At 71.5% G+C, this 55,403-nt stretch carries 52 protein-coding genes and 5 pseudogenes (1 of these 57 running past the window's edge); 23 read left to right on the top strand and 34 right to left on the bottom strand.

Annotated elements, in window-relative coordinates:
* The 7 genes from ACZ5ON_RS27155 to ACZ5ON_RS27125 form a co-directional block, all read right to left on the bottom strand.
* Positions 1–1,725, bottom strand: the 5' portion of a protein-coding gene (locus ACZ5ON_RS27155) for an SdrD B-like domain-containing protein (RefSeq protein WP_465597997.1). The gene continues 855 nt to the left of window position 1, outside the view; the window shows 1,725 of its 2,580 coding nt (coding positions 1–1,725); it begins with the start codon at positions 1,723–1,725; its stop codon lies off the left edge, out of view.
* 529 nt (positions 1,726–2,254) lie between these two features.
* Complete coding sequence (locus ACZ5ON_RS27150; protein WP_465597994.1) at positions 2,255–2,629, bottom strand: hypothetical protein; 375 nt, start codon at positions 2,627–2,629, stop codon at positions 2,255–2,257.
* Positions 2,630–3,064: 435 nt separating this feature from the next.
* Positions 3,065–4,081: a TIGR03842 family LLM class F420-dependent oxidoreductase gene (locus tag ACZ5ON_RS27145; RefSeq protein WP_465597991.1), complete on the bottom strand. Its 1,017-nt coding sequence runs from the start codon at positions 4,079–4,081 to the stop codon at positions 3,065–3,067.
* 8 nt (positions 4,082–4,089) lie between these two features.
* Entirely contained in the window at positions 4,090–5,490 is a 1,401-nt protein-coding gene (gene hydA / locus ACZ5ON_RS27140; protein ID WP_465597988.1) for a dihydropyrimidinase, read from the bottom strand.
* Positions 5,491–5,501: 11 nt separating this feature from the next.
* Complete coding sequence (locus ACZ5ON_RS27135) at positions 5,502–6,344, bottom strand: nitrilase-related carbon-nitrogen hydrolase (protein WP_465597985.1); 843 nt, start codon at positions 6,342–6,344, stop codon at positions 5,502–5,504.
* A 122-nt stretch (positions 6,345–6,466) separates the two neighbouring features.
* Positions 6,467–6,754 carry a putative quinol monooxygenase gene (locus tag ACZ5ON_RS27130; protein WP_465597982.1) on the bottom strand — a complete coding sequence of 96 codons (288 nt, stop codon included), beginning with the start codon at positions 6,752–6,754 and terminating at the stop codon, positions 6,467–6,469.
* Positions 6,751–7,350: an aldo/keto reductase gene (locus tag ACZ5ON_RS27125; RefSeq protein ID WP_465597979.1), complete on the bottom strand. Its 600-nt coding sequence runs from the start codon at positions 7,348–7,350 to the stop codon at positions 6,751–6,753. The genes ACZ5ON_RS27130 and ACZ5ON_RS27125 overlap by 4 nt, the downstream gene beginning before the upstream one ends.
* Here ACZ5ON_RS27125 and ACZ5ON_RS27120 point away from each other — a divergent pair.
* Together ACZ5ON_RS27120 and ACZ5ON_RS27115 are read left to right on the top strand one after the other, a co-directional pair.
* Positions 7,238–7,693: an MmyB family transcriptional regulator gene (locus ACZ5ON_RS27120; RefSeq protein WP_465598094.1), complete on the top strand. Its 456-nt coding sequence runs from the start codon at positions 7,238–7,240 to the stop codon at positions 7,691–7,693. The genes ACZ5ON_RS27125 and ACZ5ON_RS27120 overlap by 113 nt on opposite strands.
* A gap of 22 nt (positions 7,694–7,715) precedes the next feature.
* Complete coding sequence (locus tag ACZ5ON_RS27115; RefSeq protein WP_465598091.1) at positions 7,716–10,214, top strand: DEAD/DEAH box helicase; 2,499 nt, start codon at positions 7,716–7,718, stop codon at positions 10,212–10,214.
* A 100-nt stretch (positions 10,215–10,314) separates the two neighbouring features.
* Here the strand turns inward: ACZ5ON_RS27115 and ACZ5ON_RS27110 are convergent, their stop codons facing one another.
* Positions 10,315–11,193, bottom strand: coding sequence for a hypothetical protein (locus ACZ5ON_RS27110; RefSeq protein ID WP_465597976.1), 879 nt, complete (start codon positions 11,191–11,193; stop codon positions 10,315–10,317).
* A gap of 200 nt (positions 11,194–11,393) precedes the next feature.
* Between ACZ5ON_RS27110 and bioB the strand changes: the two genes are divergently transcribed.
* Genes bioB through bioD form a run of 3 tightly spaced genes read left to right on the top strand, consistent with a single transcriptional unit; the run spans position 11,394 to position 14,725 of the window.
* Complete coding sequence (gene bioB, locus ACZ5ON_RS27105; protein ID WP_465597973.1) at positions 11,394–12,605, top strand: biotin synthase BioB; 1,212 nt, start codon at positions 11,394–11,396, stop codon at positions 12,603–12,605.
* Positions 12,606–12,617: 12 nt separating this feature from the next.
* Positions 12,618–13,937, top strand: a complete 1,320-nt coding sequence (locus ACZ5ON_RS27100) for an adenosylmethionine--8-amino-7-oxononanoate transaminase (protein WP_465597970.1) — start codon at positions 12,618–12,620, stop codon at positions 13,935–13,937.
* The gene (gene bioD, locus ACZ5ON_RS27095) at positions 13,934–14,725 is read left to right on the top strand and encodes a dethiobiotin synthase (RefSeq protein ID WP_465597967.1); all 792 of its coding nucleotides are present in this window, start codon (positions 13,934–13,936) and stop codon (positions 14,723–14,725) included. The genes ACZ5ON_RS27100 and bioD overlap by 4 nt, the downstream gene beginning before the upstream one ends.
* Before the next feature lie 101 nt (positions 14,726–14,826).
* On the opposite strand, the gene bla is transcribed toward bioD, so the two are convergent.
* Entirely contained in the window at positions 14,827–15,747 is a 921-nt protein-coding gene (gene bla, locus ACZ5ON_RS27090) for a class A beta-lactamase (RefSeq protein WP_465597965.1), read from the bottom strand.
* A gap of 128 nt (positions 15,748–15,875) precedes the next feature.
* A complete protein-coding gene (locus ACZ5ON_RS27085) occupies positions 15,876–16,268 on the bottom strand; it encodes a nuclear transport factor 2 family protein (RefSeq protein WP_465597962.1) in 393 nt (130 codons plus the stop codon).
* A gap of 97 nt (positions 16,269–16,365) precedes the next feature.
* Here ACZ5ON_RS27085 and ACZ5ON_RS27080 point away from each other — a divergent pair, with 97 nt between their 5' ends.
* Positions 16,366–16,830: a MarR family winged helix-turn-helix transcriptional regulator gene (locus tag ACZ5ON_RS27080; protein ID WP_465597959.1), complete on the top strand. Its 465-nt coding sequence runs from the start codon at positions 16,366–16,368 to the stop codon at positions 16,828–16,830.
* A 142-nt stretch (positions 16,831–16,972) separates the two neighbouring features.
* Here ACZ5ON_RS27080 and ACZ5ON_RS27075 read toward each other — a convergent pair whose 3' ends face one another.
* A complete protein-coding gene (locus ACZ5ON_RS27075) occupies positions 16,973–18,247 on the bottom strand; it encodes an alpha/beta hydrolase (RefSeq protein WP_465597957.1) in 1,275 nt (424 codons plus the stop codon).
* Positions 18,248–18,418: 171 nt separating this feature from the next.
* Here ACZ5ON_RS27075 and ACZ5ON_RS27070 point away from each other — a divergent pair, with 171 nt between their 5' ends.
* Positions 18,419–18,877, top strand: coding sequence for a MarR family winged helix-turn-helix transcriptional regulator (locus tag ACZ5ON_RS27070; protein WP_465597954.1), 459 nt, complete (start codon positions 18,419–18,421; stop codon positions 18,875–18,877).
* Positions 18,878–19,094: 217 nt separating this feature from the next.
* Here ACZ5ON_RS27070 and ACZ5ON_RS27065 read toward each other — a convergent pair whose 3' ends face one another.
* Complete coding sequence (locus tag ACZ5ON_RS27065) at positions 19,095–19,790, bottom strand: class I SAM-dependent methyltransferase (RefSeq protein ID WP_465597951.1); 696 nt, start codon at positions 19,788–19,790, stop codon at positions 19,095–19,097.
* 320 nt (positions 19,791–20,110) lie between these two features.
* Here ACZ5ON_RS27065 and ACZ5ON_RS27060 point away from each other — a divergent pair, with 320 nt between their 5' ends.
* Positions 20,111–21,283 (top strand): ROK family protein, encoded by a 1,173-nt coding sequence (locus ACZ5ON_RS27060; protein WP_465597948.1) that lies wholly within the window; start codon positions 20,111–20,113, stop codon positions 21,281–21,283.
* A 155-nt stretch (positions 21,284–21,438) separates the two neighbouring features.
* Here ACZ5ON_RS27060 and ACZ5ON_RS27055 read toward each other — a convergent pair whose 3' ends face one another.
* Positions 21,439–22,236, bottom strand: a complete 798-nt coding sequence (locus ACZ5ON_RS27055; protein ID WP_465597945.1) for a GntR family transcriptional regulator — start codon at positions 22,234–22,236, stop codon at positions 21,439–21,441.
* Positions 22,237–22,481: 245 nt separating this feature from the next.
* Between ACZ5ON_RS27055 and ACZ5ON_RS27050 the strand changes: the two genes are divergently transcribed.
* Complete coding sequence (locus ACZ5ON_RS27050) at positions 22,482–23,279, top strand: exodeoxyribonuclease III (protein ID WP_465597942.1); 798 nt, start codon at positions 22,482–22,484, stop codon at positions 23,277–23,279.
* 986 nt (positions 23,280–24,265) lie between these two features.
* On the opposite strand, the gene ACZ5ON_RS27045 is transcribed toward ACZ5ON_RS27050, so the two are convergent.
* The 5 genes from ACZ5ON_RS27045 to ACZ5ON_RS27025 form a co-directional block, all read right to left on the bottom strand.
* Positions 24,266–24,712: a Fur family transcriptional regulator gene (locus tag ACZ5ON_RS27045; RefSeq protein ID WP_465597939.1), complete on the bottom strand. Its 447-nt coding sequence runs from the start codon at positions 24,710–24,712 to the stop codon at positions 24,266–24,268.
* A gap of 116 nt (positions 24,713–24,828) precedes the next feature.
* The gene (locus tag ACZ5ON_RS27040; RefSeq protein WP_465597937.1) at positions 24,829–25,665 is read right to left on the bottom strand and encodes a metal ABC transporter permease; all 837 of its coding nucleotides are present in this window, start codon (positions 25,663–25,665) and stop codon (positions 24,829–24,831) included.
* Entirely contained in the window at positions 25,662–26,576 is a 915-nt protein-coding gene (locus tag ACZ5ON_RS27035; RefSeq protein WP_465597934.1) for a metal ABC transporter permease, read from the bottom strand. The genes ACZ5ON_RS27040 and ACZ5ON_RS27035 overlap by 4 nt, the downstream gene beginning before the upstream one ends.
* Positions 26,560–27,483: a metal ABC transporter ATP-binding protein gene (locus ACZ5ON_RS27030; RefSeq protein WP_465597932.1), complete on the bottom strand. Its 924-nt coding sequence runs from the start codon at positions 27,481–27,483 to the stop codon at positions 26,560–26,562. Before ACZ5ON_RS27030 ends, ACZ5ON_RS27035 begins: the two co-directional genes overlap by 17 nt.
* The gene (locus ACZ5ON_RS27025) at positions 27,480–28,454 is read right to left on the bottom strand and encodes a metal ABC transporter solute-binding protein, Zn/Mn family (RefSeq protein ID WP_465597930.1); all 975 of its coding nucleotides are present in this window, start codon (positions 28,452–28,454) and stop codon (positions 27,480–27,482) included. Before ACZ5ON_RS27025 ends, ACZ5ON_RS27030 begins: the two co-directional genes overlap by 4 nt.
* Positions 28,455–28,693: 239 nt before the next feature.
* Here ACZ5ON_RS27025 and ACZ5ON_RS27020 point away from each other — a divergent pair, with 239 nt between their 5' ends.
* Positions 28,694–29,764 carry a permease gene (locus ACZ5ON_RS27020; protein WP_465597928.1) on the top strand — a complete coding sequence of 357 codons (1,071 nt, stop codon included), beginning with the start codon at positions 28,694–28,696 and terminating at the stop codon, positions 29,762–29,764.
* 543 nt (positions 29,765–30,307) lie between these two features.
* Entirely contained in the window at positions 30,308–30,562 is a 255-nt protein-coding gene (locus ACZ5ON_RS27015; protein WP_465598087.1) for a TIGR03943 family putative permease subunit, read from the top strand.
* 112 nt (positions 30,563–30,674) lie between these two features.
* Here ACZ5ON_RS27015 and ACZ5ON_RS27010 read toward each other — a convergent pair.
* From ACZ5ON_RS27010 to rpmB, 6 genes and pseudogenes are all read right to left on the bottom strand, one after another.
* A pseudogene (locus tag ACZ5ON_RS27010) lies at positions 30,675–30,877 on the bottom strand (large ribosomal subunit protein bL32).
* Between the two features lie 29 nt (positions 30,878–30,906).
* The gene (locus tag ACZ5ON_RS27005; protein WP_465597926.1) at positions 30,907–32,196 is read right to left on the bottom strand and encodes a GTP-binding protein; all 1,290 of its coding nucleotides are present in this window, start codon (positions 32,194–32,196) and stop codon (positions 30,907–30,909) included.
* Positions 32,193–32,447, bottom strand: coding sequence for a 30S ribosomal protein S18 (rpsR, locus tag ACZ5ON_RS27000; protein ID WP_465597923.1), 255 nt, complete (start codon positions 32,445–32,447; stop codon positions 32,193–32,195). The genes ACZ5ON_RS27005 and rpsR overlap by 4 nt, the downstream gene beginning before the upstream one ends.
* A 39-nt stretch (positions 32,448–32,486) precedes the next feature.
* The gene (locus ACZ5ON_RS26995; protein WP_465597920.1) at positions 32,487–33,674 is read right to left on the bottom strand and encodes a CobW family GTP-binding protein; all 1,188 of its coding nucleotides are present in this window, start codon (positions 33,672–33,674) and stop codon (positions 32,487–32,489) included.
* A gap of 126 nt (positions 33,675–33,800) precedes the next feature.
* The gene (gene rpsN, locus ACZ5ON_RS26990; RefSeq protein WP_465597917.1) at positions 33,801–34,106 is read right to left on the bottom strand and encodes a 30S ribosomal protein S14; all 306 of its coding nucleotides are present in this window, start codon (positions 34,104–34,106) and stop codon (positions 33,801–33,803) included.
* A complete protein-coding gene (gene rpmB / locus ACZ5ON_RS26985; RefSeq protein WP_465594146.1) occupies positions 34,106–34,342 on the bottom strand; it encodes a 50S ribosomal protein L28 in 237 nt (78 codons plus the stop codon). Before rpmB ends, rpsN begins: the two co-directional genes overlap by 1 nt.
* Positions 34,343–34,491: 149 nt before the next feature.
* On the opposite strand from rpmB, the gene rpmG reads away from it, so the two are divergent.
* Genes rpmG through ACZ5ON_RS26970 form a run of 3 tightly spaced genes read left to right on the top strand, consistent with a single transcriptional unit; the run spans position 34,492 to position 36,226 of the window.
* Positions 34,492–34,656, top strand: a complete 165-nt coding sequence (gene rpmG / locus ACZ5ON_RS26980) for a 50S ribosomal protein L33 (protein ID WP_030289191.1) — start codon at positions 34,492–34,494, stop codon at positions 34,654–34,656.
* Positions 34,657–34,682: 26 nt separating this feature from the next.
* Positions 34,683–34,952, top strand: a complete 270-nt coding sequence (locus ACZ5ON_RS26975) for a type B 50S ribosomal protein L31 (RefSeq protein ID WP_465597912.1) — start codon at positions 34,683–34,685, stop codon at positions 34,950–34,952.
* Positions 34,953–34,993: 41 nt separating this feature from the next.
* The gene (locus ACZ5ON_RS26970) at positions 34,994–36,226 is read left to right on the top strand and encodes a GTP-binding protein (protein WP_465597909.1); all 1,233 of its coding nucleotides are present in this window, start codon (positions 34,994–34,996) and stop codon (positions 36,224–36,226) included.
* Positions 36,227–36,549: 323 nt separating this feature from the next.
* Here ACZ5ON_RS26970 and ACZ5ON_RS26965 read toward each other — a convergent pair whose 3' ends face one another.
* Complete coding sequence (locus ACZ5ON_RS26965; RefSeq protein ID WP_465597906.1) at positions 36,550–36,816, bottom strand: hypothetical protein; 267 nt, start codon at positions 36,814–36,816, stop codon at positions 36,550–36,552.
* Positions 36,817–37,011: 195 nt separating this feature from the next.
* A complete protein-coding gene (locus ACZ5ON_RS26960) occupies positions 37,012–40,233 on the bottom strand; it encodes a bifunctional cytochrome P450/NADPH--P450 reductase (protein WP_465597903.1) in 3,222 nt (1,073 codons plus the stop codon).
* Between the two features lie 204 nt (positions 40,234–40,437).
* On the opposite strand from ACZ5ON_RS26960, the gene ACZ5ON_RS26955 reads away from it, so the two are divergent.
* The 6 genes and pseudogenes from ACZ5ON_RS26955 to ACZ5ON_RS26930 all read left to right on the top strand — a co-directional run bounded on the left by ACZ5ON_RS26955 (position 40,438) and on the right by ACZ5ON_RS26930 (position 45,174).
* Positions 40,438–41,019, top strand: a complete 582-nt coding sequence (locus ACZ5ON_RS26955) for a TetR/AcrR family transcriptional regulator (RefSeq protein WP_465597900.1) — start codon at positions 40,438–40,440, stop codon at positions 41,017–41,019.
* A 139-nt stretch (positions 41,020–41,158) separates the two neighbouring features.
* Positions 41,159–41,544 (top strand): annotated as a pseudogene (locus ACZ5ON_RS26950) (trehalase-like domain-containing protein); the annotation flags it as partial.
* A 205-nt stretch (positions 41,545–41,749) separates the two neighbouring features.
* The gene (locus ACZ5ON_RS26945; protein ID WP_465597897.1) at positions 41,750–41,959 is read left to right on the top strand and encodes a ferredoxin; all 210 of its coding nucleotides are present in this window, start codon (positions 41,750–41,752) and stop codon (positions 41,957–41,959) included.
* Complete coding sequence (locus ACZ5ON_RS26940; protein ID WP_465597894.1) at positions 41,949–43,319, top strand: NAD(P)/FAD-dependent oxidoreductase; 1,371 nt, start codon at positions 41,949–41,951, stop codon at positions 43,317–43,319. The genes ACZ5ON_RS26945 and ACZ5ON_RS26940 overlap by 11 nt, the downstream gene beginning before the upstream one ends.
* A gap of 35 nt (positions 43,320–43,354) precedes the next feature.
* The gene (locus ACZ5ON_RS26935) at positions 43,355–44,566 is read left to right on the top strand and encodes a cytochrome P450 (protein WP_465597891.1); all 1,212 of its coding nucleotides are present in this window, start codon (positions 43,355–43,357) and stop codon (positions 44,564–44,566) included.
* A 389-nt stretch (positions 44,567–44,955) separates the two neighbouring features.
* On the top strand, positions 44,956–45,174 hold the full coding sequence (locus tag ACZ5ON_RS26930) for a hypothetical protein (protein ID WP_465597888.1): 219 nt from the start codon (positions 44,956–44,958) through the stop codon (positions 45,172–45,174).
* A 301-nt stretch (positions 45,175–45,475) separates the two neighbouring features.
* On the opposite strand, the gene ACZ5ON_RS26925 is transcribed toward ACZ5ON_RS26930, so the two are convergent.
* Positions 45,476–46,216: a YcnI family copper-binding membrane protein gene (locus ACZ5ON_RS26925; RefSeq protein WP_465597885.1), complete on the bottom strand. Its 741-nt coding sequence runs from the start codon at positions 46,214–46,216 to the stop codon at positions 45,476–45,478.
* A 171-nt stretch (positions 46,217–46,387) separates the two neighbouring features.
* Positions 46,388–47,221, bottom strand: coding sequence for a hypothetical protein (locus ACZ5ON_RS26920; RefSeq protein WP_465597882.1), 834 nt, complete (start codon positions 47,219–47,221; stop codon positions 46,388–46,390).
* Positions 47,222–47,440: 219 nt separating this feature from the next.
* On the opposite strand from ACZ5ON_RS26920, the gene ACZ5ON_RS26915 reads away from it, so the two are divergent.
* Positions 47,441–47,776, top strand: coding sequence for a hypothetical protein (locus ACZ5ON_RS26915; protein WP_465597879.1), 336 nt, complete (start codon positions 47,441–47,443; stop codon positions 47,774–47,776).
* An 18-nt stretch (positions 47,777–47,794) separates the two neighbouring features.
* On the opposite strand, the gene ACZ5ON_RS26910 is transcribed toward ACZ5ON_RS26915, so the two are convergent.
* The 5 genes and pseudogenes from ACZ5ON_RS26910 to ACZ5ON_RS26890 all read right to left on the bottom strand — a co-directional run.
* Entirely contained in the window at positions 47,795–48,490 is a 696-nt protein-coding gene (locus tag ACZ5ON_RS26910; RefSeq protein ID WP_465597876.1) for an alpha/beta fold hydrolase, read from the bottom strand.
* Between the two features lie 212 nt (positions 48,491–48,702).
* Positions 48,703–49,284, bottom strand: coding sequence for a TetR/AcrR family transcriptional regulator (locus ACZ5ON_RS26905; protein ID WP_465597873.1), 582 nt, complete (start codon positions 49,282–49,284; stop codon positions 48,703–48,705).
* A 224-nt stretch (positions 49,285–49,508) separates the two neighbouring features.
* On the bottom strand, positions 49,509–50,201 hold the full coding sequence (locus ACZ5ON_RS26900; protein WP_465597870.1) for an alpha/beta fold hydrolase: 693 nt from the start codon (positions 50,199–50,201) through the stop codon (positions 49,509–49,511).
* Positions 50,202–50,346: 145 nt separating this feature from the next.
* Positions 50,347–51,246, bottom strand: coding sequence for an SDR family NAD(P)-dependent oxidoreductase (locus ACZ5ON_RS26895; protein WP_465597867.1), 900 nt, complete (start codon positions 51,244–51,246; stop codon positions 50,347–50,349).
* Positions 51,247–51,831: 585 nt separating this feature from the next.
* Positions 51,832–52,697 (bottom strand): annotated as a pseudogene (locus tag ACZ5ON_RS26890) (NAD(P)/FAD-dependent oxidoreductase); the annotation flags it as partial.
* A 2-nt stretch (positions 52,698–52,699) separates the two neighbouring features.
* Between ACZ5ON_RS26890 and ACZ5ON_RS26885 the strand changes: the two are divergent.
* Together ACZ5ON_RS26885 and ACZ5ON_RS26880 are read left to right on the top strand one after the other, a co-directional pair.
* Positions 52,700–53,067 (top strand): annotated as a pseudogene (locus tag ACZ5ON_RS26885) (hypothetical protein); the annotation flags it as partial.
* 411 nt (positions 53,068–53,478) lie between these two features.
* Positions 53,479–53,616 (top strand): annotated as a pseudogene (locus tag ACZ5ON_RS26880) (exodeoxyribonuclease III); the annotation flags it as partial.
* A 141-nt stretch (positions 53,617–53,757) separates the two neighbouring features.
* Here the strand turns inward: ACZ5ON_RS26880 and ACZ5ON_RS26875 are convergent.
* Positions 53,758–55,005 carry a serine hydrolase domain-containing protein gene (locus ACZ5ON_RS26875; RefSeq protein ID WP_465597864.1) on the bottom strand — a complete coding sequence of 416 codons (1,248 nt, stop codon included), beginning with the start codon at positions 55,003–55,005 and terminating at the stop codon, positions 53,758–53,760.
* Positions 55,006–55,403: the final 398 nt, after the last annotated feature.

Below are 55,403 nucleotides of genomic sequence, written 5' to 3'. Positions count from 1 at the left end.
GACCGGCCGCTGCCCGGGGCTCTGGATGCCCTTGCGCTCGGGGTCGTACCAGACCCGGTTGCCGATCTGCAGCGGTGCCTGGTCGCAGAGCACCTCGAGGTCGCCCATCGAGGCGCCCTTGCCGAAGGGGGCGGTGGTCCCCTTCGGGGTCAGTCGCAGGCCGAACTTCGGGTCCTGCGTGCCGTCCTTGCGCTCGAGGAACGACGTGCCGTACCCGACGGGGGTGTGGTCGGGGTCGAAGGCGGAGACCGCGATGGTGCTCTCGACCTTGGAGAGCGCCATTCCGGCGAACGCCGTGTTGTTGTGACCCACCGCAGCCCAGGCGGTGTTGAAGAACCGGGCACCCCGGGCGGACATCCCACAACCGTTGTTGGTGTCCATCACGTACATGCCGTTCGCCAGGCAGGCCTTGTTGAGGTCACCGCCGGACATGACGTTGAAGACGGAGCCCGGCGCGGGGGCGCCCGGCTCCCGGTCGGCGAATCGGTCGCGAAACGCGAGCAGCATCGAGCCGTCGGTCTCGAAGAGGATCTCGCCCAACTCCGGTTCGGGGTTGGCCATCGTGGCGTTGCCGCACGCCTTGCCGTTCTGCGTGGTCGGGTACGTGCTGGTCCACGGGAACCACCCCGCGCCGCCGCACGGACCCGAGCCGACCGTCGACTGGCGCGGGTAGTCCAGCGGCTGGTCCAGCACCGCCTTCTGGAACGCCCCGGTGGCGAGGTCGAACGGCAGGACCACGGCGCGCACGTCCGTGAGCTTGCCCGTGGACTGGCCGGAGCAGACACCGCCGAGGAACCCGGTCCCGTCCTGGAGACCGAGACCGAACGGCCGCCAATCCCCCTCCGCCGGGCAGCCCGGGTCCGGGATCGCGTAGACGGCCTTCGGCTCCGAGGCCGTCGCCGCGGTGGCGTCGTAGCGGTACAGCTTGCGGTCGTTGAGGTTGACGACGAAGAGGTCCTTGCCGTCGTCGGTGATCTTGATGCCGCCCAGGCTCTCCTTGCCGGGCACGTCGAGGAAGGCGTCGTCCGTCCCCGGCCCGTGCACGGTGCTGCCCGCGTTCGGCACGGTGGTGAAGAGCGTCGTCTTCTTCTGCGCGAGGTCGGTGACGTAGACCGCGCCCGCGCCGCCCGGGCCGTAGTCGGTGCCGCGCTTGGCCACCGCCGAGGAGAAGAGCCGCTTGTCGGCCTTGTTCCAGGCGACGCCGAACAGCGTGCCGGTGTCGGCGTTGGTGGCGAGGTCCGTCGCGGTGATGTTGCCGCCGGGGCCCTCCTGGCCACGCGCGCCGTACGGGAAGGAGACCAGCGTGCGCTTGGCCCCGCCCTCGGTGTTGGCGGGCTGACAGGCCGCCACCAGCGGCGCGTTCTTCTGGCAGTAGTCCCCCGGGTTCCACAGTCCCGTGGTGTACGCCACGTTCTTGCCGCCGGAGAGGTCGACGAACTCCTCGTTGCTGCTCAGCTGGCTCGGCGCGCCGTCCAGCCCCTGGCGCGAGGCGAAGGCCGGGAAGAGCACACCCGGCTTCGGATTGATCACCTGCACCCGGTACTTGCCGCCGGTCGCCTTGCTCGCGGCGGGTGCCAGCGTGACCGTGCCGTCCGCCGCGGTGACGCCCTCGATGCCGGCCCCGGCGTCGTCCGTGAGCGTCACCTTCACGCCCGCGATGCCCGGCTCCAGCGCGGGTGTCCACACCCCGGACGTGTCCACGGCCCGTACCACGCGGACCGTCACCGTTCCATCGCCTGTCTGCGGAAATGCCGACGGGGCCGCCGCCAGCGAGCAAGCACCGATCCCGACGACCAGTGCCACGGCGCCGCCTACCGTGCGGCGACCAAGCACACCCGGTCGGCGCCGGTCCGGGCCGCGTGCGTCACCGGCCGTTCGTTCACTTGTCGTTGTCATCCCTGCTCTCATCGTCCAGTTGGGCCTGCCGCCCGACCTCGTAAGGGAGTTCGCGAGTGGCGGAAAGCCGCCATTATTAACGGGAGCTTAAAGGGGATTCATGCAAGTTCGCAGCAAAATCAGGAACTTTGACGTCGCATCAGACGTTTCTGGAGGCCTCCGCGCTACGGTCCTATCGCCCGCCTCGCGGTGGCGCGACGTGGCTCAATGTGCACTGCGAGTTCGGCAGCCCGATCCATGTGCTCGCACGCGACAGGGTCGGCCGGCGTCAATTCTCCAGGCTCGGATGCGATCGCGGGCCCGTACAGCCGGGAGGCGGAGGACCGGGTCTGCCGCCGTTGCACCGGGACGCCCTCCCTCACAGTGGGGCGAGGATCTCCTGGTGAGCCCCGTCGAGGACGAAGCCGTTGTCCAACCGGACCCGGACCGTCACCCGGCTCCCCCGTTCCCGGTACGCGGCCCACTCCGGCTCCAGCACGGCGATCTCCTCCTCCAGCCGCTTCCGGCTCGCCGCCGGCATGGTGTGCCCGTAGTCCTCGAACAACGCTTTGAGCCGCTGGTACTCACGGACTTCCTCGTTCTCCGGGAGCTCCCCGTCCACCCGCTCGACGGTGCCCTCGATCCCGGCTCCCAGCGACAGGAACCCGACGAAGGCACCGGGCTCCCCGGCGGCTGCCTCGCCGATCCCGAGGTCCTCCGTCAACCTGACGCGTCGGCCTTCCTCCAGGGTCATCCGTCCTCTGCCTCTCGATCGATCGGTGCCACAGGCACAGCCGGCCTGCGGCTCCGGCCATTATCCGCCGCGCGCGTCAGGGTGCCGGGACGTGGGCCGGGCCGGGCGGGCCGGCGTGCTCGGCGTCGCCGATCGTCACAGTCAGCATGCGGGTCCCCGGGCCGGACGCCCCATCGCGGAATCGACGCCTTCCGAACCCTCGACGAGCGGCAGGGGATCGAACTGCACTACGTCGTCCTGCGTCCCGACACCGGGCTCCCGGAGAGATCGCGAAGGAGTGCGGCACTGCGACGGCACCGGCCGGGCGGTGGGGAGCCGTCGGGAACGGGCTGCTCGGGCGGACGCCGTCCGGGTCGCGGCGACCGCGTGGGGAGGGGACGGTCAGACGGTCGGGCGGCCCACCCAGCACCGGATGGGCCGCCCGACGAAGGGGTGTCAGCCGAGTTCGGGGATGACGCTCGTGCCGTACGCGTCGATGGTGGACTCCACCGCGTCGTGCATCGCGTAGACGGCGAACTGGTCGACGCCGAGGGCCCGCAGCTCGGCGAGGCGGGCGAGTTGGGCGGCGGGCGGGCCGATCAGGCAGAAGCGGTCGACGATCTCGTCCGGGACGAAGGCGGTGTCGGGGTTCCCGGCGCGGCCGTGGTGGGCGTAGTCGTAGCCGTGGCGGTTCTTGATGTAGTCGGTGAGGGCGTCCGGGACCAGGCCGGAGTGCTCGCCGTAACGGGCGACCAGGTCGGCGACGTGGTTGCCGACCATGCCGCCGAACCAACGGCACTGCTCACGGGCGTGGGCGAGCGCGGCGGGCGAGTCGTCCTCGGTGACGTAGGCGGGGGCGGCGACGCAGATGGTGATCGAGGCGGGGTCGCGGCCGGCCCCGGCAGCGGCGTCCCGGACGGCCTTGACCATCCACTCGGTGAGGAAGGGGTCGGCGAGCTGAAGGATGAAGCCGTCCGCCTGACGTCCGGTCAGGGCCAGTGCCTTGGGGCCGTACGCGCCCATCCAGACGGGGAGTTCGGCCCCGGGCCCGACCCACGGCAGGCGGATCGCGGTGCCGTCCACCTCGGCTTCGCGGCCCTCGGCGAGTTCCTTGATGGCGTGCATGGCCTGCGAGAGCCGCTCCAGGGTGGCGGGCCGGCGGCCTGCCACCCGCTGTGCGGAGTCGCCGCGGCCGATGCCGCAGACGGTGCGGTTGCCGTACATGTCGTTGAGGGTGGCGAACAGGGAGGCGGTGACCTCCCAGCTGCGGGTGGCGGGGTTGGTGACCATCGGACCGACGATCAGTCGGCTGGTCTCGGCGAGGATCCGGCTGTAGATGACGAAGGGCTCCTGCCAGAGCACCACCGAGTCGAAGGTCCAGCCGTGGGTGAAGCCCGCCGCCTCGGCCCGCTTCATCCGCTCGATGAGCAGCTGCGCGGGCGGGTCGGTTTGGAGCACGAGTCCGATGTCCACTGGTCTCCTTAGGCGAGGTACTGACAGGTGGCGCGCGGCTGGTACCGCCCGTGCCCGGCCCGGCCGAGGTAGGCGTCGTCCTCGATCACGACGGTGCCCCGGGAGAGCACGGTGCGGACCTTGCCGGTGATCTCTTTCCCCTCGTACGCGGAGTAGTCGACGTTCATGTGGTGGGTGGCGGCGGAGAGGGTCTGGCGGGCCGCGGGGTCGTAGAGGACGACGTCGGCGTCGGCGCCGGGGACGATGGTGCCCTTGCGCGGGTAGAGCCCGAACATCCGGGCGGGGGCGGCACAGGCGATCTCGATCCAGCGGCGGCGGGAGATCCGGCCCTCCACCACGGCCTGGTGCAGCAGGTCCATCCGGTTCTCCACTCCCGGCAGACCGTTGGGGATCTTGGAGAAGTCGCCGCGGCCGAGTTCCTTCTGGCCCGCGAAGCAGAACGGGCAGTGGTCGGTGGAGACCACCTGGAGGTCACCGGTCCGCAGCGCCCGCCACAGCGCGTCCTGGTGCTCGCGCGGGCGCAGCGGGGTGGAGCAGACGTACTTGGCGCCCTCGAAGCCGGGTTCGGCCAGGTTGTCGGTGGACAGGAAGAGGTACTGCGGGCAGGTCTCGCCGAACACGTCGAGGCCCTGGCGGCGGGCGGCGGCGAGTTCGTCGACGGCCGAGGCGGCGGAGACGTGCACCACGTAGAGCGGGGCGCCGGCCACCTGGGCCAGCTTGACGGCGCGGTGGGTGGCCTCGGCCTCCAGGAGCTCGCGGCGGACCTCACCGTGGTGGCGCGGGTCGGTCCTGCCCGCCGCGAGGGCCTGCTCGACCAGCACGTCGATGGCGATGCCGTTCTCGGCGTGCATCATGATCAGGCCGCCGTTGTCGGCGCCGCGCTGCATGGCGCGCAGGATCTTGCCGTCGTCGCTGTAGAACACGCCGGGGTAGGCCATGAAGAGCTTGAACGAGGTCACGCCCTCGGCGACCAGCAGGTCCATCTCCTTGAGGCTGTGCTCGGTGACATCGGCGAGGATCATGTGGAAGCCGTAGTCGATCGCGCAGTTGCCCTGGGCCTTCTCGTGCCAGGCGTCCAGGCCCTCGCGCAGCGAGGAGCCGACCGACTGGACGGCGAAGTCCACGATGGTGGTGGTGCCGCCCCAGGCGGCGGCCCGGGTGCCGGTCTCGAAGGTGTCGGAGGCGGAGGTGCCGCCGAACGGCAGTTCCATGTGGGTGTGGGCGTCCACACCGCCGGGGATGACGTACAGCCCGCGGGCGTCGAGCACCTTCTCGGCCGTCCAGCTCTCGGCGGCGGCGCTGCCGTAGGCGGCCAGCGCGACCACCTTCTCGCCCTCGATCAGCACGTCGGCGTGCATCTCCTCGGCGGCGGTGACCACCAGGCCGCCGCGGATCACGGTGCGGTTCACGTCCGCTCCTCTCAGGCCTGGGCGAGCGGGCCGTAGGCGTCCGGGCGCCGGTCACGGTAGAACGCCCACTGCTGGCGGACCTGATCGATCAGACCCAGGTCGAGGTCGCGGACCACGAGTTCCTCGTCCTTGTCGGAGGCGGTCTCGCCGACGAACTGGCCGCGCGGGTCTACGAAGTAGGAGGTGCCGTAGAAGTCGTTGTCCCCGTACTCCTCCACGCCGACCCGGTTGATCGCCGCGACGTAGTACTCGTTGGCGACGGCGGCGGCGGGCTGTTCCAGCTGCCAGAGGTAGGCGGACAGGCTCCGACTGGTCGCGGAGGGGTTGTAGACGATCTCGGCGCCGCCGAGGCCGAGCGCCCGCCAACCCTCGGGGAAGTGCCGGTCGTAGCAGATGTAGACGCCGACCTTGCCGACGGCGGTCTCGAAGACCGGCCAGCCGAGGTTGCCGGGCTTGAAGTAGTACTTCTCCCAGAAGCCCTTGACCTGCGGGATGTGGTGCTTGCGGTACTTGCCGAGGTAGGAGCCGTCGGCGTCGATCACGGCGGCGGTGTTGTAGTAGAAGCCGGCCTGCTCGACCTCGTACACCGGGACGACGATCACCATCCCCAGCTCGCGGGCGAGCTCCCGCATCCGCCGTACGGTCGGGCCGTCGGGGACGGCCTCGGCCCAGCGGTAGTGCTCCGGCTCCTGCACCTGGCAGAAGTACGGGGCGTTGAAGACCTCCTGGAAACCGATGATCTGGGCGCCCTGTGCGGCCGCCTCCCGGGCGGCCCGCTCGGCGGCCGCGACCATCGTCTCCGAGTCACCCGTCCAGGCGGCCTGGAAGAGGGCTGCTCGAACGACTCGGCTCATCAGTCCACTCCTTCGACGAAGGTGCTCTAGACCGTTGAGACTAGGAGCTTCCCGGCGCCAGGTGTAGTGCCACGCTGTAACGCCGGGAAGCCTCTTTCATTCCGTCGCGGAACCCGGTGCTCTCAGCCCTCCAGCCAAGCCGCCCGGCGCAGCACGGCCGGCTCGCCGAGGACCTCGTCCAGCACCTTGCGGGCGTGCTGGAAGTGCGGGGTGGCGAAGTGCTCCTGGAGTGCCTCCTCGTCCTTCCATTCCTCCAGGATCACCATCCGCTCGGGGCGGTTCGGGTCGACCAGCACCTGGTAGCGGAGGCAACCGGGCTCGTCCAGGGAGGGCTCGATCATGCCTTCCAGCATGGTGCGCAGGCGGTCCTCCCGGCCGGGTGCCGCGTTCAGCTCGGCGATCAGGATCATTTGGTGCTCTCCTTCGGGTGGACGGGGCCGGTGCCGGCCCCGGTGTGATCAAGGGTAGTTGCGATTTCCGACAGGTCGTCAGCCGTCAGGCGCAGGGCGGCCGCCGAGACCCAGTCGTCCAGCTGTCCGGGGCGGCGTGCGCCGACGATGGCGCCGGTGACGCCGGGCCAGGCCAGTGTCCAGGCGATGGCGACGGCGGGGACGGTGCTGCCGTGCCGCCGCGCGATCGGGCGCAGCGCCTCGACCAGGGCGAGGTTGCGGTCCAGGTGGGTGGTGAAGTCGGGGTGGGTGCGCCGCCAGTCGGCTGCCTCCAGGGCGGCGACGCGCTCGGCGGAGAAGGCACCGGTGAGCAGTCCGGAGTCGGCCGCCCAGCGCAGTTCGGCCGCCGCGTCCCGGCTGAGCAGGGAGAACTGCGGCTGGATCGAGTCGACGTGGGCGAGCTTCTCGGCGACATCGCGCGGCGGCACATGGTCGCGGCGGGCGCTGGCGGCGCTGATCACCGACTTCGGCGCGCTGGAGGCGGACCGCCGGGAGCTGGCCCGGCTGGTCTTCCTGGACGAGGCGGCCCGCGAGCTGTACGAGGATTGGGAGGGCAAGGCCGGGGACGTGGTCGCCTACCTGCGCCTGGACCCCGGCCGCCACCCCGGCGATGCGGGCCTGTCCGCGCTGATCGGCGAGCTGAGCATCGGCAGCCGGGACTTCGCCCGGCTCTGGGCGGGGCAGGAGGCCAGGGACAAGACCCGTGGTGGATACGTGTTCCGGCACCCCGCGGTCGGCCGCCTCGAACTGACGTACGAGACACTGCGGCTGCCCGACGACCCCGACCAGGCACTGATCGCCTACACCGTGGAGCCGGACAGCCCGAGCCGGGCCGCCCTGCTCCTGTTGGCCGGCTACACCCAGCGCTTTGCCCGGGAGGATCGCCAGCAGGCAAGATAGCGATGTGACCCTCCTGGACCTGATGCCGAGCCCTGCCACCCCCGATGCCCTGTACGAGACCTTCGTCGAGTGGGCGCAGGAGCGGGGCATCACCCTCTATCCGGCCCAGGAGGAGGCCCTGATCGAGCTGGTCTCCGGGAACAACGTGATCCTGGCGACCCCGACCGGCTCGGGCAAGAGCCTGGTCGCGGCGGGCGCGCACTTCGCCGCGCTGGCCGAGGGCAAGCGCACCTTCTACACCGCGCCGATCAAGGCACTGGTGTCGGAGAAGTTCTTCGACCTGGTGAAGATGTTCGGCACCGAGCAAGTCGGCATGATGACCGGCGACGCCAGCGTCAACCCGACCGCGCCGATCATCTGCTGCACCGCCGAGGTGCTGGCGCAGATCGCGCTGCGCGACGGCGAGCGGGCCGACATCGGCCAGGTCGTGATGGACGAGTTCCACTTCTACGCCGAGCCGGACCGCGGCTGGGCCTGGCAGGTCCCGATCCTGGAGCTCCCGCAGGCGCAGTTCCTGCTGATCTCCGCGACCCTCGGCGACGTGCGCCGCTTCGAGGAGGACCTGACCCGCCGCACCGGCCGCGCGACCGCGGTGGTGCGCTCCACCACCCGCCCGGTACCGCTGTTCTACGAGTACCGCCGCACCACCCTGCACGACACCCTGGAGGAACTGCTGAAGACCGGTCAGGCACCGGTCTACGTGGTGCACTTCACGCAGAAGGAGGCGGTCGAGCGGGCGCAGTCGCTGATGAGCATCAACATGTGCTCCAAGGCGGAGAAGGACGCCATCGCCGCGCTGATCGGCAACTTCCGCTTCACCACCAAGTTCGGCCGCAATCTGTCCCGTTACGTCCGGCACGGCATCGGCGTGCACCACGCGGGCATGCTGCCCAAGTACCGCCGCCTGGTCGAACGGCTCGCCCAGGCAGGCCTGTTGAAGGTCATCTGCGGTACCGACACCCTCGGCGTCGGCGTCAACGTACCGATCCGCACCGTGTTGTTCACCGCGCTGTCCAAGTACGACGGCCAGCGGGTCCGGGTGCTGCGCGCCCGGGAGTTCCACCAGATCGCCGGCCGGGCCGGCCGGGCCGGCTTCGACACCGTCGGCCAGGTCGTCGCCCAGGCGCCCGAGCACGAGGTGGAGAACGAGAAGCTGCTCGCCAAGGCCGGCGACGACCCCAAGAAGCGCCGCAAGGTGGTGCGCAAGAAGGCGCCGGAAGGCTTCGTCGGCTGGAGTGAGCAGACCTTCGAGCGCCTGATCGCCGCCGACCCGGAGCCGCTGGTCTCCCGGTTCAAGGTCAGCCACGCCATGCTGCTCTCGGTGATCGGCCGTCCGGGCAACGCCTTCGAGGCGATGCGCAAGCTGCTCACCGACAACCACGAGGACCGCGCGGCGCAGCGCCGGCACATCCGCAGCGCCGTCGCCATCTTCCGATCGCTGCTGGAGGGCGGCGTGGTCGAGCGGCTGGCGGAGCCGGACCCGGAGGGCCGGATCGTCCGCCTCACGCTGGACCTGCAGGAGAACTTCGCGCTCAACCAGCCGCTCTCCACCTTCGCCCTGGCCGCCTTCGAACTCCTCGACCCCGCCTCGCCGTCGTACGCGATGGACGTGGTCTCGGTGGTGGAGGCGACCCTCGACGACCCGCGCCAGATCCTCGCCTCGCAGGAGAACAAGGCGCGCGGCGAGGCCGTCGCCGAGATGAAGCGCGACGGCATCGAGTACGAGGAGCGGATGGAGCGGCTGCAGGAGATCACCTACCCCAAGCCGCTGGAGGAGTTGCTCGGCCACGCCTACGACGTGTACCGCCGGGCGCACCCGTGGATCGGCGACCACCCGCTGCAGCCCAAGTCGGTGATCCGCGACCTGTTCGAGCGCGCGATGACCTTCTCCGACTACGTCGGCTTCTACGAACTCGCCCGTACCGAGGGCATCGTGCTGCGCTACCTGGCCGGGGCCTACAAGGCGCTGGAGCAGACCGTCCCCGACGACCTCAAGACCGACGACCTCAAGGACGTCATCGCCTGGCTCGGCGAGCTGGTCCGCCAGGTCGACTCCAGCCTGCTGGACGAGTGGGAGCAGCTGGCCAACCCGACCACGCCGGAGGCCGCCGAAGTCAGGCTGGACGAGAAGCCGGCCCCGGTCACCGCCAACGCCCGCGCCTTCCGGGTGCTGGTGCGCAACGAGATGTTCCGCCGGGTGGAGCTCTGCGCGCTGGAGCGCTACGACGAACTCGGCGAGCTGGACGGCGAGTACGGCTGGAACGCGGACCGCTGGGCGGACGCGATGGACGGGTACTGGGAGGAGTACGACGACCTCGGTACCGGTCCGGACGCCCGCGGGCCCAAGATGCTCCTGATCGAGGAGGACGAGGACGAGGGCGCCTGGCGGGTCCGGCAGATCTTCGACGACCCGAACGGGGACCACGACTGGGGCATCAGCGCCGAGGTCGACCTGTACGGCTCGGACGAGGAGGGCCGGGCGGTGCTGCGGGTCACCGCGGTGGACCGCCTGGGCGGCTGAACCACGCGGCCGGTCGCGCGAGACGCCGCGCGACCGGCCGTACGGTGCGGGCCCGCGTCAGCTGCACCGGCCCGGCCGCGTCCTCCCGTCCGCACGGGGCTCACATCCACAGGAAGGTCGAGCCGGCCGTGAAGGAGACGGCCCGGGTGGCCCGGTCGAGGGCCGGGTCCGGGGTGGCGCTGCCGCTGGTGCGGAGATCGGCGTAGCGGGAGCTGGTGATGGTCAGGTAGTGGCCGACCACCTCGACCTGGCTGTCCGTCAGCGGCTTGGGGGCGGCAGGGCTGCTCGACGGGCTCGCGGTGGGCTGCTGACTCTGTGACGGCGCCGTCGACGGCTGCCCGCCCGGGCCCGGCGACTGGCCGGCCGCCGAGGAGCTGGGCGAGGGCGAAGGGGACGGCGTGGGCGGGGGGCCGTCCGCGGTCTCCGGGGTGAGGAAGGTGATCGCGTCCGGGGTGTCCTTCAACGCGTTCAGCGCCTTGCGGGCGGACGCCTCATCGGCGAACCGCAGCACCGTCAGACTGGTGACCACCGACGGGTCCGCCTCGTTGAGGCCGACCGCGAGGAAACTCTGGCAGCCCGTGTCGCGGAGCACGTCGTGGGTGCGGTCCTGGAGCGTCTCGGCGCAGTCATCGCCCTCCCGGTCGGCGATCCGGCGGGCCTTGTAACCGTCCTGCTCGACCACCCGCTGGGGCGGGAAGTAGTGGTCCGCGGTGAAGGCCTCGGCCTCCGTCAGCGGCTCGCCGGACGCCGCACCGCCGACCGGGAGCGTCTTGCCGACGTCGGAACTCGTCCGGCCGAGGCCGGGTATCAGGTCACCCTTGCTGGAACTCGTGGCGATCCAGCCCGCCCCCGTGGCGGCCACCACCACCAGCGCGCACCACACCAGTACGGGACGGCGCCCTGCGCCCCGATGGGTGTGGACGGGCTTGCCCTCCTGCTGGCCTACCGGATGCGGATCGCGCTCCCCCTGCGTGGTCATGGCGGAGATTCTAAGCAGACGGACCCTCAATCGGCGGATTCACCCGTCAAACTACACCAACCGTCCCCGACCCCGCCGACCTGCCCTCTTCGTCAGGGATCGAAGAACCACGGCATTGTGACAACTCGCACACGCCCAATGGGCCATCTTGGTGGGTTCTCCCTAGCGCGAGCGCGGGATGTTTGGGCAGGATCAAGACCATGGATCTGCTCGACACCCTCACCGCCAAGGGCCTGCGCCGGGAACTCCCCACCAGGGACGAGGCACTCGCAGTTCTCTCCACCACCGACGACGAGCTGCTGGACGTGGTCGCGGCAGCCGGCCGGGTACGCCGGCAGTGGTTCGGACGCCGGGTCAAGCTCAACTACCTGGTGAACATGAAGAGCGGGCTCTGCCCGGAGGACTGCAGCTACTGCTCGCAGCGGCTCGGTTCCAAGTCCGAGATCCTCAAGTACACCTGGCTGAAGCCGGAGCAGGCCGCCGAGGCCGCCGCCGCCGGGCTGGCCGGTGGCGCTAAGCGGGTCTGCCTGGTGGCCAGCGGGCGCGGTCCGACGGACCGTGACATCGAGCGGGTCGCCGACACCATCTCCGCGGTCAAGGAGGCCAACGAGAACGTCGAGGTCTGCGTCTGCCTCGGGCTGCTCTCCGACAACCAGGCCGAGCGGCTGCGCGCGGCCGGTGCGGACGCGTACAACCACAACCTGAACACCTCCGAGGGCACCTACGGCGACATCGCCACCACCCACACCTACGCCGACCGGGTGGACACCGTCCAGAAGGCGCACGGCGCCGGACTCTCGGCCTGCTCCGGTCTGATCGCGGGCATGGGAGAGAGCGACGAGGACCTGGTGGACGTGGTCTTCGCGCTGCGCGAGCTGGGCTCGGACTCGGTGCCGGTCAACTACCTGATCCCGTTCGAGGGCACCCCGCTGGCCAAGACGTGGAACCTCACCCCGCAGCGCTGCCTTCGGATCCTCGCCATGGTCCGCTTCGTCTGCCCGGACGTCGAGGTCCGGATCGCCGGCGGCCGCGAGGTGCACCTGCGCACGATGCAGCCGCTCGGCCTGCACATCGCCAACTCGATCTTCCTCGGTGACTACCTGACCAGCGAGGGGCAGGCCGGACAGGCCGACCTGGACATGATCAAGGACGCCGGCTTCGTGGTCGAGGGCACCGACGAGGCGACCATGCCCCGGCACCGGGCCGACGTGGCGGGTGCGGGCTCCTGCGGTTCGGGCGGCGGTTGCCACCCGTGCGGCGACACCACCGCCGGTACCACCGCCGGCACCGCGGCCGACACGGTGACGGGCAGCGCGGACGAGGCCCCCGCCGGCGCGGCGGACGAGGCCCGCACCGACCTGGTCCGGGTGCGGCGCCGCGGAGCCGGCACCGAGCTGGCGCCGAACGCCTGAGGCCGCACGACCATGACACGGCTCTCCCCCAGCACCCCTCTCCCGGTCGACCGGCTGGTCGCGCTGGACCGGGCGCACGTCTGGCACCCATACTCGCCGATGCCCGGCAAGGCCACCCCGTACGTCGTCGAATCCGCCTCCGGGGTTCGGCTGCGGCTCGCCGAACCGGCGGGCGGGCACCGCGAGTTGGTCGACGGCATGTCCTCCTGGTGGGCCGCGATCCACGGCTACGGCCACCCGGAGCTGGACCAGGCCGTCCGCGACCAGCTCGGCCGGATGAGCCATGTGATGTTCGGCGGGCTCACCCACGAGCCCGCTGTCCGGCTGGCCGCCAGGCTGGTCGAGATCACTCCCGAACCGCTGCAGCACGTCTTCCTGGCCGACTCGGGCTCGGTGTCCGTCGAGGTCGCGATGAAGATGTGCCTGCAGTACTGGCAGTCGACCGGCCGTCCGGAGAAGCGGCGGCTGCTCACCTGGCGCGGCGGCTACCACGGCGACACCTTCCACCCCATGTCGGTCTGCGATCCCGAGGGCGGGATGCACCAGCTGTGGGGCGGGGTGCTGCCGCGCCAGCTGTTCGTCGGCGAGCCCCCGGCCGGCTTCGACGCCCCGCTGGACGCCGGCTACGCGGCCGAGCTCGCCGAGCTGATCGAGCGTGAGGCCGACGAGCTCGCCGCGGTGATCGTGGAGCCGGTGGTCCAGGGCGCGGGCGGGATGCGCTTCCACTCCCCCGAGTACCTGCGGCTGCTGCGCGAACTGTGCGACCGACACGGCGTTCTGCTGGTCTTCGACGAGATCGCCACCGGCTTCGGCCGCACCGGCGCGCTGTTCGCCGCCGAGCACGCCGGGATCTCCCCCGATGTGATGTGCCTGGGCAAGGCCATCACCGGCGGCTACCTGACCCTGGCCGCCACCCTGTGCACCGGCGAGGTCGCGAACGGCATCAGCAGGGGCGAGGTGCCGGTGCTGGCCCACGGACCCACCTTCATGGGCAATCCGCTGGCCGCCGCCGTCGCGAACGCCTCGATCGACCTGCTGCTGCGTCAGGACTGGCAGCAGGAGGTCAAGCGGATCGAGACCGGCCTGCGGGACTCGCTCGCGGGCGCGGCCGAGGTACCCGGCGTACGCGACGTGCGGGTGCTCGGCGCGATCGGCGTGGTGCAGCTGGACCACCCGGTCGACATGGCCGCGGCCACCGGGGCCGCCGTCCGCGAGGGCGTCTGGCTGCGGCCGTTCCGCGACCTGATCTACACCATGCCCCCGTACATCACCGGGGACGAGGACCTGGCGCGGATCGGCGCCGCAGTGACCGCCGCGGCGGTGGCGGGATGAGCGGCGACGAGACGGCCAACGGCACGGAGAGCAGCGACATGAACGGCATCGACGGCGTCCTGTTCGTCACCGGCACCGGCACCGAGGTCGGGAAGACCGTTGCCACCGCGGCCGTCGCGGCGCTGGCGCTGGCCGCCGGACGCACCGTGGCGGTGCTCAAGCCGGGCCAGACCGGGGTCGGCCCGGACGCGGCCGGCGACGTGGACGAGGTCTGCCGCCTGGCGGGCCCCGTCCACCGGGTCGAACTCGCCCGCTACCCCGAGCCGTTGGCACCCGACACCGCCGCCCGGCGGTCCGGGCTGCCCACGGTCGGCCCCAAGCGGGTGGCCGAGACCGTGGCCGAACTCGCCGAGCAGTACGACCTGGTGCTCGTCGAGGGCGCGGGCGGCCTGCTCGTCCGCTACGACGAGGAGGGCCACACACTCGCCGACATGGCCCTCGCCACGGCCGAACTCGGCCTTCGGCCAAGGGTGTTGCTGGTCGCGGCGGCCGGACTCGGCACCCTGAACGTCACCGCGCTCAGCGCCGAGGCACTGCGCGCCCGCCGCCTGGACCTGGCTGGTGTGGTGGTCGGGCGTTGGCCCGCCGAGCCGGACCTGGCCTCCTGCTGCAACCTCGCCGACCTGCCGGCCTCGGCCGGCGCGCCGCTGCTCGGCGTACTCCGGGAGGGCATCGCGGACGGCGGCTGCACCTCCTTCCGCTACCGTGCCGGCACCTCCCTCGCCCCCTCCCTCGGCGGGGGCTGGGACGCGACGGAGTTCACCTCCCGGCACCGGGTGGATTTCTGACGACCCACCAGGACGTTCGGCTCGGACTCCCGCTGTCCGTCCGGTTCGCTCTCCTGCCGCTCTGACGGCGGGAGAGCGAACGGCTTCCGGCTCGGCCCGCGTCAGACCAGCGCTTCCGCAAGCAGTTCCGCCGCCCTGGCGACCAGCCGGTCGTCGGCCGGTGCGTCGGCCGCGTTCCTGGTCGTCAGTACGGAGAGCACGATCGGGGCCCGGTCCTGCGGCCAGGCGATGCCCACGTCGTTGTTGCTGCCGTACTTCCCGGCACCGGTCTTGTCCGCCAGCGCCCAGTCGGCGGGCAGACCGGCCCGGAAGCGCTGCCCGCTGGTCGTGTTGGCCAGCAGCCATCCGGTCAGCCGGTCCCTGGAGCGGGCCGCGAGGGCGTCGCCGAGGGTCAGCCTCGCGTAGGTCCGGCCGATGGCGCGCGGGCTGGTGGTGTCCTCGACCCGCCACGGCTCGGCCGAGTTCAGCTCGGGTTCCCAGCGGTCGAGCCTGGTCGTCGTGTCGCCGACGGTCCGGCAGAACCTGGTGATCGCGGTGGGACCGCCGAGTTCGCGCAGTAGCAGGTTTCCCGCGGCGTTGTCGCTGTAGCTGATCGCGGCGGCGCACAGGTCGGCGACGGTCATACCGTCAGCGAGGTGCTCCGGCCGGCCGGTGACCGGCGCGTAGCCCGAGTCCGTGACGTCCTTCTCGGTGTACCGGATGCGCCTGGCGAGGTGGTCCCCGCTCTGGGCGAAGTCCCGCAGCAGCGCCGCGGCGGCGAGCGGCTTCCACACCGAGCAGATCGGGAAGCGCTCGTCCGCGCGGTACTCGACCCTCTCGCCGGTGGCCTCGTTGCGGGCGAACACCCCGAGCCGGGCGGCGTGTTCGAGTTCGAGCTCGCGCAGGCGCCCCGCGATCCCGTCCACGTCCCGCGGCGCCGCCTCCGCTCTGCCACCCGTGGAGACGACCGCGGTGAGAGCCGCCGCGGCCCCTATGGCGAGGAACTTCCGCCGGACCGGGCGGACTTGCGAGGATTTCTGCATCAGACCTTCCTCCATGACGTCACAGGTGCTTCTCCTTGCACTCACGCCATCGGGGCCATCGGCAGTTCCGCGTCCACCGTCCGCCGTCCGCCCGGAGTTCCGAGCGGACGGCGGACCGTCGGGACGGATCAGCGGGCACTGCCGAGGTTCCGGTCGGTCTCGGCACCGGCGAGCATGAGCGTGGTCTCCTCGATCCGGCGGAAGCGTCCGTCGGGCGCGAACTCGCCGAAGAGGTAGACCTCCATGCGCACGGTGGACCCGTCGGTCTTCGTCACGTCGACGGTGTGCCGGTCCGCGTACCGGTCACCGTCGACGAACTCCTCGTGCACGGTGATGGAGCCGCCGGCCACCACCTGGCGCAGGTGGGCGATGTGGGTGAGGAACCCGGCACGGTCGTCCCAGCGGCCATCGGTGCGCTGGCGGTAGTCCGGGGCGAAGTGCCGGTCCGCGGCCTGGTGCAGATCCAGCGCGGGGTTGAAGAGCAGGTCGGTCAGCGCAGTCGCGATGTCGGTACGGGACATGGTGATTCTCCGTTCATGCGGCGAGATGCGTGCTTGATGCACGCTTTTGAGAAGCATATCACCCGGATGCGTGCGCGTTGCACGCTATTCTGGAGACATGGCTACCAATGACGCAGGACCGAACGACACGGGACACGAGATCGCCGACGCACTGGGGCTGCTCCTCAGGCGGACCACGCGCGCCCGCCTCCACCACCAGCTGACCGAGGGCCTGGGGGAGGCGGTCGACGAGCTCACCTATCCGGTCCTCAGCGGCCTTGCCCGCACCGGGCCCATCAGTGCCGCCGACCTCGCCCGTGAAGCCGGTCTCGACCGCTCCAACGTGACCCGGCGCGCCGACCGCCTCGAACGAGCCGGTCTGCTGCGGCGCGAACCCGACCCCGCCGACCGTCGCGCCACCCTGCTCGTCCTGACCGAGCACGGCCACCGTATCGTTCGGACCACCCGGCAGCGGCTGGCCGCCCGGATCGAGGCCTCCCTCGACGCCTGGCCGGCCGAGGAGGCACGGACGTTCGCCCGCCTCCTCCAGCGCTTCGTCGAGGAGGGCCCCTTCGCCCCCTGACAGGGCCCCGCCGGCAGCCCGATGCCCGGCCCCGGCGGGACGGACCCGCCCCCGCCGCCGCGCCGGCCACCGCATCCGAACACTCCGGCCGGTCACTCCCACCCCGCGCCCGCCGCCGGACACCCCGCACGGGCCCGGCGCCTCACCCTCGGGCGCCGCCGCGTCCGTTCCGGGCATCGGCGATCCGGGCGGGGACCGCGCCGAGCCACCAGGCAGGGTCGGCGGTGTGGTCGGTGGTGCGTCCGTCGCGATGGACGTGGTGCCGCACATCCCGGCCCGCCTCGGCGAACTCGCCGTTCAGCGCCCGCTCCAGCCACTCAGCGCCGAAGCGGAAGACCTCTGCGGCCACCCCGCCCAGCGGGTGGAACTCGTTCTCGTAGACCCGCAGCTCCTTCGGGGCGGCGATCCGCTCGAAGTTCTCGATCGCCTGCTCCAGCGGGGTGAGCTCGTCGAACTCGCCGATGCCGTACAGGACCGGGCACTCGATGCTCCCGACCAGGTCGCCGAGCGGCATCCGCTCAGCGAGTTCGCGGTCGAAGGCCTGCTCGTCGGTGTAGCCGGCCATGTACATGTAGTTGTTCTTGAAGGTCGGCTGCGCCCGCTCGAAGATGGTCCGGAAGTCGCCGGTCACCGCCTCGAAGGCGGCCAGTGCCGCCAGGCGCCGGTCGGTGGCGGCTGCCCGCGAACCCCAGTATCCGCTCATGCTGATGCCGAACATGCCGATCCGGGCCGGGTCGACCTCGGGCAGCCCGGCCAGGTAGTCGAGGTAACGGCCGATCGCGCGCTCGTAGTTGGCCAGGTCCACGACAAGGCCGTTCGCCCGGCTCTCGCCCTGCCCCGGACCCTCGATCGAGAGCGCGACCATGCCGCGCGAGGTGTAGTAGCGCTCCGCGGCGTAGATGTAGTCCTCCTTGATCATGTCCATCCCGGGGCCGAGAATGACCGCAGGCGCACCCTTGACCTCCCCCGCCGGGAGGTGCAGCAGTCCGTGGATGCGGCCGCCCTCGAAGTCGAGGACCACTCGGCGGACCCGTCCGCCACGCAGGGCGCCGAGCCGCTCGACGCAGTGGTTGGCGTGCTCGCGCATCGCGGCCTTGCGCGGGTCGGACGCGTCGAAGACCGAGTACTGGGCCCGACCCCACATCACCGCGGCCCGGACGTACAGGTCGGCGGCCGTCTGCGCGAACCCTCCCCGCTCATGGTGCGCGGCGCGCTCCTCGGCCTGCCCGGCCACGGTGGCCCACGCCTTGGGAAGCATGGCACCGCTCTTGACCAGGGTGAAGACCTTGTCGAAGTCGGTGTGGTCGTGGCCGAGCTGCTCAAGGGTGCCCTTGGCTTCGGGGTGCAGCGCGTCGAAGCCACCCTGGGCGAGCGCGATGTCCAGGGCCCAGCTCTGGCCGGTCGATCGAACAGTCACGGCAGCCGTCCTCTCATGGGATGTGCGGAGCGCGTCCGGCGCACTCCGGCACTCAGCAGTTCGCTAAGTACTTAATCAATAAGTACTTAAGCTAAGCTCGTTGTCAACCCGCACGAGCCCGCGCCGGTACCGGGCCCATCACCACTGATCCATCAGACGGGAGAGCCGCAGATGACCGAACCCTCGGCCGCCGCAGCCCGCGAGCAGGCCCTAGACCAACTCGCCCGCGCCGCCTACAGCCTCAGCGCCGCCGATGCGCGGCTGCGCGGACGCGCCACCCGCACCCCCGGCGCACTCTCGCTCACCCACGCCCGCGCACTGCGGGTGCTCGCCGAAACCGGCCCGCTCTCGATCAACCAACTGGCCGCCGGCACCGAGACCACCGGAGCCGCCACCACCCAACTGGTCAACGGACTCGTCGCGGCCGGCTACGTCACCCGCGAACGCCGGCCGGACGACAAGCGGTCAACCCTGGTCACCCTCACCGACGCCGGCCGCGCCCGCCACCGGGAACGCCAGGACGGCCTGCTCCAGGCCCTGCACACCGCGCTCGCCCACCACGACGACGAAGCCCTGGGCACCGCCACCGACGTACTGCGCCGGCTCGCCGCCATCTACGACCAGCTGTGAAGGAACACGGTTCCCGTGCCGCCGGCGGCGGGCCCGCTCACCTCCGGACGCCCGCCCCGGACGCGGAGCGGAGCCGGACCTCTCACCAATCCCTCCGCCCAGGGAGCCGCGGCGGCTCGTGACGCCGTCGGGCCGTACGGCCGGCCAGGCGGACGCGGCGCTCCCGAAAAGCCGAACTCCCTTTGCGGGGAGGTGTGTTCCTCGCCAGCAGGTGAGTTCAGCGGTCCTGCGTGGGCACCACGGGCGCCCCGTCGAGCCGCCACACCGTGGTCGTCTTCACCGCCCGGTCCTCCAGGTCCGCCATCACCGGCACCTCGTAGGCGGCGAGGGCCCGGAACCGTTCCCTGGGCAGATACGCCCGTCCCGGGTCTCCGACCAGCACCAGCGCTCCCCGGGCGTGCGCGCGCTCCAGGAACGGCAGGAAGCGGCCGGCCATCGCACGCTCGTAGAACACGTCCCCGGCCAGCACCACCTCGGCGCCCGCACCGTCACCCTCCAGCAGGTCGGCGCACTCGGCGGTGACCGTGACTCCGTTCACCTCGGCGTTCAGCGCGATGGCGGCCACCGCGTAGTCGTCGATCTCCGCGGCCCGCACCGAGGTTGCCCCGCTCAGGGCCGCCGCGATGGCGACCACGCCCGAACCGGCCGCAACGTCCAGCACCCGCCTGCCCGCCACCGCCTCCGGGTGGTCAAGCACATAGCGGGCGACCGCGACTCCCCCGGCCCACGCGAACGCCCAGAACGGGGGCGGCAGTCCGGCCTCGCCCTTCGCCGCCTCGGTCCGCTCCCACAGTTCGATGGCCTCCTCGGCCTGGTGCAACCGGACCTCCGGTACGAACGGGACGGGGCCGAGGCTGGTCTGCTCCAACACAAAGGCCTTACCGGCCCGGGTGGTTGCGGTGGCACCGGACATGGCGCTCCCCTCTGCTCACAGCGGCAAGTGAACAGACCTTACCGCTGCGACAGGTGGCCCGGCCGGGCCCGACCGCCTGCCCGCCCGAGGTGCACACCCGACCCTCACCCGGTACGTACCGTTTCGATACCGACGCCGCCATGAGCTGGGGAAATGCTCGCCAGAGCGGTGACCGGCGAGTAGCATCCGGCTCACGCCCTCCGACGCCGTAACCCCGTGTCGCGCCGTCCGGTCGGCGGATGCTCGCTGGACGGTCGGGGGTCTGCGCGCACTCGGCACCGCGCGCCAGAGCTGTCGCGCGTACGCGGAAGGGCAGGGACTTGGCGGATCGGCTCACCGTGGGGGACTCCTCCCTGCTGCGACGGATCAACGCGGCGGTCACGCTGCGCACGCTGCGCGACGGCCGACCGGTCACGCTCACCCAACTCGTCGGCGACACCGGCCTGTCCCGGCCGACCGTCGAGGGGGTGGTCGAGGGCCTGATCGAGTCCGGCCTGGTCGCCGAGGTCGACCACACCCCCGCCAAGGCGCCGCCGGGAACCCGGCAACGCGGCCGCCCGGCCCGCTGGTTCCGCTTCCGCGCCGAAGCCGGACACGTGCTGGGCATCGAGATCGGCGTGCACGGCATCCGGGTGGTGGTCGCTGACCTGGCCGGCCAATTGCTCGGCGCCGCGGCCAGAAAGGTCGACGAGGCCCTGGACGCCGACGAGCGGCTCGGCGCGGTGCGCGCGATCGTCGCCGAGGTCCTGCGCAGCACCGGCGTCGCCCGCGACAGCCTCTGGGCGGTCGCCGTCGGCAGCCCCGGCATCGTGGACCGCGAGGGCACCGTCCGGCTCGGCACCGCGATGCCGGGATGGACCGGCCTGGACCTCGGCGCCCGGCTGCGCCGCTCCTTCCGCTGCCCGGTGATCATCGAGAACGACGCCAACCTGGCCGCCATCGCCGAACACTGGCAGGGCGCCGCCGTCGGCAAGGGCGACGTGGTCTTCGTGATGGCCGGGCTCAGCCCGGGCGCGGGTTCGCTGATCAACGGCAAGCTGCACCGGGGCTTCGGCGGTGCGGCCGGCGAGATCGGCGCGCTGCACCTGCTCGGCCAGGAGGCCACGCCCGAGCGGCTGCTGTCCACCACCGGCAAACCGCTGGACCCGCTGGACGAGGCGGCGGTGGCCCGGGTGCTGCGACTGGCACGGGAGGGCGATGAGGTCGCCCGGGTGGCGATGGACCGGTTCCTGCGGCGACTGGTGCACGACGTCGCGGCCCTGGTGCTGGCCCTGGACCCGGAGATGGTGGTGGTCGGCGGCTGGGCGGCCGGCCTGGACGGCGTACTGGAGCCGCTGCGCGAGCAGTTGGCGCTCTACTGCCTGCGCGCGCCGGAGGTGGCGCTGGCGGCACTCGGCGAGGAGGTGGTCGCGATGGGCGCCCTGCGGGTCGCGCTCCACCACGTCGAGGAACAGCTCTTCGCGGTCGACCCGCCAGGGGCCGGTGCGCGGTAAAGGGGCGTTGCCCGGCCGCCGGGCCGGACATGCCAGGGGCCTACGCGTGGCCAAAGACCCGTCAGGCCCGGCCGGCTGAAGTCCCCTGCCGCTCGGCGTAGTTCACCGCACCCCGGGGTCCACCTGCCGCCCCCGGGGGTGCGCTTCGGTACGGCTCAGGAGGCGGTACGGATCGCGCCCGCCTGGACCGGGGTGACCTCGACCTTGCCGGTCTCGCCGAAGGTGAGCTTGCAGGTGTCCGCCCGGTAGGTGCAGAGCGCGAGGGCGACCAGCCGGCCCGCCACCGCGTACTGGGTGGTGACCACCAGGACCGGGGTGCCGGGCGGACGCTCCAGCAGGGCGGCCTCCTCGGCCTCGGCGACACCGAGTTCGACCGAGCGGGACTCACCGTCCACACCGAGCCGCTCCAGCTGCCGGAGCACCGACTTCGCCCGGTCCTGCTCGGCGGTACCGCCGACCACGTGCGGAACGGCGGGGAGGTGCGGCACGGCCGACTCCGGCACGTGCAGCGACTCGGCGGCCATCGTCCGCCCCTGCACCACCCGCAGCCGGCGCACGGTGTGCACGGTCTCACCCACTGGGATGCCGAGCGCCAGGGCCAGCTGGGCGGAGGCGGGGGCGCTCACGCAGTCCACGGTGCGCCAGATCGGGCCACCGGCGGATCCGGGACCGTTCTCGGCCGGGCCGCCGACCGGACTGCCGACCGGGATGCCGACACGGGGCGCGGCGATGAGGGTGCCGATGCCGCGCCGGCGGACCAGTCGTCCCTCCAGCTCCAGCTGGTCCAGTGCCTGCCGGAGGGTGGCGCGGGCCACGCCGAACCGGGCGGACAGCTCACGCTCGTTCGGGATGACCTGGCCGGTGGAGAACTCCGCCTCGATGGTACGGAGCAGCACCGTGCGCAGGTGCCAGTACTTGGGCTCCGGTGCTGCCGTCGGCTGTCCTTGCCCCACCGTGTCCTCCACCCTGAAGGACCTCGCAGCGACCCCGTGCCCGGTCTTGTGGCAGGTGGGAGGGGCAGGCTTTATCAGTCCTTCTTTATTAAAGGTCTTTGCAGTAAGCGACCCTAGGGGGTGCCCGAGGAGATGGTCAAGACCAATGCAACCGCACACGTCCTTCTCATCGGGCCTTCGTCCGGGCCGGTGCGGCCGGGAGCGGTCGCTCGCTGCGACGGGAGCCGGACGGATACCCTTCCCCGGTGATCGTGGTGACGAGTGTGAATGTGAACGGCATCCGGGCTGCTGCCAAGAAGGGCTTCCTGAAGTGGCTGGCGGCCACCGAGGCGGATGTGATCTGCCTGCAGGAGGTGCGCTCCGAGCCGGAGCAGCTGCCCGCCGAACTGCGTGACCTGTCCGGCTGGCACGCCCTCTGGGCACCGGCCACCGCCAAGGGCCGGGCCGGGGTGGCCGTGCTCTCCCGGCAGGCTCCGGAGCGCACGGTGATCGGCTTCGGCTCGACGGAGTTCGACGCCTCGGGCCGCTACGCCGAGATCGACCTGCCGGGGCTGACGGTGGCCAGCCTCTACCTCCCGTCCGGCGAGGTCGGCACCGAGCGCCAGGAGGAGAAGGAGCGCTTCATGGCGGAGTTCCTCGTCCACCTGGTCCAGCTGCGCGAGCGGGCCGCGGAGGACGGCCGCGAGGTCGTGGTCTGCGGCGACTGGAACATCGCCCACCAGCCCGCCGACCTGAAGAACTGGAAGGCCAACCAGAAGAACGCCGGCTTCCTCCCGGAGGAACGCGCCTGGCTGACCCGGGTCTTGGACGAGGGCGGCTACGTCGACGTGGTCCGCCGCCTGCACCCCGACCAGGACGGCCCGTACAGCTGGTGGTCCTACCGGGGCCGCGCCTTCGACAACGACAGCGGCTGGCGAATCGACGCACATTTTACAACGCCGGGGCTGGCTGGCAAGGCCCTCTGGGCGAAGACCGAGAAGGCCGCGACCCATGCCGAGCGCTGGTCCGACCACGCACCGGTCACCGTGGCGTACGACATCTGACCCCAAGCCGCAGGCAGTGGCCGGCGGTCCCCCGTGCAGCGCCGGGCCGGCCGCCGGCGCGGTCTCGGAAGCCTGCCGGTAGACCTTGCGCCTGGTGCGCTCGATGCACCTGCTCCACCGAGCCGTCTGTGGTCCCGCCACCAGCGCCGCCGGATTCATCTCCCTCATCAACCGCCGACCAGAAGAACGCCAACACCTGGGTCGCCGGCGACCAGCAGATCTCGAGAGAGAAGAACGACCTCGCCATCCGCAACGGCAGCAACGTCGAACAGGCGGCGCCGCGGAGCGGGGGGCGGACCGCACGTCGGTGACGACGGGGTACGACCACCCCTCATATCCCCCCGCCTCCGCTGGTGGTGTGCTTACCGACGAGGCACACCGCAAACCGGGCGCCGTCGAAGACCAGCCGCGCGCCCTCAGCCGCCAACCTGGAGACGGCCGACCACACCGGAGGCACTGGCGCATGCCCGCCGCGGAGGCCGCGGCGCTCGACCTGCCCACCGGGCTGCCCGAGTCCAAGCGCAATGATGTCCTCGACATCCGACACGCTCGCCGCGTAGCCCTCAATCTGTCTACGGCCACCTCCTCAAGGACTCCGCCGACGAAGCCGTCAAGGCACTCGCCTCCGCACTCGATCAGGCGGATGCCCAGGTAGCCGAGCACGGCGAGCCCACGCGCCGCGCCGGCTCGCTCGGAGACGTACGGGACAGCTGCGCCGAGGGCGGCCTCGATCGCCCAGTGGTTCCCTGGCATAGCTCTCTCGTCGACGGGGCGGTGCAGCGTTCAGCGCCTGAAGGTGCCGAACGTCGGGAGCATCACCACGACCGCCTCCACCGGGAGGCATCCCTGTTCGGTGCGGTCGAGTTGCCGGATCAGGACGGTGTCTCCTCGGCGAGTTCGAGGAGTTGGTGGCCCTGGTTCTTGAGTGCGGTCGGCTGGGCGGCCAGGCGTGGTGGTAATGCCGGTCTGGGCATGACAGATCTCCTTCACCGCGTGCCGAAGGAGGTGGAGGTGGTGGGTGTTCCGGGACGTCGATCTGCGGTTCCTGCGTCGAGGCAGGTGCCGCAGGTGCCGGTCAGCTCGACGGTGTGCTGGACCCCCCTGAAGCCGGATGTTTCGGCGACCTGGTCGGCCCAGGTCTCGACCACGGTGGAGTCCACCGGGAGGCTGAGGCCGCACTGGCGGCAGATCAGGTAGTGCCGGTGGTCTCCGTCGGCCCGGTAACGGAAGAGGCGTTCGCCGTTGGTGTCGCGCACGACGTCGGCGCGGCCCGCCTCGGCGAGGGCGGTCAGGGTGCGGTAGACGGTGCTCAGGCCGACCCGGGAGCCGGCCAGCACCAGTCGGGTGTGGAGGGCCTGGGCGCTGACGAACTCCTCGCACCCGGCGAGGGTCTCCAGCACCTCGGCACGCTGCGGGGTCGGCCGGCCGATCACCTCGACACCGTCCGCCGGTGGCCGGGGCGGCCTGCGGACGGCGCGCCGGTCCGCGGCCGTTGCTGCACCGGCCCCGACGCGGGTTACTTGGCTGCCCGGTTCCATGTGCGCGCCGGTCAGGCCGCTGCCGTACGCAGGGCGCGGTTCGGGCGGACGAGGAAGGTGGCGGCGTAGACGGCGCTCGCGGTGGCCATGATGGCGAAGCTCGGGGGCAGTTCGGGCGCCTCGGCGCTGAGCAGCAGGCCGCCCCACGTCTCCGCGACGGCGAGGGCGGCGGACAGCGCGAGGGCGCGGAACGGCCGGTCGGTGAGCCGGATCGCCGCCCCTGCCGGGGCCGCGAGCAGGCCGAGCAGCAGCAGCGAGCCGACCGCCTGGGTCGCCTCTCCGGCGCAGGCGCCGACCAGTGCGAGGAAGGCGAGGCCGAGCACCCGGACCGGGACGCCGCGTGCGGCGGCCACGGCCTCGTCCAGGGTGGAGAACAACAGCGGTCGGGCGATCAGCAGCACCGCGACGCAGATTCCGGCCGCGGTCAGCACCGCGAGCGTGGTCTGGCCGCTGCTCAGCCCGAAGATGGAGCCGAAGAGGACGCTGGTGCCCGCGCCGCCCCGGGCGGCGCTGCGGGAGGTGGTGTAAATGGTGAGGAAGAACGCGCCGAGCCCGAGGATCCAGGCGAAGACGCTGCCGATGACCACGTCGTCCGGCCGTCCGCGGCGGCCGAGTCCACCGAGCAGCAGGCCGACGCCGACGGTCGCGGCGAACAGGCCGAGCCGCAGGTCGTACCCACCTGCGAGCGCGGCCATCGCGCCGGTGAACGCGACGTGGCTGAGCGCGTCGCCGGTGAAGATCTGCGCTCGCAGCACCAGGAAGTAGCCCACCAGACCGCAGGCCAGCGCGATGAACGTCCCGGCCAGCAGCGCGTGTTGGAAGAACGCCTGGGTGAGGACGGCGGTCATGCCACACCTCCGGTCGCAATGGACGTCCGGACTCGGCCGAGTGCCTCGCGCCCCAGACGCAGCAGGTGGGCCAGGACGTAGCCGGTGAAGGCGAAGGCGGTCACGAAGAAGCCGAGCGGGTAGGGCTGGTAGTAGGCCGCGATCAGGCCGGCCCAGCAGGCGGCCAGACCGAGCAGGACCGACAGCGCCAGACTCAGGGCGGGCCGTGCGGTGAGCTGTTGAGCTGTGGCAGCCGGTATCACCATCAGCGCGAACACCAGCAGTGTGCCGGTGATCTGGCTCGCCTCCGCGGTCGCCGCCCCCAGCAGCACCAGGAACAGCGTGGACAGCAACCGCACCGGGACCCCGCGCCCGGCCGCCACCTGCGGGTCCACGGAGGCGAACAGCAGGGGACGCCCGATCACCGCCAGCACGACCAGCACCAGGACGCCGACGATCGCCAGGATCACCACCTGGCCGGTGGTGATGCCCAGAAAGTCACCGAACAGCAGCGCCGTCGGCCCCTCCAGCAGACCCTTGTACAGGCTGATGAACAAGTAGCCGCAGGCCAGCGCGAACGCCTGAACCGTCCCCGCGACGGCCGACTCCTCCGCGCCGCTCTCCCGGCCCTTGCGCCCGAGCGCCGCGATGACCAGCGCGGCGGCCAAGCAGAAGCCGAAGTACCCCAGTGAGAGGCTGAACCCGGCCAGGGTGGCCAGGGAGGCGCCGGGGAAGGCGGCCACCGACAGGGTGTGCCCGGCGAAGGTCTGCCGGCGCAGCACCATGAACCAGCCCACGACCGCGCAGACCACCGCCACGACCGCGCCCGCCCGGAAGGCGTTCACCATGGACAGGTAGGACCACATGTCCTGGAAGTCGTTCAGCAGGTTCCAGGAGAAGACCGGCGACGCGGCGTCAGAGGCCAACTGCATGGCCGCCTCCCGTCCCGTGGTCGGCGTGCCGGTCGCTGTGCCGCGCCGGCGCCTCCGGCTGGCCGACCACCACCAGCCGCCCGCCACTGGTGCGCAGCACCTCGACGGGCGTGCGGTACAGGCGGGTCAGCGTCTCTGAGGTGATCACCTCGGCCGGTGCCCCGGCGACGGCGCCGCCCTCGGCGATGTAGACCACCCGGTCGAGGTGGTGGAGTATCGGGTTCACGTCATGGGCGACCATCACCACCGACACGCCCTCCTGGTGGCAGATCCGGCCCAGCAGCGCGGCGATCGCGCTCTGGTTGGGCAGGTCGAGGCTGTCCAGGGGCTCGTCCAGCAACAGGACCTGCGGACGCCGTACCAGCGCCTGGGCGATCAACAGGCGCTGCTGCTCACCGCCCGAGCACTGGCCGATCGGCCGGTGCGCGTACCCGGACGCGCCCACCAACTCGACCACCTCCGCCACGCGTTCACGGGCCGCCCGCCGCTTCGCGCGGCCCAGGGCCGGGACGGGGATCCCCCACCGATCCCCGTCCAGGCCCAGCCTCACCACGTCCACGCCGCGGATGCGCACACTCGCGTCGAAGCTGCGCCGCTGCGGCAGGTACCCCACGGCCCGGTTGTGCTCGCCCGGCGCCCCGCCGAGCACGCGTACCTCTCCGGCCGCCGGCAGCAGCCCGAGCAGCACCTTCACCAGGGTGGACTTGCCGACCCCGTTGGGGCCGAGGACAGCGGTGAACTCCCCTGTCCCCACGGTCAGATCGACACCCGACCACAGTGTCCGCCCGCCGACCCGCACGGCCGCGCCGCGCAGCGACAGCACCGGCTCTGCGACCGGTGACGACTCGGGGACCGGGGCCGCGTGGCCTTGGTCCGATCGGACCTTCTCGGTCGGGTGGATGCTCACTTGCCCGTCGCCGCCTTCAGCGCGTCCGCGATGCCCTGCAGCTGCTGGGTCTGCCAGTCCTGGAAGGTGGCGTTCGCGGGGGCGAGGGTCTCGGTCACGGTGGCGACGGGGATGCCCTGCTTCTTGGCCGCGTCGACCTGCGCGGCCACGTCGGGGGTGGAGTTCTGGGAGTTGTAGACGTAGATCTTGATCTGCTTGCCGTTGATCTGCTGGTCGATGGTCGCCTTGTCGGCCGAGCTCGGGTCGGTGCCCTCGCTCATCGCGTCCAGGAAGGTCTCGGGGGTGAGCATCTTCAGGCCCAGGCTCTCGGAGAGCGGCGTGACGATCGACTCGGAGGCGCCGATCGGGGTGCTGGCGTACTTGGCCTTGATGTCGGCTTCCAGCTGGTTGTACCGGGCCAGCGTCTTCGTGGTGAACGTCGTCTTCTGCTGGTCGTAGTAGGCCGCGTCGGCCGGGTCTATCTTCTTGTAGTCGGCGGTGATCTGGTCGATCACCTTGGTCACGCTCTCCGCCGAGTACCACTGGTGCGGATTGTCGCCCTCCTTCTTGCCGAGGAGGTCGCCGACCTTGAGCGCGGTGCGGCTGCTCGCCGGGTTGGCGGCCAGCAGCTTGTCCGACCAGGCGTCGTAGCCGATCCCGTTGGTGATCGCGAAGTCGGCGCCCGCCACGGTACGGCCGTCGGCGGCGGTGGGCTCGTAGGAGTGCGGGTCGGTGTCCGGGTTGGTGATGATGCTGGTCACCTTGACGTGGTCACCGCCGAGCTGGGTGGCGATGCTGCCCCAGAAGTTCTCCGCCGCCACCACCTGGATGACCTTGCTGCTCCCGCCGCCCGCCGAGGCGTCCGAACTGCTGGTCTTCGCGGTCGAGGAGGTGGAGCAGGCGCTGGTGGCCGCGAGCGCGGCGACGGCGGCCGCGCTCAGGACGAGCCGGACGGAGGGTCTGCGGACGGGGCGGAGCTGGACGGCGCACATGGCGTGGGGACTCCTCAACAACCTGCGGACCCCGCGAAGGGCCCGGCTCTGCTGGACAGGAGAAACGCTAGTCGGAAATGATTTTCAACATCAAGGCCGATTGGTGTTGGGATGAAAATCATTACCGAAGTTTGACTCCATGCGCGGCCAGGCAAAGGGCGAGCCATGCCACCAGCGGCCTCCGGTACGCTTCCGCCCCACCCCCGCCGAGCAGCAACTGGCCCCGGAGACCGAGAGCCGTGACCGAAGAGACCACCACCGCCGAACGGCCGGCCGCCGCCTCACCCGGGTACGCCCATGAACCCGAACGGGCAGGCCCTGGCAGATGGCTGGGCCTGCTGGCACGCATCGTGGGCGGCCTGGTCGTGGCCGGCATCTGCCTCCCGGTCATCGGCACGGCGGCACTTGTGGTGGCGCCCGACCTCCTCGACCGCCTCGACGCCCCCGCCTTCCAGGCGTGGCGCACCGTGCTGGTCGCCGTGGCGCTCCAGGGAATGCCGTTCCTGCTGCTCGGAACGGTGGTGTCGGCCGCGATCGGCGCATTCGTCCCGGCGCGGGTCCTCTCCCGGCTGCTGCCGGGCAACCCCGCGCTCGCCGTGCCGGTCGCGGGCGCGGCGGGGGCGATCCTGCCGGGGTGCGAGTGCGCCTCCGTACCGGTCGCCGCGAGTCTGATGCGGCGCGGCGTGGCGCCCGCGGCGGCACTGGCATTCCTCCTGTCGGCACCCGCCGTCAACCCGGTCGTGCTGGTCGCGACCTCGATCGCCTTCCAGGGTCGGCCGGAGATGGTGCTCGCGCGGCTGCTCGCCTCCCTTGCCACATCGATGGTGATGGGCTGGCTGTGGATCCGGGCGGGCCGCCCCGAGTGGCTGCGGCTGCCACCCGCCACCGCGGACCACGAAGGGGGAGGCAACCGTGTGGACGCCTTCCGGCGCGGGCTGCAGCACGACTTCCTGCACGCCGGCGGGTTCCTGGTCCTCGGCGCGGCGGCCGCGGCGACCTTCAACGTCGCGATGCCGCCCTCGGTACTCCACGCGTTCGCGGGCTCCCCGTGGCTGTCGGTGGCGTTGCTCGGCGCACTGGCGGTGGTCCTCTCGATCTGCTCCGAGGCCGACGCGTTCGTGGCGGCCTCGCTCGCCGGGTTCTCCCCCACCGCCCGGCTCGCCTTCATGGTGGTCGGGCCGATGGTCGACCTCAAGCTGATCGCCCTGCAGGCCGGTACCTTCGGACGATCCTTCGCCGCCCGGTTCTCCGCCGCGACGTTCGCGACCGCCGTCCTGTGCAGCGCACTGGTGGGATGGTGGCTGCTGTGAGGCGGTTCCTTCCGGGCGCGCTGCTCGTCCTGACCGGCGGCGCCCTGCTGCGGGTCAGCCTGCTGAGCGACCTCTACCTGCGGTACGTCAAGGAAGGGCTCCGGCCGTTCCTCGTCATCTGCGGCGCCGTCCTCGTCCTGCTGGGCGTGACCGACGCCCTCCTCCGCCTGCGCGGCCCTGCCGCCAATGCCGACACCGGACACCCAGGACACGACAAGGACGACGACGACGGCCACGGCCACCCCCACGACCACGGGCACGGACACGGACACGCCGGCTCGGGCCTGAAGACCGCCTGGCTGCTGGCGGTACCCGCAGTGCTGCTGCTCGTCGCTGCCCCTCCGGCGCTCGGCTCCTACACCGTCGCCCGCGACGGGTCCGGCGCGATCGCCAGGCGGGCCGACTTCCCCCCGCTTCCCCCGCAGGGCACCCTCGCCCTCTCGCTGACCGACTTCACCACCCGCGCCGTCTGGGACGACAAGGAGTCCCTCAGGGGCCCGCACCGTCCGGCTCGAAGGATTCGTCACGCCCAGGCCCGGCGGAATCTGGCAGCTCAGCAGGGTCATCGTGAGCTGCTGTGCCGCGGATGCCCGGGTGGTGGAGGTGGAGATCCACGGCGTCGGCACCCCGCAGGCGAACACCTGGGTCACGGTGACCGGCGGGTGGCGGCCCACCGCCGGAAAACGGGTGCCCGCGCTCGACGCCACCGACCTGACGGTCATCCCCCAGCCGAAGAACCCCTACCGGGACGCCCCGCCGGATCCGAACACCCAACCGAGCGCAGCGGCCACGCCGTAGCCGCACGTCGACGGCCGGCTACGGCTGCCCGGACGAGGAGCCGGACCGAGCCCACCGCGCGGCCGGCCCGCCGCGCCTTCCACGGGGCGGGCCGACAACCGCCCAGCGGGCTTCAGGACTTGAGTGTCAGCAGACCGCGCTCGTAGGCGCGGACCAGGTTGCGCGGTACCAGGTGCTCGCGGCCGTCGACGGTGATCGGTACCAGCTGGGGCGTGGTCGCCTTCCACTGGGCTCGGCGTATGGGCCCCTCCTGCCCGCTGGCGGGCAAGGAGGGAGGGTGTTGCTGCGGGACATCTTCCGCTTGGGTACGGCCATGAGGGCTTCCTCCTGTGTTGTGGTGGTGGCTAGTTGAGGTGCTGGTGGTCGTGATCGTCCTGGAGGGCGTACTCGTCCCACTCCGGGAACGGGTCCTCGAAGGCCGTCCAGGCGTGCGGTCCGGCCGCCTGCTCGGCGTCGTCCAGGAGACAGTCGGTGAGCGCGGCGCGCAGTTCGTCCTTGCGGAGCCCGGTGCCGATGAAGACGAGTTCCTGGCCGCTGTGCGCCTGATCGTCATTCAGGTCGGTCAGGTCGGTCAGGCCCGTGGCGTCGGTCAGTCCGGTCAGCGCGGTGAGGCCGGTCCGGCCGGTCGCGGCTGAGCGCATCCCGGAGGGTTCGAAGCGGGCGACGGAGCCTGCCTGGGACCACAGGCCGGTGACGGCCGGCCGGGAGGCGAGCCAGAAGAAGCCCTTGGAGCGCAGCACCGTGCCGAACTCGCCCGCGTCGAGGCGCTCGCCCACCAACTCCCAGAGCCGGCCGGGGTGGAAGGCGCGTTCGGCGCGGAAGACCAGGCTGGTGATGCCGTACTCCTCGGTCTCCGGCACGTGGTCGCCGTTGAGTTCGGCGACCCAGCCCGGGGCCTCCTGGGCCTTGGCGAGGTCGAAGAGGCCGGTGCCGAGGAGTTCGGCGGGCGGGACGCGGCCGCCGGTCGCGCGCACGATGCGGGCGGCGGGGTTGAGGCGGCTGAGCGCGGCGGCGAGGCGGTCGGCTTCGTCGGCGGTGACCAGGTCGGTCTTGTTGAGGACGAGGACGTCGGCGAACTCCACCTGGTCCATCAGCAGGTCGCTGACGGTGCGTTCGTCGTCCTCGTACTGGTCGAGCCCGCGTGCGGTCAGTTCGTCGCCGCCGCGCAGTTCGGGCAGGAAGCCCGCTGCGTCGACGACGGTGACCATGGTGTCCAGGCGGGCGATGTCGCCGAGGGTGGCGCCGTCGTCGCGGGCGAAGGCGAAGGTCGCCGCGACCGGCATCGGCTCGGAGATGCCGCTGGACTCGATCAGCAGGTAGTCGAAGCGGCCGGCCCGGGCGAGGCGGTCGACCTCCTCCAGCAGGTCGTCGCGCAGGGTGCAGCAGATGCAGCCGTTGGTCATCTCGACCAGGCGCTCCTCGGTCCGGGAGAGCGTCCCTGCGCCCTCGCGGACCAGTGCGGCGTCGATGTTGATCTCGCTCATGTCGTTGACGATGACCGCGACCCGCAGACCCTCCCGGTTGTTCAGGAGGTGGTTGAGCAGGGTGGTCTTGCCCGCGCCGAGGAACCCGGACAGAACGGTGACGGGGAGCCTGACATCAGCCGGGGCCGGGGCTGACAGCAGCTCGGTCATCGTGCGGCCTGCTGCGAGCCGGAGCCGTACGGGAGCAGCGCCATCTCGCGGGCGTTCTTGATGGCCCGGGCCATCGCTCGCTGCTGCTGAACGGTGAGGCGGGTGACACGGCGGCTGCGGATCTTGCCGCGGTCGGAGATGAACTTCCGCAGCAGATTGGTGTCCTTGTAGTCGATGTAGGTGATGCGGGCCTCGTGCAGCGGGTTGGGGCGAGGCTTGCGGTCCCTGCGGGCGGCGGCGATCTTGGCCACGGCGGGTTCTCTCCTTCAGGTCAGTGCGGGTCGGAAGGTTCAGGCGACGGGGTCGAGCAGGTCCTCGAAGGCGTCCGGCATGGCTTTCCAACCGGGCTCTCCGGCCGCGAGTTCGGCATCGGTGAGCAGGCAGGAGTCGAGCAGTCCGGTGATCCCGTCCACGTCCAACCCCTCGGCGGTGAAGCTCAGTTGCTGGATCCGGTCGCCGTGGACGGAGTCCCAGTCCAGGGCGGCGGCGGCCCGGCGCGCGGGCGGGTAGAGCTCCCACACCGCGTCCGGCAGCGAGACCAGCCACGGCCCGCACTCCTCCACGGCGAGGTTGGCCCCGGCCGCGTCCCAGGCGAGCATCAGGTCGGGGCGATTGGCGAGCCAGAACCGGCCCCGGCTGCGCTGCGCGGCCGGGACGAGCTGCTCCAGTGCCTCGTGCAACCGGGCCGGATGCAGCGGCCGGCGCCGCTCCCACACCAGTGTGGCCACCCCGGCTTCGTCGGCCTCCTGCGGCAGCAGGGCCAGCGCCGGGTTGACCCGGTCGCGCGCGGCGGCCACGTCGAAGCCCGCGAGCGCCGCGCGGACGAGTGCGCCGGTGCCCAGCCGTACGGCGCGGGCGGTCGGGTGGAGCTGGCGCAGCATCGCGATGCCGGCGTGCAACTCAGGCGCCCCCGCAGCTTGGTCGGAGTGGGTGAGGGCCAACACGTCGGCGTACTCGATCTGGTGGGCGAGCGCTTCGGCGACCGTGCGTTCGTCGTCGGCGCAGGTGTGCAGGTGGTGCTCGGAGAGTTCGTCCGAGACCGAGAGTTCCGGGACGAGCCTGAGCGGGTCCACGGCGGTGACCACGCCGACGACCTCCACCACCTCGCGCATGCAGCGGTCGCCGACCTCACCGCCCGCGATGACCTCGACCAGCGGGTGCGGGTCGCTGCCGCCCCACAGCTCCACCACCGCGAGGCGGTGGCGTCCGGCTTCGGCGATCCGCAGCAGTTCGGGCAGCAGGTCCTCGCGCAGCGCGCAGCACGGGCAGTCGTTGGTGAGTGGCAGGTCGACCCCGCCGAGCGGGCCGGACGTGTCCCAGACTCCCCGGTACACGCGGCCCTCGCCCGCACGGGTGAGGTCGTGGTGCAGGACCACGGCGCCCTCGTGGTCGGCGAGCAGTTCCAGGACGGCCTGGCGGCGCTCGGCCTCGTGGAGGCCTCCGACCACCACCACGGGCAGCAGGCTGTGTTGGGACACGGGTCTTCCTTTCCGGGGACACCGCACCGGCGTTGCGCCGGTCGAGCGGCTTGGTGGTCACGCCCCGGGCCGCGCGGCCCGGGAGAGATCGCGCGGCGCGGGACGCGACCGGCTTGTGGGTGGGTGTTACCAGCTGGCCTTGCGGACGCCCGGGAGGAACCCGGCGTGCGCCTGCTCGCGCAGGCCGATGCGGGAGAGGCCGAAGGCGCGGAGGTAGCCGCGGGGGCGGCCGTCGACCGCGTCGCGGTTGCGGACCCGGGTGGCGCTGGCGTCGCGCGGCTGGCGCTGCAGCTCGGCCTGAGCGGCGAGGCGGTCCTCGGGCGAGGTCGCCGGGGCGGCGATCAGGCGCTTGAGCTCGGCGCGGCGCTCGGCATAGCGGGCGACGATCACGCGTCGCTGCTCATTCTTGGCGATCTTGCTGCGCTTGGCCATCAGACCTTCTCCCCACGGGCACGCAGCCGGGCAACGGCCTTCTCGATGCCGAGCTTGTCGACGGTCTTGATGCCTTTCGCGCTGAGCGTCAGCCGGACGAACCGGTTCTCGCTCGGCAGCCAGTAGCGCTTGGTCTGGATGTTGGGGTCGAAGCGGCGCCTGGTGCGGCGGTGCGAGTGAGAGATGGCGTTGCCGAACCCGGGCTTTCGGCCGGTGAGCTGGCAGTGGGCGGACATGGCGACTCCGTGTCGGTCAGGACAGGGGCGGCGGACGGGAATGCCGAGCCGGCCGCGAACGTTGAACCGACACTAGCAGGTAGATGAAAACGAAAACCATTACGCTATGGTTAGGCCAACGTCCCGACACGCCATGGAGGAGAACACCGATGGCCCGCAACGAACTGCGCCCGATCATCAAGCTCCGCTCCACCGCAGGAACCGGCTACACCTACGTCACCCGCAAGAACCGCCGCAACGATCCCGACCGGCTGGTCCTGCGCAAGTACGACCCCGTCGCCGGCACGCACGTGACGTTCCGCGAAGAACGCTGACCCTCCCCACCCTCCTGGAGATCACCATGAAGTCCGGCATCCACCCCGAGTACCGCCCCGTCGTCTTCCGCGACAAGGCCGGCGGCCTCGCCTTCCTCACCCGCTCCACCGCCACCAGCACCCACACCGTCGACTGGGAGGACGGCAACACCTACCCCGTCATCGACGTCGAGATCTCCTCCGCCAGCCACCCCTTCTACACCGGCACCGCCCGCGTCCTGGACACCGCAGGCCGCGTCGAGCGCTTCCAGCGCCGCTACGGGCTCGCCGGCACCAGGCCCGGCACGGCGAGCTGATCTCGCGTCAACTCAACCGGCACATAGGGGAGGAGTGAGAGATGACCGCGCAGGGCAGGCCGCGCCGGCTGCCCGTCACCGTGCTCGGCGGCCTCGCCACCGGCGTACGCGACTGCGCCGCCGACCTGGCCCGCATCGAGGCGCCGGGGCTGGCGGTACTCGCGGTGCGGGTCAACTCCCGTGGCCGAACGGCCTCCTGGTCCTGGCGACTGTACGAGCGCTCCGGCCCGGTGGACGGCGGCACGGTGACGCCCTCCCGCCCGTGCTCCTCCCATCTGCTGCCGCCGGCCCTCCTCCCCGTCCTGCTGCGCGCGGCCCGCACCGGCCGCCACCGGCACCTGCTGCTCACGCTCCCGCCGGGCATGCAGGCGGACCTGGTCGCCCTGGGCCTGCTGCACGCCCGCGCCCGCGGGCAGGCACTCGCCGACCACGTACGGATCGACACGGTCGCCGCCGCCGTCGACCTGTCCCGGATCGAGGACGACCTCGGCGGCGGCGACCGGCTGCTGGACCACCAACTCGGCCTCGGCCCGGACGACCGGCGGACCCTCGCCGAGACCGCAGCCCGGCACCTCGAAGCCGCCGACGTCGTGGTAACCGCCAGCATGAACGACCCGGATCCCGCCGCCTCCGCACGCGCCGTCGCGCTGGTGCACCACCTCGCCCCGCACGCCTCCATGGCCCACGTCTGCCACGATCCCCTGACCGGCGCGCTCCGCCTGCCGGACCTATCGCCGCTGGTCGGCGGGAACCTCTTCGACGCCGACCGGGTCCGGGACCGGCACGGACCGCTCCCCATCCCCCGTCAACCTCGCCGACCGGAGTTCGGAGTCCGCACCACACACTGGTCGTCACGACGACCCCTCCACGCGCAACGCCTGCACGACACGCTCGAACAGATCTGCGCAGACGTCATCCGAGGACGCGGCCACCTATGGCTCGCCAACCGGCCCCACTCCATCCACCGATGGGAATCCGCCGGCGAACACCTGGCCATCGAAACGTCCGGTACCTGGCTACCGGAACAGGAGGACAGCGCCTGGCGCTCCGCCTCCCCGCAACGCCGCACCTTCGCCGCCCTGCTCTGGGACCCGTACTACGGCGAGCGCCGCTGCGGACTCACCCTCACCGGCATCGACCTCGACGTCCCCGCGCTCCACCACCTACTGGACAGCTGCCTGCTCACCGACGCCGAACTCGCCCTGGGCATGGAACGATGGCAACTGTCCGACGACCCCTTCGCCGCCGCCCTGGGGGCCGACCCGCCGCGTTAACGACACACTGGGATGGCACGGCAGCGTAGTGATGGACGTGCTCCAGTGGGGCGCCTGTCCCTGCGACGCTGGGGAAAACGGGAGCCCATCCGCAAGGCTCTCCGGCAACCTTCCGCACCTCGGGGGAACCTCACAGTGGAACATGACGCTCGCCAGGGCGGACGAGTGGAGGAGGCATGGTGGGGTAAGCGCTCAGGGCGCAGTCCTCGTCTATCCGAGGAGGCGGCGATGCCTGCCGACATCATGCGAAGGATGCCTCTGTCCCAAGGGTGGCCTGACTGGTCCGAGTGGTTCGAGGGCTTCCCCTTCGGTCCGCGCACCGGTCAGCACATGATCCGGACGGAGGAGTTCGAGAAGGACGGCGCGTACGTGGTCCGTGCCGAGTTGCCGGGGGTCGACCCGGACAAGGACGTCGAGATCATCGGATCGTTCAGCCACGGCACCGCGTCCCACAGGCGGGCGCCCAGCAGGTGCGGGACGCTCTCGCCCAGCAGGTCGGCCGCGGTGGGCTCGACGACGGGGATGGGGACCTCTTCCACGACGAACTTCTTGCTGTCCAGGTGGAAGCGTCCGGCGAGCATGGTGTCCATGGTGGTCTGCCTTCTGTGAGCGGCACTGCCCTGTGGTTCGGGCCGACGGGTGCCGGGTGCCGGGTGCCGGGTGCCGGGTGCCGGGTGCCGGGTGCCGGGTGCCGGGTGCCGGGTGGTTCCCTCGCGGGAACGGGTGCGTGGAAGCCGGGAGGCGTACGGGATGGCGGGTACGCCACGCACCTCCCGGCGTCCGGGTCAGGCGAAGACGTCCTGCTGGTAGCGCGCGTCGGCCTCCAGTTGAGCGAGCCAGTGCTGGGCGGCCTCGTCGTCACTGCCGGTGCGGCGACGGTAGATGGCGGCCAGCGCCTCGCGCACGGCGGGCGCCATGCGGCGGCCGTCGCCGCAGACGTAGACGTACGCACCGTCTTCCAGTGCCTGCCACACCGTGTCGGAGGCGGCGGTGACGGCGTCCTGGACGAACCGGGCCGGGTGGCCGGACACCGCCGAGAAGGCGGTGTGGACCTGGGCGATCCCGGCCTGCTCCCAGCCCTGCATTTCCGGCCGGTAGAAGTAGTCGTGCTCCGGGTGGCGGCAGCCGACGAACACCTGGGACAGACCGACCTCGGTGCCGTTGGCGTGCTGCCGGGCGCGTTCCTCCAGGAAGCCGCGCAGCGGCGCGATCCCGGTGCCGGGGCCGATGAGGATCAGCGGCGTGGTGGGGTCGGCCGGCGGGGCGAAGATCGGGGAGGGGACGCGCACGTAGCCGTAGACGACGTCTCCCGGTTCGAGGCGGGTGATGTAGGACGAGCACACGCCGCGGTACCGGCCGTCGCCGGAGAGGGCGGGGCCTTCGAGCAAGCCGATGGTCAGGCGCACGTGGCGCGGATTGGCCAGCGGGGAGGAGGAGATGGAGTAGAAGCGGGGACGGATCGGCCCCGTCATCTCCAGGAAGGCCGCCAGCGGCAGTTCGACGGCGGGGAAGCGCTCCAGGAGGCCCAGCACCGAGATGCGCTTGCCGAGGATCTCCTTCCGGTACAGCTCTCCGGCCGCCTCGGTGTCGGCCGTGTATGCCTCCAACTGCGGCCGGGTCCAGGGGCACTGGGTGTGCTCTGCCAGGATGCGTACCTGCGCGCGGGTGGCCACGTCCTGCAGTTCCAGGAACTCGGTGAACAGCAGGCCCGCGGTGACGGGTGTGCCCACCGGCAGGTGCGTCCTGCCGCCGCCGGGCTGGTCGAGCCGGAGCACCTGGTCGCGGCCGACACCGAACCGCGCCAGCGCGCGGTTGACCAGCTGCGGCTCGTTCTTGGCGAAGACGGCCAGGTGGTTGCCGGTGTCGTAGGTGACGCCCTCCGGCAGCTCGATGGTGATGGACTTCGCGGACGGGCGGGGTGGCTCGATGCTGAAGTCCCACAGCCCGGTTGCATCGCTGACGAGTTCCTCGTTGGCCACCACGGTCAGCGGGTAGGCCTGCTCGGAGACGATCGAGGGGCGCACGTCCGCCTCGGTCAGCAGTTGCACCTGGTAGCGCGGCGCGCCGTCGTCGGAGGTGTCGGCGGCGTACTCCTCGGCCAGGGTGGCCCACAGGGTGTCCATCCAGCGGGTGGTCATGCCGTCGAAGTCACCGGCGGCGTCGGCGATGCCGCGCTCGACCACCGGCGTGGCGCCTGCGTCCAGCAGGGCGGCCTCGATCCGCTTGGGGAACGCCTGGTAGGTCGCCACCCACTGGGTGTTGCCGGCGCCCAGCAGCGCGAACCGCACATTCGACAGCGAGCCCTCGGGCAGTCCGGCGGCGATCAGGTCGTCGAAACGCTGGGCGTTGTCGGGCGCCTTGCCGTTGTAGCTGGCGGCGACGACGACGAGCAGGCCCTCGGTGGGCAGGTTGTCGCCCAGCTCGTCGAGGCTCGTCAGCGTGGTGCCGAACCCGGAGCGCTCGCCGCGGTCGGCGATCGTGCGTGCCAGGTCCTCGCAGCTGCCCAGGCTGGAGCCGTAGGCGATGGTCAGGTTCACCCCGACACCGCTGACCGCGGCCTGCTGCTGCTCATCGTCGTTCTGCAGGTCCGAGATACCGAACACGGTCCGCTCGTGCTCCTGGCGGGTCCGGACGACCAGTTCGAAGTCGCCGGGCTTGCGGGTCAGCGCTTCCCGCACGTCCATCTTGTAGTCGTTCGGGTCGGAGAACTTGAACTTCTGCAGCACCAGCGCGAGGGCCAGGCGGGCCTCGGTGAGCGCGAACTGCCGGCCGATGCAGGCACGCACGCCGTTGCCGAACGGCTTGTAGGCGTGGGGGTGCTGCTTGGCGCGGTTCTCCGGCAGCCACCGGTCGATGTCGAACTCCTCCGGCCGCTCCCACGCCTTGGGGTGGGTGTGCAGCGGACCTTCGAGGATGTTGACCCGCGTTCCCTTCTTCAGCTCGTAGTGGCCGCCGATGACGGTGTCCTCCAGCGGGGCCTTTCCGAATACCGGGATGGGAGCCCACAGGCGCAGGGTCTCGTCCAGGATGCGCGGTATGACGTCCAACTGCATGATCGTGTCGTAGTCCGGGACGGTGTCGCCGGGCAGCAACCGGTCCACCTCGGTGTAGGCCCGAGCCAGCACGTGCGGGTTGCGCATCAGCGAGTACGTGGCGAACGACAGCAGGCCGCTGGTGGTCTCGTGACCGGCGATCAGGAACGTCAGCACCTGGTCGCGGACGTTGTCGTCGGCCAGCAGCTTGCCGGTCTCCGGGTCGGAGGCCTCCAGCATCAGGCCCAGCAGGTCCTCCTCGCCGGCGCTCTCTCCCTGACGGCGCTCCTTGATCACGCTCTCGACCAGGTCCCGCATCAGCTGGATGTTCTCGCGGTACTTCTTGTCGTCCGCCTTGCGGAGCCTGGTCATCATCGGCAGCTCCTGCGTGCGCCGCAGCGACTCCACCAGCGCGCCCAGCAGCGCGTTGAGGAAGGGGTGCAGCTCATCCTTGTCGAAGGACCGGAACCGGTAGCCGAACCCCGACAGGGCGATGGTGTCCAGCGTCAGGCGGGTGTAGTCGTCGGTGATGTTGACCGGCTGCCCCTCCCTGCGCTCCCACTTGCCCACCAGGTCCCGGGCGATCTCCAGCATCTGCCCGAAGTACGCCTTCATGGCCCGCTGGCTGAACGCCGGCAGAAGAACACGGTGCGCCATCCCCCATTCCTCTTCGTGCTGGTGGGCCGTGAACAGGCCGGCCCCCGCGAAGTCCCGGACGTGGTGCAGCGGCGTCTTCTCGATCTGCTTGAAGAACCGCGTCTCGTCGCAGACCTCGGCCACCAGGTCCGGGTCGTAGACGAAGACCTGCTCGATGCCGGCGATGTCCATGCCGTAGATGCCCTCGGGGAACTGCTTGGACAGCTCGCCGAAGTACGCGATGGGGTTGGTGTTGGGGATCTGCGGCGTGTGGCCGAGAAAGGGGATCCCGCGCGGGGACCGTATGGGACGCAGGCCGGTCGAGGATTGCGCGGTCATGACTTGCTCCTTTGCGCGGAGAGGGAGAGGGCAAGGGCGCCGTTCGATGTCTGGGAAGGGCGCCGGTGCAGCCGCGTGCCAACTTTCCATACGTCGTACGGAACTGCTTTCAGTGGTACCATACGTCGTATGGAAACTCAAAGGAGGGCCCCTCGGGGGACGAGAAAGAGGGACGTACCGCTCACCGAGGACGGCATCTACGCCATGGCGCTGCGGCTCATCGACGCCGACGGGGTCGAGGCGCTCACCATGCGCAAACTCGCGGCCGCCCTGGACGCGAACCCGATGTCGCTCTACCACCACGTGCCGAACAAGGACGCCGTGCTGCGCGGCGTGGCCGACCGTGTCGGCTCGCAGTTCCGCACGCCGCAGCAGGAGGACGTCCCCTGGCAACGCCGCCTGCGCCAACTGGCGCTTGATTTCCGTGAATTGGCGCACAGACACCCCAAACTGATGGGGTACTCCTTCGGGCGCGCCGACTACATCCAGCCGGACGACCCCTTCTGGCGGGGACTCACCGACATACTGGCCGCCGCGAAACTCCCGGCCTCGCAGATCCCGCGTGTGGCTGCCTCGCTGTGCGCGGTGTTCACGGGGCTGCTGGTCAGCGAACTCACCGGAGCACTGCAGCGCTGGACCACCTTGCCGCCGGCACCGGCCGGCCCCGACGGGGAAGACGCGCCCGCACCGCCGAAGGACGTGGTCGACACGATGTTCAGCTGCGCTCTGGACGCTGCGATCGCCGGCGTGGAAAACCATCCCGCACGAGTCCGCGAGGAGGCGTGACGGGGAGGGGCGGCTGCCGCAGCCTCCGTGCCCTCGCACGGAGGCGGTTTCCTCGACACGATGCCGGGCCTCGTCCGGCAGTCCTCCATGGGGCCGGGAAGGACTCAAGCAGAGGCAGGAGCACAGGGAGGCTGCTGCGATGTCCGGAGCACCGACACAGCACACGTCCGTCCGGTATCTGCCGATCGCCGAGCACGGCCTGATCGGCGATCTGCGCACGGCGGCCCTGGTGAGCACCGACGGAACCATCGACTGGTACTGCTGCCCCTCCTTCGACTCCCCGAGCGTGTTCGCCGCCATCCTGGACGCGAAGCGGGGCGGGGCCTTCGAACTGTCTCCCGCTGTGCCGGCCGGCACCAAACAGTTCTACTTCCCGGACACGAATGTGCTGATCACCCGGTTCTTCACCGAGAACGGGCTGGGGGAGATCCAGGACTTCATGCGGGTGGCGGCCTCCGGCGGGTCCGACCGCCACAGGCTGATCGGGTGGTATGCGTCCGCGGAGCGATCCCGGCCTCCACCCGCCAGAAGTCCAGCGAGTCGCCCACCCGTAGCCGGGCCGGATCGCGCCGCCCGCGCCGCAGGCCGACTCCCCCGGCCAACCGGTCCAGCAGGCCGCGCAGCGCCCACGCGAGCGAGACGCCCTGCCACCGGCGCGGTAGCCATGCGAAGGTCCGGTCTCTCCCTCACTCTGGAACGGAGAGGGGGAGGCGACGGAGGGAGTAATGGGATGCAGATCGTTGTGGACCTCACACGCTGTCAGGGCTATGCGCAGTGCGTGTTCCTCGCGCCAGAGGTGTTCCAGCTGCACGGGGAGGAGGGGCTGCTGTACGCCCCGGCCGTTCCCGACGACCAACTGGAGCGCGTGCGCCAGGCCGCGGCGGCGTGCCCGGTCCAGGCCATCCTCCTCGGCAAGGAGGTGAGCCCCGGTGGCCGCTGACCTTCGAGCAGGCCGGATCGTCATCGTCGGCGCGTCGCTGGCCGGGTTACGGGCCGCCGAGGCGTTGCGCGAGGAGGGCTTCACCGGCTCCCTGACCGTGGTCGGGGACGAGCCCCATCCGCCCTACGACCGGCCACCGCTGTCCAAGCAGGTCCTGCTCGGCCAGGTCGCGGCGGAGTCCACCGCTCTGCCGATGCGCCGGAACCCGGACGCCGACTGGCGGCTCGGGGTGCGCGCGACCGGCCTGGACCCTCTCGGGAAACGGGTGGTGCTGGCCGACGGCGAATCGCTGCCGTTCGACCGGCTGCTGATCGCCACCGGCACCCGGGCCAGGCCCTGGCCCAAGGCGGAGGAGGCCGCCCTGGACGGAGTGTTCACCCTGCGCACCCGCGAGGACGCCGCCGGGCTGGCCGAGCGGCTGGCCGCGGGGCCGCGGCGGGTGCTGGTGATCGGCGGGGGCTTCACCGGCTCGGAGATCGCCTCCGCCTGCCGGGAACGCGGTCTCGACGTCACGGTCACCGAACGCGGCCCCGCCCCCCTGGTGGGCGCGCTCGGCGGCACCCTGTCGAAGCTCGCGGCCGCCATGCAGCGCAACCACGGGGTGGACCTGCGCTGCGGGGTGACCGTCACCGCCCTGCGCGGCGACGGGAACGGCCGGTTCACCGGTGCGGACCTGTCCGACGGCAGCCGCGTGGACGCGGACGTGTGCGTCGCGGCCCTGGGGGCGGTTCGCAACGTCGAATGGCTGGCGGACTCCGGACTGGCGGCGGGCCCGCGCGGGATCGCCTGCGACGCCGGGTGCCGGGCCTTCGACATGTACGGCATCGTCACCGACGACGTCTTCGTGGCCGGTGACGTCTCCCGCTTCCCCCACCCGCTGTTCGGCTACCAGATGCTCTCCCTGGAGCACTGGGGCAACGCGGTCGCGCAGGCCGAAATCGCCGCCCACAACATGGTCAATCCCGGCCCCCTGCGCCGCCCGCACCTTGCCCTCCCGACGTTCTGGTCGACCCAGTTCGGGCTCAACATCAAGTCCGTGGGCGTGCCCACCTTCTCCGACCACGTGGTCATCGCCCAAGGCACGCTGGAGGAGCGTCGCCTGGCGATGGTCTACGGCTACCAGGGCCGGGTCACCGCCGCGGTCACCGTCGACATGGCCAAGTCACTCGACTACTACACGCACCTGATCGAGACCGCCGCTCCCTTCCCGCCCGCGCCCGGCGCGTCCGACCGCCCGCTCGCGGCCGAGATCGCGCTCCCCTCCGACGTGCCGGATCCGAAGGGGCTCTCCCACGGCCCCACCGTCGCGCTCACCGGACACCTGCCCGACCGCCGACTGACCGTGGTACAGCCCACCTGACCCACGTCCCGCCCAACCACGAGGAGCCGTACCCCATGGCCGCCGCCGACACCCTCCTGGAACGGATCACCGACTACGCCAACCGCCCCGACCCCTACCCGCTCTACGCGGAACTGCGCGAAGCCGGTCCCGTCGTGCAGCAGGCGGACGGCAGCTACCTGATCGGCACCTACCACGAGATCACCGCGCTCCTCCACGACCCACGAATCAGTGCCGATCCCCGCAGCCTCACCGCCCCGTCCGCGCAGCCGTCCAAGGAAACACCGAAACCGCCGTTCCTACGGCTCGACGACCCCGAGCACCACAGACTGCGCAGCCTGGCCATGCGGCCGTTCGGTCCGCCTCACAGCCCCGGCCGCATCGACGCCATGCGCGGCCAGATCACCGAAGTCACCGAGGAACTGCTCCAGAACCTCCAGGACCGCACCCGGATCGACATCGTCGACGACTTCGCCTACCCGCTGCCCGTCACGGTCATCTGCCGACTGCTCGGCGTCCCCCAGGAGGACGAACCACGGTTCCGGCAATGGTCCGACGCGATCGTCGCCTCCGCCGACGTCAGACCCGACGAGGAGGCTTCCGCCGAGCGGGACCGGGCCGGCGAACAGGCGCGGATCGAGATGGGCCAGTACCTGGTGGGCCTCGCCGAACAACGCCGCGACCATCCCACCGGCGACATGCTCTCCGCCTACATCAACGAACCCGACCCGGCCCTGCGGCTCACCCACGAGGAACTCGCGGAAACCGCCGTACTGCTCCTCATCGCCGGACACGAGACCACCGTCAACCTCATCGCCAACGGAGTTCTCACCCTGCTGCGCCACCCCGACCAACTGGACCAGCTGCGCCGCGAACCCGACCTGCTACCGGCCGCGGTGGAGGAGTTGCTGCGCTACGAGCCCCCGGTCCACATGCGGCAACGCATCCCCCTCGCCGACGTGGACATCGCCGGCACCACCCTCCCCAAGGGCACCTCCGTCGTGCTCGCGCTGGCGTCGGGCAACCGCGACCCCAGGCGGTTCCACGATCCCGACCGGTTCGACCCCACCCGCCCGGACAACCAGCACCTCGGCTTCGGCAGCGGCATCCACCTGTGCTATGGCGCACCACTCGCCCGCATCGAGGCCCAGGCCGCGCTCGGCGCACTGATCCCCCGCCTCACCGGCGCAACCCTCCTCCAGAACCCACCCCCCTACCGGCACGCCGCCATGCTCCGCGGACCCCGCCACCTCCCCATCCGACTCTGACTGACCGCGACGTTGCCTGCGACCTGCTCGGCGCCTGCTCAAAGTCCCCCAACACTGCGGGCGCCGGAGGGCGGCTGGGTCCGATCCGGCCGGTGAAAGGCTGTCGCGCGCCCTCACAGCCTCGGCGGTATCCCGGGGTTGGTCCTCGGCCTCGGGACGATCGCAGCCATCGGTTTCAGGCGTCGGGTCAGTGCAATCGCCTCGCCGGCGCATGTCCCGGCGCATGTGCCCGCTACCACCCGGTTAGCGGGCAGATCGCCAATGAGAGGCACCGACGGCTCATCACCCCACCAGCCCTTCGGCGCCCGGAAGTTGGTGTGAACACTCCGCTTGCGGGAATCGCCGGGTGGGGAAATACGCCCACGCCAGAGGCGACAAAGGTGGCACAGATGCACGGCACCAATACGGGCCCGATCGCGACCTTCTGCGGAAACTGCAACTGCGGCTGCCCGCAGCTGTTCGTGGACCCAGCCGCTCCGGCGGAGAAGCGTGTGCGGATCACCGACGACTTCGGGCAGCAGGTGCAGATGAGCGAGGAGCAGTTCCGCGACCTCGTCGCCCAGGCCAAGAGCGGCGCACTGGACGCCCTGGACGCCCCGGCCGTCTGACGGCCTTTCACTCCACAGCGACCTGAGTCCGGGCGCAGCACAGCCACAGAATCCGGGCCGAGGTTCGTCCGCATCGTCGTGCATGGTGTCGTGACGCGGACCCGCCATCGCGCTACGGCACCACAGCATCAAGGCAGGTGTGGCGCCGCAGGCCGAACGCGGCCGCGGGCCGTGCGCCGTGCGGACCGGGAATCGCGCCGGGTTTTGATTCTGGATTGGGCAGCGGAAGGCGGCCCGGGTGCCATGGCCGGGTGAGGCCGGTGTGGGACGCCGCAGGTGCGTCCCACACCGGCCCTGGCCGCTACGCCGAAGTGCCGGTGCTGCCGGCACCCCGGCTGCGGCGGCCGAGCACGACACCCGCCACGGCGCCGAGGACGCCGACGACGATGCCCGCGATACCGAGGCTGCGGGCGGTGGAATCGCTGCTGCTCTTCGCCGTCGCGGTGCTCTGCTCGGCCGGGCCGGCCTTCGCGCTCGGCGCGGCAGCGGGGGCGTCGCTGCCGGTGGCGGCGGTCAGCTTGAGCACCGGGGCCGGGTGCTCGGGCTCCTTCTGGCCGTCCTGGGGCTCCTCGATCCAGCGGACGACGTTCCCGTCGCTGTACGTCTGGAGGGCCTTGAAGACGACCTTGTCCGTACCGTCGGGGAGCGCGCCGAGGTCGACGGTGAAGTCCTGGTAGTGGCCGGGGGCGATCTGTCCGCCCGTCCAGACGATCTGTGAGACCACGTCGGTGATGTCGCCGTCGTCGGTGTGGATCGGGGTGGCGAGCTTGGTGGTCTGCACCTGGTCGGTCCAGCCCGGCACCGCGGCGACCATGACGGAGGGGATCGGGTGGTCGGTGGGGAAGTCCACCTCCACCTTCACCGTGCTGGCCTTGTCGTTCTCGTTCGGCACCCGGAACGCGAAGGTCTGGTCGGTCGCGTTCTTCGGCACGCTGGACGGCTGCACGGTGACGTGCGCGGACGCCGGTCCGGCGGCCAGCAGCACGGTGCCGGCGCCCAGGGCGCCGGCGGCGGCGAGGCGGTTCTTGAAGGACGTTCTCATGGCTGTGTGTTCTCCGTGGGGAGCGTGCACGCACGCGCACGGCCGGGCCGAAAGGGCCTGCTCGCGGGCAGGAGCCATCGTCCGCCGACGGTGACGGCGTGCGTGCCGAGGTGATCAGGGGCGCGAAGCTGCCGCCCGGCCGGAGGGCGCCGAATGCGCTCGGCCGTCGGGTCAGGCAGCCGGTGCTGCCGGTGGACCTCGCCTGATCACGCAGTGCCGCAGCAGGACCGGCGCCGGGAGCCGCCACCGGCCACCCGCTCCCACGAACCACCCGCAGAGCAGGCGCCGCCCGTCTCCTATGCCGCCGGACAGTGCGCCGCCGAGCCGTGCGACGGCCTCACGCAACTTCGCGGCACACGCCTGCGCCACGACCGAAACCGCCTCGGCGGCAGTGCGGACCAACCGCCACACGGCCGCCTCGCCCCGCCGCAGCCACCATGCCGCCACCAGCGTGGCGGCGAGGTGGCCGGCGAACATCGCGGGGCTCAGCCCGAGCAGCCAGGCCTGGCACCACAACGCGACGTGCGGCACGGCCGCCGCGGAGGCGTGGGAACCGCTTGCGAGCGGCACGGCGAGTTGCGCGGCCGCCGCCTTCGAGTGAGCGCCGCCGGCCATCCCCATGCCGGGCATACCCGGCATGCCCATCATCTCGGCCATGCCCGCCGTCTTAGGCATCGCCGGGACCCCCGACGGTGTCTGCGCGGCATGGAAGAGCCTCTGCGCGGCATGGAAGAGGAGATGCAGGCCCAGCTGGCCGACGGCCAGCCCACCGGTGATCGCGGCCAGCGACCGCTCCCGCCGCGCCCCGAGGACCGCCCCGCCCAGAGCGAGGACCCAGCCCAGGAACACCACCCCGGTCGGCACCACGGCACCGGAAGCCAGCACGTGGCCAACCGTGGCCAGCACGACACAGAGCGTTGCGAACGGCACGGCCCGCAGGAGACGGAAGCCGAGCGAGGCGGGTGGCGCCGGGACGGGCGATGCCCCGGTGACGAAGGCAGACATGGCGGACACATCATGCCATCCGCGCCCGCGCGCCGTGCAGGGAACCGCGGGATCCCCCGGCGAGCGCCCCGACAACCGCCGTCGCCCCCGTGCCGGCCACAGCAGTACCGTCCTCCAGGGCCCCGCCCGCCGTGGCAGCCGCGTCCCGTGCCGGGAACCGGCCACGAGCACGGTCGAAGCCCAAGACGCAACCAGCCCGGCTGCACGTGCCGCCGACCAGTGGGCCGTACGGCCCCGGCGCTCGTCCTGTTCAAGGTCGCCATCGGCATCGCCGTGGCCGTCGGCGGCACCGTGTACCTGCCCGAGGCCGGCAGCGAGCACGGCGGCGTCCCGCGCGTGGACGGCCGGCCAGCGCTGCGCGCCGTCCGAGGGGTAGCCGGCGACGCCGGTACGGCGGGCGATGTCGATGAGCAGCCCGGCGAACCCGCCCCGGCCAGCCCGGGCAGGCAGCATGTCAGTCTTCGCCGACGTCGTTTGGACCCGAGTTCGGGAGTCAGCGGCAGCGCTCGGGCGTTGATGAGGACGGTGAAAACGGTTCTGGCCACGATTCCGTGAATGATCTTGTCGCTGCCGTTACAGGCTGAGCAGCAGGTCCCGGACCGCGGCGGGCTGGGACAGGAACGGGTGGTGGCCAGCGTCGATCTCGACAACGCTGCCGGCCCGGCGGGCGAACTCGCGCTGCAGCCGCGGCGGGGTGCCCCGGTCCTGGGCGCAGACGAGGTACGTCGAGGGCACCTGCAGCCATGCGGCCGCCGCGACGGGCTGCCCGATCACGTGCAGACTCTGCCGGGCGAGGTGGTCTGCCGCCCTCGCCTGGACCTCGGGGTCGCAGTCCTGCAGGAATGTGTCCACGAGTAGCTCGGGGCGGACCCCGAACGTGCCGGCGTCGGGGTCGACGTCGAGGAACGGGGCGGGGCTGCCGTCCCCGAACTCCGACAGGCTCTGCCCGGCCTCGGGCAGGTAGCTGGAGACCAGCACCAGGTGGCGTACCGACCCGACGCCCGCGGCGGCTTCCGCCGTGATGATGCCGCCGTAGCTGTGGGCGACCACAACGGTGGGTTCTTCGCTGTCCAGCAGCGCCTGCCGCACCACCGCGACGTCCTCGGAAAGGCCCGGACCGCCGGTGCCTGTGGGCGGGCCCGCCTCGCCGCAGCTCGGCAGCGCCGGGGCCACGCTCAGCACTCCTCGCTCCTGCAGTAGGTCAGCGGTGCGGTGCCACCACCACGACCCGTCCCGCACACACGCCCCGTGCACGAACACGACCCTCATCGCTGCCTCCACGTCTGCCTCGGCTGCATTCAGAGCAACGGTAGACGTAGCCGCCGTTACGACAGGGAGTCGAAGACCATTCACGGATGTCACTGGCGCAGTTCCGCGGGCTTCCGGCAGGCACTGATGTCGACCTCAGGCAGGGCGAGTTGTGGGGTTCGACCGGTGGCGCCGGGGGCACCCGGTCCACCTCGGCGATTGCTGGGGGCGGCCTACGCGCTCGGCGGTGTGGTGTTCAGGCCGTCGAGCAGCATGCTGAGGTAGCGGTGTGCGGTGCCGGTCCGGTCGGCCGGGGTGCCGCCGTGGATGTTGACCGCGTGGGCGATGCCGCACATGAGCGGGACGAGGTCGCCGGCGACCACCTCGGGGCGGATTGATCCGGCTTCGCGGGCCCGGTCGAGGAGTTCGGTGCCGGCCGAGGAGAGCGACCGCTTGAGTTCCGTGGTGCGCGGCAGGGCGTCCGTGGCGGCGGCGACGACCAGGGCCAGGGTCGGGTCGGTGACCTGTGCTTCGACGACGTGGGACAGGAAGTCCTCCAGCGCGCGCCGGGTGTCGGTGTCGGCCAGTGCGTGCCGGCCGTGCTCGGCGAGGGTTTCCAGGCAGGGGGTGGCGACGGTCTCCAGCAGGGCCTCGGGGGTGGCGAAGTGCCGGTAGACGGTGCCGACGCCGAGTCCGGCCCGGCGTGCGACGTCGTTGAGCTGCAGTGCGATGCCTTGGTCGACGAGGTCGCGGGCGACGGCGACGATCCGGTCCCAGTTGCGGGCGGCGTCCTTGCGCAGCTGTGTGGTCGTCATGGTGGACCGTCCGGTCGCTCGTCTCAATTCGCGGGTTCGACGTTCGATCATATGCGGGGTTTCGGGGTGGGGTGGCTGCGCTTGTGGTGGGCGGGCCCCGGTCGTCCCGCCCACCGCAGGTGTCAGGGCCGGTCGTGTGCCTGACGGAGGAAGCCGGTGATGATGTCCAGCCACTGCTTCGGCTGCTCCAGGAAGGGCAGGTGGCCGGTGGCGAGCACGGCGGTCTACGCGCCGGGGATGGCCCAGGCCAGCTGGTGCTGGAGAGTGGCCGGTATCAGCGGGTCGGCGGTGGTGACGACGACGAGGGTCGGGGCGGTGATCGCCGCGAGGTCGGCGCGGACGTCGGCGCGGCGGACCAGGTCGACCTGCGCTCCGGTGCCGGGTGGCAGGGCCGGGGCGGTCTGTTCTGCGGCCGCGCGCACTTGGTCGGGCGTGAGGGAGTTCAGCAGCGGCGGGCTCACGGTCAGATGGGTCAGGTACTGGGCGAGCAAGAGGTGCTGTCCGGATTCGTAGAGCTGGTGCCAGACCGCGGTGGCCAGCTCGGTGCGGGTGTCCAGGTGGGCGAAGGTCGCGCTCAGCACGAGCGAGGTGACCCGGTGCGGGTGGCGGGCTGCGGTTCGGATCGCGACCGGGCCGCCGAGGGAGTACCCGCAGATGGCGAACGTGTCGAGCCCTTCGGCGTCCGCCGCGGCGACGAGCTGGTCCGCCAGGACGTCGAGTTCCAGGGGTGCGGGCGCGGTGGGGGTCTCTCCTGAGCCCGGGTAGTCGATCCCGACAACGGTGTGCTCGGCGGCGAGCCCTTCCATGATCGGCCCGAAGTTGGCCTCGATGCCGCCGCCCGCGCCGTGGGCGAGGAGGAGGCCGGGGCCAGAGCCGTGGACGGTTCGGGCGTAGCTGGCTGGGACTGTGCTGGTCATGGTCGTGTCCTCATCTGACGAACCTGCGACCCTGCGAACGAGGGGCGATGGGCGAATTGCGGGCCGGTCGGGTGCTGGGGCGTGGCGCGAGCAACGGATGCCGGTCGCGAGAGGGATGGTCGGCCGGCGCTCACCTGGTGGGTGCTCATGCGCCCGCTGTGGCTGACGTGGGTGCGTGGGCTTCGCTGAGCCGGCGCACGGCCTCGGCGAGGCGGCGGTCGGTCGCCGCGCGGAACGGCTGGACCGGGCGGGCCTGGGGGCCGATGACGATGCCGGTCCGGCCCGCCAGGGCGTCGTCGGTGGCGGCGGCGATCGAGGGCCGGGCGGCCGTGGAGGCCGGACCCGAGGTGGAGCGTTCGAACTTGCGGCGTACCAGCGGCCACAGCAGCCGCAGGGCAGGAGAGACGATCTTCGGGTCGGTCAGGGTTCCGTCGGTCATGTCGGTCGCGGCCCCTCCGGGGTCGGCGGCGAAGACCGAGACGCCAGTGCCCTCCAGTCGGCTGGCCAGGTCCAGGGTGTAGGAGAGGTTGGCGAGCTTCGCCCGCCCGTACCAGTGGAAGCCGTAGTAGCCGCCGGGCGGCTCGACGGCGTCGAACACCCGCTTCGCGAGCCCGACCGCCCCCGAGGTGACGTTCACGATCCGGCTCGGCGCCCCGGCCGTCAGCGTGGGCAGCAGCAATTCCGTCAGCAGGTACGGCGAGAGGTGGTTGACGACGAACGACGCCTCGATCCCGTCCAGCGTCCGTCGGTGCGGGAACATCGCCCCGACGTTGTTGACCAGCACAGTCAGGGAGTCGCCGGAGGCGGCATGGTCGGCGGCGATCCGGCCGGCGAGCGCGCGGACCTGGTCGAGCGAGCCGAGATCGGCGGGCAGGAACCGCGCGGGGTGTGCCGGGTTCGTCGCGTTGATCCGGTCAACCGCCCGGGCGCCCCGGTCGGCGTTCCGTCCGACCACGGTGACCGAGAACCCGGCGCCGGCCAGCCCCAGGGCCGTCTCCAAGCCAATGCCGGCGGTTCCCGCCGTGACCACAGCCGTCTTCGTCATGTGCCCCTCCACCCAGTCATGCGGATAGTTCATCCGCTTTCTCGGGACCGTAGCACACAATCGGATGAACTATCCGATTAGACGGCACAGCCCCCTACTCCGGCAGCTGCTGTCAGACACTCCGTGCCGTGGCACATCCACCCCACCCGAGGTCGCGGTGGCCGACTCCGCTGGTCGGCCGCGCCCTGCACGCCCTCGACGACCCGGGCCCCACCAAGGCCGTCCTCGCCGAGACCGCCACCGAACTCGCCGCCGTGGAGAGCGCCGAACTCGGCGACCTCACCGGCCGCGCGCAGCAGGCCGTGTTGCCCAGCCGCGAGGACGCCGCCCCCGTCCAGGTCGCCGCCGACCGGCTCCTCCAGCAGGCCCCCCTGGGTCCCGCGGTCCTCTTCTCCGACGTCGACCTCACCGCCGCCTCGGTCGCCGCCGACGCCTCCGGCCAGAACCCCACCGCGGTCGCCCTCGAAGCCGACGGCGTGGAGGCCTCCCCCGCGAGACTCCCACCCTCGTCCCCGAACCGACTGGTGTCGAAGCGCTCAGTGGTGGTGCTGTCCACGCGGACCACCCTGGGCGGACTCTGGTCGGTTACGCGACCGCCCTCTGGGCGGACGCGTCCGGTACGGCGGCCAGACGGCGCTTGCGCTTGGGCATGCCGAGGGCCGGGTGCGAGGTGGCCCACCGGGAGAGCTCGACGAGAACCACCTTGAGCCGCGCGGACTTCCGCCCGCCCATGTGCTTCGGCTTTGCCTGCCCTTCGTCGTCGACCCCCTGCCAGATCGCGTCCCCCTGCCCGAGGCTGATGTGGTTGTACGTGTAGACCAGCTTGGTGTTCGCGATCTTGCGGCCGGTCAGGCGTCCCACGATCGCCTCGATACCCTGCTGGCTGGTGTAGCCGGCCGAGGCGCAGGACATCGGCAGCGGCCGGCCATTGTCGCCGACGGCATGGGCGCTGTCGCCGATGGCGTAGACGTTCGGGTGCGAGAGGGACCGCATGGTGCGGTCGACGACGATCCGACCGTTCTCGGCGACCTCCAGCCCGCCGGCGGCGGCGATGGGGTCGACCGCGAACCCGGCCGTCCACACGGTCGCGTCGGACGCCAGGGCGGTGCCGTCGGCGCACAGCACCCGTGCCGCTTCGACGGCTTCGACACTGGTGTGCTCCAGGACGGTGACGCCCAGCCGGTCGCAGGCCCGGCGCAGGTGGCCGCAGGCTCCGGCGGAGAGCCGGGCGCCCAACTCGCCGCGGGCGATGAGCGCCGCCGACAGGCCGGGCGGGACTCGGCGATCTCGGTGGCGGTCTCGATACCGGTCAACCCGTCACCGACGACCACCACACGCCCGCCATCACCGAGGCTGTCCAGGCGCTCGCGCAGGCGCAGCGCCGAGGGCCGGCCGGCGACGTCGAAGGCGTGCTCGGTCACGCCGGGGACGCCGTGGTCGGCGCCGTGGCTGCGAATCCAACGGCTCCGACTTCTGGTCGACCGCCGCGAGCAACACCTTGGGCGCGCTGTTCCTGGCCGCCGCAAGCCGCTGCCGCCCGATCACCGACGTGCTGGCCTGGCTGGCCTCCCCTGCCGACCGCACACCGGTGGACCTGCTCACCGACGCCGGCCACCACGCGGTCGCCGCCCAGCTCCAAGGCACCGTCTCCGGCGCGACGGAGACCCGCGACGGCATCTACGAGACCGCCCGCCAGTACGCCAGCTGCCTCCTGGACCCGGAGGTCGCCGCCTGGGTGACCCCCACCCGGGACCTCCCGGAGTTCAAGCCGTCCGAGTTCGCCACCTCCCGCGACCGCTGTACCTCCTGAGCAAGGACGGCGTCCTGGAGAACGGACGGCGCTCCACCGTCGACGTCACCGAGGTCCTGGTCCTCGCCAAGGTCCTCGGCGTCCCGCCGGTTGCCCTCCTCGTCCCGGTTGGTGAGGTCGGGGAGATCGAGATTCTTCCGGGCCAGATCTCGCCCACCGACGAGGCGCTCCAGTGGATCACTGGCGACGTGCCGCTCGGCTACGAGCCAGCTGACCGATCCTGCGGGTCGTCCCCGGTGAAAAGGGCCGCTGACCCTCAGTCCAGCCGTGCGTGTCCGAGACACGCGAACCGACTACCGCCCGTACCGGCGCCAACGCTGTCATGCTGCCCACGGGAAGCCCCCTACCGCCCAGGCCAGCAGGCACCCTCGAACAGGCCGCTCTCGAACGGGTGGACCTTTTTCGAAAAGGCGTCTGTCCGCTGGCGGATCGACTACCAGATGACCACCGCCGGCCTGGCCGAGCGTGTCGCCACCGCCCGCATCGAGCGGGCCGCCACCCATGCCGAGCGCTGGTCGGACCACGCGCCGGTGACCGTGGCCTACCACCACCCCGCATAGCTCCCCGAGCCGGTGACGGTGCACTTGCATGCGGGCAGGTGCACCGTTGCCGGACGCCCCGGAAGACCAGGCCCACGCTCTCGGCCGCTCGCCAGGAGGTGGTCTGCTACGACTGGCCGGCATCTATTGCCGGTCGGTCCCTCATCGCTGCCCCATACCGGCGACATCCCAGGTGGTCAATCCAATGGCAGGTCGTACCGGGTCGGTTGACCGGCCGCAGGCGGCCTGGTCGAGCAGCTTGGCGCCGGCCGACGCGAGCGCGCCGGCCTTCGACTGGTCGTAGGGAGTTACGGAGATGACCAGCTGCCGGTGTCCGGAGGGATCGCCCACGACCAGGGTCTCGTAGCCGGGGACGCTGCCGGAGTGGCCCCAGAGGTCGCCGCAGCCGACGGAGAACTTCTGCAGGCCCAGGCCGTACTCGCCGGGCGCGGCCGCCGGTGAGACGGTCTTCATCTCGGCCAGTTCCGCCGGCCGCAACAGCTCACCACCGAGCAGTGCCGCGTTGAACCGGGCCAGGTCGTCCGCGGTGGAGATGCCGTCGCCGGCCGAACCGGCCCAGGACGGATTGAACTCCGTGATGTCGGCCGGGCCGGTGGAGAGCTGGAGGTAGCCGTGGGCGTGCGGGCCCGGCACCTCGGTATCGGTCTCCGGGAAGGCGGTGTGGTGCAGGCCCAGCGGATCGACGATCCGTTCCCGCACCTCCTCGGCCCAGGGTCGCCCGGTGATGTGCTCGATCAGCATCCCTGCCAGGACGTAGTCGGTGTTCGAGTAGTGCCAGCCCTGGCCCGGCGCGAAGTACGGCGGGTAGCCCACGGCTGTACGGACCAGGTCCTCCGGCTGCCAGGTCTTCCAGCGGCCGGTGGCCAGGTATGCCTGCCAGCCCGCTTCGTCCTGGGGGACGAGGGTGGCGTCCTCGGTGTAGTTGAAGATGCCGGCGGTGTGGCTGAGCACCTGACGGACCGTGATCGCGCTGCCGCCCGGGACCACGCCCGGCAGGTAGGACTCGATGGAGGAGTCCAGGTTCACCCGACCCTCCTCGCACAGCTGGAGGACCACGGTGGCCACGAAGGTCTTCGTCACGCTGCCGATCCGGAACCGGCCCTGCACCGGAACGGGCCGCCCGGTGCCGAGGTCGGCCACGCCAGCGCTCCCCCGCCACACTGGCCGGCCGTCCTCCCGGAGCTCGGCGAGCGCGCCCGTCGCCCCGCCATCGGCCACCAGCGCCCGAAGGTCCTGCTGCAGCGTGGTGGCATCCGGACGAGCGGCGCTCACCGCCAGCTGCCGCCCCGGGGTGGCCTCCGCGACCGGAGCGAACGAGAGCACGGTGGCCCCCACGAGCAGGCCCGAGGCAAGCCGTAAGGCCGTGGCACTGATCCGCCGATGTGTCATTTCCCGTCCTCCTTGGCTGGAGACCCCCTTGGTCTTCAGCCAGGCTGACAGCCGAGGCGCCCCTGGCGAGACATACCGCAGGACCATTCCCGGGGGCTGACTCCGTAGGTAACCACCCTCAAAACATCAAGGGTTGACGACCTCGTGCCGATCGGCTCACCGATCTCCGGAGGCACTTGCGGCGCTGGTCGCCTTCGCGATCACGCTCGGCCTGTTGCTGCTGTTGACCCTGCCGCTGTGGGCGCTCACGGGCGCTCACGGCCTGCGATCCCGAAGCGCTCCAGGAACAAGCGGGCCCCGGGGGGGGGGGGGGGGGGGGGGGGGGGGGGGGGGGGGGGGAGGGTGGGGGGGGGGGGGGGGGGGGGGGGGGGGGGGGGGGGGGGGGGGGGGGGGGGGGG

It is taken from the genome of Kitasatospora sp. NPDC032150 (genome assembly GCF_055579945.1).
Note: the sequence above shows the minus strand (reverse complement) of the source record. Positions and strands in the feature narration are given on the sequence as shown.

Bases quoted from the DNA above. Each gene is read 5' to 3' on its own strand.
- ACZ5ON_RS27150 (WP_465597994.1), bottom strand. From the start codon at position 2,629: ATGACCCTGGAGGAAGGCCGACGCGTCAGGTTGACGGAGGACCTCGGG.
- ACZ5ON_RS27135 (WP_465597985.1), bottom strand. From the start codon at position 6,344: ATGAGCCGAGTCGTTCGAGCAGCCCTCTTCCAGGCCGCCTGGACGGGT.
- ACZ5ON_RS27130 (WP_465597982.1), bottom strand. From the start codon at position 6,754: ATGATCCTGATCGCCGAGCTGAACGCGGCACCCGGCCGGGAGGACCGC.
- ACZ5ON_RS27115 (WP_465598091.1), top strand. From the start codon at position 7,716: ATGCCGAGCCCTGCCACCCCCGATGCCCTGTACGAGACCTTCGTCGAG.
- ACZ5ON_RS27110 (WP_465597976.1), bottom strand. From the start codon at position 11,193: ATGACCACGCAGGGGGAGCGCGATCCGCATCCGGTAGGCCAGCAGGAG.
- bioB (WP_465597973.1), top strand. From the start codon at position 11,394: ATGGATCTGCTCGACACCCTCACCGCCAAGGGCCTGCGCCGGGAACTC.
- ACZ5ON_RS27100 (WP_465597970.1), top strand. From the start codon at position 12,618: ATGACACGGCTCTCCCCCAGCACCCCTCTCCCGGTCGACCGGCTGGTC.
- bioD (WP_465597967.1), top strand. From the start codon at position 13,934: ATGAGCGGCGACGAGACGGCCAACGGCACGGAGAGCAGCGACATGAAC.
- bla (WP_465597965.1), bottom strand. From the start codon at position 15,747: ATGCAGAAATCCTCGCAAGTCCGCCCGGTCCGGCGGAAGTTCCTCGCC.
- ACZ5ON_RS27085 (WP_465597962.1), bottom strand. From the start codon at position 16,268: ATGTCCCGTACCGACATCGCGACTGCGCTGACCGACCTGCTCTTCAAC.
- ACZ5ON_RS27080 (WP_465597959.1), top strand. From the start codon at position 16,366: ATGGCTACCAATGACGCAGGACCGAACGACACGGGACACGAGATCGCC.
- ACZ5ON_RS27070 (WP_465597954.1), top strand. From the start codon at position 18,419: ATGACCGAACCCTCGGCCGCCGCAGCCCGCGAGCAGGCCCTAGACCAA.
- ACZ5ON_RS27065 (WP_465597951.1), bottom strand. From the start codon at position 19,790: ATGTCCGGTGCCACCGCAACCACCCGGGCCGGTAAGGCCTTTGTGTTG.
- ACZ5ON_RS27040 (WP_465597937.1), bottom strand. From the start codon at position 25,665: ATGACCGCCGTCCTCACCCAGGCGTTCTTCCAACACGCGCTGCTGGCC.
- ACZ5ON_RS27035 (WP_465597934.1), bottom strand. From the start codon at position 26,576: ATGCAGTTGGCCTCTGACGCCGCGTCGCCGGTCTTCTCCTGGAACCTG.
- ACZ5ON_RS27025 (WP_465597930.1), bottom strand. From the start codon at position 28,454: ATGTGCGCCGTCCAGCTCCGCCCCGTCCGCAGACCCTCCGTCCGGCTC.
- ACZ5ON_RS27005 (WP_465597926.1), bottom strand. From the start codon at position 32,196: ATGACCGAGCTGCTGTCAGCCCCGGCCCCGGCTGATGTCAGGCTCCCC.
- rpsN (WP_465597917.1), bottom strand. From the start codon at position 34,106: ATGGCCAAGCGCAGCAAGATCGCCAAGAATGAGCAGCGACGCGTGATC.
- rpmB (WP_465594146.1), bottom strand. From the start codon at position 34,342: ATGTCCGCCCACTGCCAGCTCACCGGCCGAAAGCCCGGGTTCGGCAAC.
- rpmG (WP_030289191.1), top strand. From the start codon at position 34,492: ATGGCCCGCAACGAACTGCGCCCGATCATCAAGCTCCGCTCCACCGCA.
- ACZ5ON_RS26975 (WP_465597912.1), top strand. From the start codon at position 34,683: ATGAAGTCCGGCATCCACCCCGAGTACCGCCCCGTCGTCTTCCGCGAC.
- ACZ5ON_RS26970 (WP_465597909.1), top strand. From the start codon at position 34,994: ATGACCGCGCAGGGCAGGCCGCGCCGGCTGCCCGTCACCGTGCTCGGC.
- ACZ5ON_RS26965 (WP_465597906.1), bottom strand. From the start codon at position 36,816: ATGGACACCATGCTCGCCGGACGCTTCCACCTGGACAGCAAGAAGTTC.
- ACZ5ON_RS26960 (WP_465597903.1), bottom strand. From the start codon at position 40,233: ATGACCGCGCAATCCTCGACCGGCCTGCGTCCCATACGGTCCCCGCGC.
- ACZ5ON_RS26955 (WP_465597900.1), top strand. From the start codon at position 40,438: ATGGCGCTGCGGCTCATCGACGCCGACGGGGTCGAGGCGCTCACCATG.
- ACZ5ON_RS26945 (WP_465597897.1), top strand. From the start codon at position 41,750: ATGCAGATCGTTGTGGACCTCACACGCTGTCAGGGCTATGCGCAGTGC.
- ACZ5ON_RS26935 (WP_465597891.1), top strand. From the start codon at position 43,355: ATGGCCGCCGCCGACACCCTCCTGGAACGGATCACCGACTACGCCAAC.
- ACZ5ON_RS26930 (WP_465597888.1), top strand. From the start codon at position 44,956: ATGCACGGCACCAATACGGGCCCGATCGCGACCTTCTGCGGAAACTGC.
- ACZ5ON_RS26925 (WP_465597885.1), bottom strand. From the start codon at position 46,216: ATGAGAACGTCCTTCAAGAACCGCCTCGCCGCCGCCGGCGCCCTGGGC.
- ACZ5ON_RS26920 (WP_465597882.1), bottom strand. From the start codon at position 47,221: ATGTCTGCCTTCGTCACCGGGGCATCGCCCGTCCCGGCGCCACCCGCC.
- ACZ5ON_RS26910 (WP_465597876.1), bottom strand. From the start codon at position 48,490: ATGAGGGTCGTGTTCGTGCACGGGGCGTGTGTGCGGGACGGGTCGTGG.
- ACZ5ON_RS26905 (WP_465597873.1), bottom strand. From the start codon at position 49,284: ATGACGACCACACAGCTGCGCAAGGACGCCGCCCGCAACTGGGACCGG.
- ACZ5ON_RS26900 (WP_465597870.1), bottom strand. From the start codon at position 50,201: ATGACCAGCACAGTCCCAGCCAGCTACGCCCGAACCGTCCACGGCTCT.
- ACZ5ON_RS26895 (WP_465597867.1), bottom strand. From the start codon at position 51,246: ATGACGAAGACGGCTGTGGTCACGGCGGGAACCGCCGGCATTGGCTTG.
- ACZ5ON_RS26875 (WP_465597864.1), bottom strand. From the start codon at position 55,005: ATGACACATCGGCGGATCAGTGCCACGGCCTTACGGCTTGCCTCGGGC.